Source organism: Nonomuraea sp. NPDC048916 (assembly GCF_040649575.1).
In the GTDB taxonomy this organism is placed as follows: domain Bacteria; phylum Actinomycetota; class Actinomycetes; order Streptosporangiales; family Streptosporangiaceae; genus Nonomuraea.
In genome coordinates this window covers 1-40,553 of sequence record NZ_JBEZFS010000064.1, presented here as the reverse complement: position 1 = coordinate 40,553, position 40,553 = coordinate 1, and the positions used below count along the sequence as shown (strand labels likewise).

37 protein-coding genes and 1 pseudogene are annotated in these 40,553 nt (G+C 72.5%); 21 read left to right on the top strand and 17 right to left on the bottom strand.

The genetic code is table 11. The features are described from left to right. Positions 1 to 294 precede the first annotated feature (294 nt). Genes AB0C16_RS38310 through AB0C16_RS38285 form a run of 6 tightly spaced genes read right to left on the bottom strand, consistent with a single transcriptional unit; the run spans position 295 to position 5,951 of the window. Entirely contained in the window at positions 295 to 756 is a 462-nt protein-coding gene (locus AB0C16_RS38310; RefSeq protein ID WP_357690745.1) for a MaoC family dehydratase, read from the bottom strand. After that, complete coding sequence (gene fabG / locus AB0C16_RS38305; RefSeq protein ID WP_357690743.1) at positions 753 to 1,499, bottom strand: 3-oxoacyl-ACP reductase FabG; 747 nt, start codon at positions 1,497 to 1,499, stop codon at positions 753 to 755. Before fabG (AB0C16_RS38305) ends, AB0C16_RS38310 begins: the two co-directional genes overlap by 4 nt. A gap of 46 nt (positions 1,500 to 1,545) precedes the next feature. Continuing rightward, a complete protein-coding gene (locus tag AB0C16_RS38300) occupies positions 1,546 to 2,340 on the bottom strand; it encodes an enoyl-CoA hydratase/isomerase family protein (protein WP_357690741.1) in 795 nt (264 codons plus the stop codon). A 20-nt stretch (positions 2,341 to 2,360) separates the two neighbouring features. Then, positions 2,361 to 3,470: an acyl-CoA dehydrogenase family protein gene (locus AB0C16_RS38295; RefSeq protein ID WP_357690739.1), complete on the bottom strand. Its 1,110-nt coding sequence runs from the start codon at positions 3,468 to 3,470 to the stop codon at positions 2,361 to 2,363. Between the two features lie 28 nt (positions 3,471 to 3,498). Beyond that, positions 3,499 to 4,680 (bottom strand): CaiB/BaiF CoA-transferase family protein, encoded by a 1,182-nt coding sequence (locus AB0C16_RS38290; protein WP_357690737.1) that lies wholly within the window; start codon positions 4,678 to 4,680, stop codon positions 3,499 to 3,501. Next, positions 4,677 to 5,951, bottom strand: coding sequence for a hypothetical protein (locus AB0C16_RS38285; protein ID WP_357690735.1), 1,275 nt, complete (start codon positions 5,949 to 5,951; stop codon positions 4,677 to 4,679). The genes AB0C16_RS38290 and AB0C16_RS38285 overlap by 4 nt, the downstream gene beginning before the upstream one ends. A gap of 79 nt (positions 5,952 to 6,030) precedes the next feature. Here AB0C16_RS38285 and AB0C16_RS38280 point away from each other — a divergent pair, with 79 nt between their 5' ends. Together AB0C16_RS38280 and AB0C16_RS38275 are read left to right on the top strand one after the other, a co-directional pair. Further along, positions 6,031 to 7,035 (top strand): enoyl-CoA hydratase/isomerase family protein, encoded by a 1,005-nt coding sequence (locus tag AB0C16_RS38280; protein ID WP_357690733.1) that lies wholly within the window; start codon positions 6,031 to 6,033, stop codon positions 7,033 to 7,035. Continuing rightward, positions 7,032 to 8,336, top strand: coding sequence for an acyl-CoA dehydrogenase family protein (locus AB0C16_RS38275; protein ID WP_357690731.1), 1,305 nt, complete (start codon positions 7,032 to 7,034; stop codon positions 8,334 to 8,336). Before AB0C16_RS38280 ends, AB0C16_RS38275 begins: the two co-directional genes overlap by 4 nt. A gap of 5 nt (positions 8,337 to 8,341) precedes the next feature. On the opposite strand, the gene AB0C16_RS38270 is transcribed toward AB0C16_RS38275, so the two are convergent. Both AB0C16_RS38270 and AB0C16_RS38265 read right to left on the bottom strand, forming a co-directional pair. Continuing rightward, positions 8,342 to 9,472, bottom strand: a complete 1,131-nt coding sequence (locus AB0C16_RS38270) for an acyl-CoA dehydrogenase family protein (protein ID WP_357690729.1) — start codon at positions 9,470 to 9,472, stop codon at positions 8,342 to 8,344. Position 9,473: 1 nt separating this feature from the next. Then, on the bottom strand, positions 9,474 to 10,505 hold the full coding sequence (locus AB0C16_RS38265) for an acyl-CoA dehydrogenase family protein (RefSeq protein WP_357690727.1): 1,032 nt from the start codon (positions 10,503 to 10,505) through the stop codon (positions 9,474 to 9,476). A 117-nt stretch (positions 10,506 to 10,622) separates the two neighbouring features. Here AB0C16_RS38265 and AB0C16_RS38260 point away from each other — a divergent pair, with 117 nt between their 5' ends. Next, positions 10,623 to 11,384, top strand: a complete 762-nt coding sequence (locus AB0C16_RS38260; protein ID WP_357690725.1) for an enoyl-CoA hydratase-related protein — start codon at positions 10,623 to 10,625, stop codon at positions 11,382 to 11,384. Between the two features lie 107 nt (positions 11,385 to 11,491). Here AB0C16_RS38260 and AB0C16_RS38255 read toward each other — a convergent pair whose 3' ends face one another. Then, positions 11,492 to 13,051: an AMP-binding protein gene (locus tag AB0C16_RS38255; RefSeq protein ID WP_357690723.1), complete on the bottom strand. Its 1,560-nt coding sequence runs from the start codon at positions 13,049 to 13,051 to the stop codon at positions 11,492 to 11,494. A gap of 37 nt (positions 13,052 to 13,088) precedes the next feature. After that, entirely contained in the window at positions 13,089 to 13,844 is a 756-nt protein-coding gene (locus AB0C16_RS38250; protein ID WP_357690721.1) for a VOC family protein, read from the bottom strand. Between the two features lie 128 nt (positions 13,845 to 13,972). Here AB0C16_RS38250 and AB0C16_RS38245 point away from each other — a divergent pair, with 128 nt between their 5' ends. After that, positions 13,973 to 14,737: an FCD domain-containing protein gene (locus AB0C16_RS38245; RefSeq protein WP_357690719.1), complete on the top strand. Its 765-nt coding sequence runs from the start codon at positions 13,973 to 13,975 to the stop codon at positions 14,735 to 14,737. Between the two features lie 20 nt (positions 14,738 to 14,757). Here the strand turns inward: AB0C16_RS38245 and AB0C16_RS38240 are convergent, their stop codons facing one another. After that, complete coding sequence (locus tag AB0C16_RS38240) at positions 14,758 to 15,165, bottom strand: nuclear transport factor 2 family protein (protein WP_357690717.1); 408 nt, start codon at positions 15,163 to 15,165, stop codon at positions 14,758 to 14,760. A 172-nt stretch (positions 15,166 to 15,337) separates the two neighbouring features. On the opposite strand from AB0C16_RS38240, the gene AB0C16_RS38235 reads away from it, so the two are divergent. From AB0C16_RS38235 to AB0C16_RS38210, 6 genes are all read left to right on the top strand, one after another. Continuing rightward, the gene (locus AB0C16_RS38235) at positions 15,338 to 15,589 is read left to right on the top strand and encodes a hypothetical protein (RefSeq protein WP_357690715.1); all 252 of its coding nucleotides are present in this window, start codon (positions 15,338 to 15,340) and stop codon (positions 15,587 to 15,589) included. Beyond that, positions 15,586 to 17,298 carry a hypothetical protein gene (locus tag AB0C16_RS38230; RefSeq protein ID WP_357690713.1) on the top strand — a complete coding sequence of 571 codons (1,713 nt, stop codon included), beginning with the start codon at positions 15,586 to 15,588 and terminating at the stop codon, positions 17,296 to 17,298. The genes AB0C16_RS38235 and AB0C16_RS38230 overlap by 4 nt, the downstream gene beginning before the upstream one ends. 16 nt (positions 17,299 to 17,314) lie before the next feature. Next, positions 17,315 to 18,055 (top strand): enoyl-CoA hydratase/isomerase family protein, encoded by a 741-nt coding sequence (locus AB0C16_RS38225; protein ID WP_357690711.1) that lies wholly within the window; start codon positions 17,315 to 17,317, stop codon positions 18,053 to 18,055. 366 nt (positions 18,056 to 18,421) lie between these two features. Then, on the top strand, positions 18,422 to 19,222 hold the full coding sequence (locus tag AB0C16_RS38220; protein ID WP_357690709.1) for an ABC transporter ATP-binding protein: 801 nt from the start codon (positions 18,422 to 18,424) through the stop codon (positions 19,220 to 19,222). Continuing rightward, complete coding sequence (locus AB0C16_RS38215; RefSeq protein WP_357690707.1) at positions 19,219 to 20,085, top strand: ABC transporter permease; 867 nt, start codon at positions 19,219 to 19,221, stop codon at positions 20,083 to 20,085. Before AB0C16_RS38220 ends, AB0C16_RS38215 begins: the two co-directional genes overlap by 4 nt. A gap of 73 nt (positions 20,086 to 20,158) precedes the next feature. Next, positions 20,159 to 21,205 carry an ABC transporter substrate-binding protein gene (locus AB0C16_RS38210; protein ID WP_357690705.1) on the top strand — a complete coding sequence of 349 codons (1,047 nt, stop codon included), beginning with the start codon at positions 20,159 to 20,161 and terminating at the stop codon, positions 21,203 to 21,205. A 131-nt stretch (positions 21,206 to 21,336) separates the two neighbouring features. Here AB0C16_RS38210 and AB0C16_RS38205 read toward each other — a convergent pair whose 3' ends face one another. Beyond that, positions 21,337 to 22,131 (bottom strand): FCD domain-containing protein, encoded by a 795-nt coding sequence (locus tag AB0C16_RS38205; RefSeq protein ID WP_357690703.1) that lies wholly within the window; start codon positions 22,129 to 22,131, stop codon positions 21,337 to 21,339. Between the two features lie 97 nt (positions 22,132 to 22,228). Next, complete coding sequence (locus AB0C16_RS38200; RefSeq protein WP_357690701.1) at positions 22,229 to 23,824, bottom strand: AMP-binding protein; 1,596 nt, start codon at positions 23,822 to 23,824, stop codon at positions 22,229 to 22,231. Positions 23,825 to 23,927: 103 nt separating this feature from the next. Between AB0C16_RS38200 and AB0C16_RS38195 the strand changes: the two genes are divergently transcribed. The 7 genes from AB0C16_RS38195 (at position 23,928) to AB0C16_RS38165 (ending at position 32,078) form a co-directional block, all read left to right on the top strand. Beyond that, entirely contained in the window at positions 23,928 to 24,740 is an 813-nt protein-coding gene (locus tag AB0C16_RS38195; RefSeq protein WP_357690699.1) for an enoyl-CoA hydratase-related protein, read from the top strand. Next, positions 24,737 to 26,587: an AMP-binding protein gene (locus AB0C16_RS38190; protein ID WP_357690697.1), complete on the top strand. Its 1,851-nt coding sequence runs from the start codon at positions 24,737 to 24,739 to the stop codon at positions 26,585 to 26,587. Before AB0C16_RS38195 ends, AB0C16_RS38190 begins: the two co-directional genes overlap by 4 nt. After that, positions 26,584 to 27,342, top strand: coding sequence for an acyl-CoA thioesterase domain-containing protein (locus AB0C16_RS38185; RefSeq protein ID WP_357690695.1), 759 nt, complete (start codon positions 26,584 to 26,586; stop codon positions 27,340 to 27,342). The genes AB0C16_RS38190 and AB0C16_RS38185 overlap by 4 nt, the downstream gene beginning before the upstream one ends. 108 nt (positions 27,343 to 27,450) lie before the next feature. Continuing rightward, positions 27,451 to 28,653: an ABC transporter substrate-binding protein gene (locus AB0C16_RS38180; RefSeq protein ID WP_357690693.1), complete on the top strand. Its 1,203-nt coding sequence runs from the start codon at positions 27,451 to 27,453 to the stop codon at positions 28,651 to 28,653. Positions 28,654 to 28,657: 4 nt separating this feature from the next. Continuing rightward, complete coding sequence (locus AB0C16_RS38175; protein WP_357690691.1) at positions 28,658 to 29,515, top strand: branched-chain amino acid ABC transporter permease; 858 nt, start codon at positions 28,658 to 28,660, stop codon at positions 29,513 to 29,515. A gap of 5 nt (positions 29,516 to 29,520) precedes the next feature. After that, positions 29,521 to 31,362, top strand: coding sequence for a branched-chain amino acid ABC transporter ATP-binding protein/permease (locus AB0C16_RS38170; protein ID WP_357690747.1), 1,842 nt, complete (start codon positions 29,521 to 29,523; stop codon positions 31,360 to 31,362). After that, positions 31,359 to 32,078 (top strand): ABC transporter ATP-binding protein, encoded by a 720-nt coding sequence (locus AB0C16_RS38165; protein ID WP_357690689.1) that lies wholly within the window; start codon positions 31,359 to 31,361, stop codon positions 32,076 to 32,078. Before AB0C16_RS38170 ends, AB0C16_RS38165 begins: the two co-directional genes overlap by 4 nt. A 90-nt stretch (positions 32,079 to 32,168) precedes the next feature. Here the strand turns inward: AB0C16_RS38165 and AB0C16_RS38160 are convergent, their stop codons facing one another. The 3 genes from AB0C16_RS38160 to AB0C16_RS38150 are packed head-to-tail and all read right to left on the bottom strand — an operon-like array spanning position 32,169 to position 35,174. After that, a complete protein-coding gene (locus tag AB0C16_RS38160; protein WP_357690687.1) occupies positions 32,169 to 32,726 on the bottom strand; it encodes a flavin reductase family protein in 558 nt (185 codons plus the stop codon). 2 nt (positions 32,727 to 32,728) lie between these two features. Continuing rightward, a complete protein-coding gene (locus AB0C16_RS38155) occupies positions 32,729 to 34,063 on the bottom strand; it encodes an acyl-CoA dehydrogenase family protein (RefSeq protein WP_357690685.1) in 1,335 nt (444 codons plus the stop codon). 58 nt (positions 34,064 to 34,121) lie between these two features. Further along, positions 34,122 to 35,174, bottom strand: a complete 1,053-nt coding sequence (locus tag AB0C16_RS38150; RefSeq protein ID WP_357690683.1) for an alpha/beta hydrolase — start codon at positions 35,172 to 35,174, stop codon at positions 34,122 to 34,124. A 94-nt stretch (positions 35,175 to 35,268) separates the two neighbouring features. Here AB0C16_RS38150 and AB0C16_RS38145 point away from each other — a divergent pair, with 94 nt between their 5' ends. The 4 genes from AB0C16_RS38145 to AB0C16_RS38130 are packed head-to-tail and all read left to right on the top strand — an operon-like array spanning position 35,269 to position 39,543. After that, entirely contained in the window at positions 35,269 to 36,417 is a 1,149-nt protein-coding gene (locus tag AB0C16_RS38145) for an acyl-CoA dehydrogenase family protein (RefSeq protein ID WP_357690682.1), read from the top strand. Continuing rightward, positions 36,414 to 37,262 carry a 3-oxoacyl-ACP reductase FabG gene (fabG, locus tag AB0C16_RS38140; protein WP_357690680.1) on the top strand — a complete coding sequence of 283 codons (849 nt, stop codon included), beginning with the start codon at positions 36,414 to 36,416 and terminating at the stop codon, positions 37,260 to 37,262. Before AB0C16_RS38145 ends, fabG (AB0C16_RS38140) begins: the two co-directional genes overlap by 4 nt. 31 nt (positions 37,263 to 37,293) lie before the next feature. After that, entirely contained in the window at positions 37,294 to 38,505 is a 1,212-nt protein-coding gene (locus tag AB0C16_RS38135; protein WP_357690678.1) for an acetyl-CoA C-acetyltransferase, read from the top strand. Positions 38,506 to 38,514: 9 nt separating this feature from the next. Then, positions 38,515 to 39,543 (top strand): LLM class F420-dependent oxidoreductase, encoded by a 1,029-nt coding sequence (locus AB0C16_RS38130; RefSeq protein WP_357690676.1) that lies wholly within the window; start codon positions 38,515 to 38,517, stop codon positions 39,541 to 39,543. 215 nt (positions 39,544 to 39,758) lie between these two features. Here the strand turns inward: AB0C16_RS38130 and AB0C16_RS38125 are convergent. Next, positions 39,759 to 40,433, bottom strand: a pseudogene (locus AB0C16_RS38125) (WYL domain-containing protein); the annotation flags it as partial. Positions 40,434 to 40,553 lie beyond the last annotated feature (120 nt).

Here is a 40,553-nt window from a genome sequence, read left to right as displayed (position 1 = left end):
AGTCGGCCGGAACGCCCACCCGCCTCCGCTTTTACGCCACCCGGCCGACTTAAGACCGTGCCAGTTACCCCCGCGCCCGCAACAAGGCCGAAGGCCAAAAGCACCAGACCCCGGGCAATCGCGGTCGGCCGGAACGCCCACCCGCCTCCGCGGCACCAACCAGAACCCTGCTTCCACGGCACTCACGGAAACCACGCCTCCGCGGACCAACCAGAACCCTGCTTCCACGGCACTTCACGGAACACCGGCGCGGCACCCGCAGAACACCCGGCGGCCCGCAGAAACCGCAGCCCGTCACGAAACCGGGTAGTACCGGCTGACGGTCTCGGCGACGCAGGCGGGCTTGGCGCCGCCGTCGATCTCCATCGTCGACAGCAGCACCGCCACGACGCCGTCGCCGACGTCCTCGGCCTGCTGCAGCCGCGTGGTGACCCGGACGCGCGAGCCCACGGGCACCGGGCTGGGAAACCGCACCCGGTTGAGCCCGTAGTTGATCGACATCCGCAGCCGTTCGATCCGGTAGATCTGACCGACCAGCGCGGGCAGCAGCGACAGCGACAGGTAACCGTGGGCGATGGGAGCCCCGAACGGCCCGCGCGCGGCCCGTTCGGGGTCGACGTGGATCCACTGGTGGTCGCCGGTGGCGTCGGCGAACCGGTCGATCCGGTCCTGCTCGATCGCCACCCAGTCGCTCGTGCCCAGCGTCTCGCCGGCGCGGGCCCTGAACGCGCCGAGATCGGCGAAGACGCGCGTCACATGTGCCTGCCGCCGGCGACCTCGGTGACGGTGCCGGTGATGAACGCCGACAGGTCCGAGGCGAGGAACAGGGCGGCCTTGGCGATGTCCTCAGGCTCGCCGATGCGCCCCAGCGGGATGTCGGCGACCATCCGGGCGAGCACCTCGGGCGGCATGGCAGCCGTCATGGCGGTGCGGATCAGGCCCGGCTGGATCGCGTTGACCCGGACGTCGTGCTTGGCCAGCTCGCGGGCGGCGGCCTTGGTGAGCCCGACGATGCCGGCCTTGGCGGCGCTGTAGTTGGTCTGGCCGAAGTTGCCGACCTTGCCGGAGATCGAGGAGATGTTCACGATGGAGCCGCCGTGGCCCTGGGCGCGCATGACCCGGGCGGCGGCGCGGGTGCCGAGCCAGGCTCCGGTCAGGTGCACGTCCACGACTGTCTTGAAGTTCTCCAGGGTCATCTTGGCCATGGTGGAGTCGCGGGTGATGCCCGCGTTGTTGACCAGGATGTCGAGCGTCCCGAACGTCTCCCGGCAGCTGTCGGCCAGGGCGTCGACGGCGGCCTCGTCGGTCACGTCGCACGGCACGGCGACGGCCCGGCGCCCCTGGGCCACGAGGCCGGCCGCCGCCTGCTCGGCTCCTTCGGCGTTGACGTCGCTGATCACGACCGCCGCGCCGTGCTCGGCCAGGACGGTGGCGATGGCCAGGCCGATCCCCTGGGCGGAGCCGGTGACGACGGCCGCGCGGCCATCAAGCAGGTTCATGTTCTCTCCGTTTTCTCAAGGGCCTGGGCGACCCATTCTCAAGGGCCTAGGCGACCCAGCGGGGTGCCCGCTTCTCGACGAAGGCGAGGGGGCCCTCGGTCTGGTCGGGGTGGCCCCAGAGGCCGACCAGGTGCTGCGCGCCCACGCGGCACGCGTCGGTGAGCCCGAGTTCGAGGGCCGCCCACAGGGCCTTCTTGGTCGCGGCCATCGCGGCGGGGGAGTTGCGCGCGATCTTCTCGGCGAGCTCCTGCGCGGCCTCGCGCAGCGTCTCGGGCGGGTCCACGATCTGGCTGACCATCCCCAGCTCGTACGCGCGCCGCGCCGTCATCCGCTCGTGGGCGCCGACGAGCGCCATGCGCATGACCGCCTCGAAGGGGATCTTCTTGGCCAGGGCGATCACCTCGATCGCGGTCACCTGGCCCACGCTGACGTGTGGGTCGAAGAACGTCGCGTCGGAGGCGGCGATGACGACGTCGGCGTCGGCGACGAAGTGCAGCCCGCCACCCGCGCACACGCCGTTGACGGCGGCGATGACGGGCTTGGTGACGTTCTGGTGCCAGGAGGTGAAGTGGAGGTCGAAGTCCAGCAGGCTGTCCTGGTAGCGCTCCATGCCCACGCCGTCGGAGGCCACCTCGGACAGGTCGGCCCCGGTCTGGAAGGCGCGACCCTCGCCGGTCTGCACGATGACCCGGACGGCGGGGTCGCGGTCCAGTTCGAGCCAGGCGGCGGCCAGCTCGTTCCGCATCGCGTTGTTCATGGCGTTGAGCTTCTCGGGCCGGTTGTTGATCAGCCAGCCGACCGCGCCGTGGCGCTCCACCTTGATGGTCTCGTATGTGGTCATGCGTGGAATGTCCTCTCGTGTTAAGCGACTTCGTGTTCGAGCAGCTCGCCCAGCGTGGCCACGTGCTCGTCGGCCTGCCCGAGCAGGCGGGCGCTGGCCCGCGCCCGCTTGAAGTAGAGATGCGCGTCGTGTTCCCAGGTGAAGCCGACGCCGCCGTGCAGCTGGATCGTCTGGGCGGTGACCCAGGTCGACGCCTTGCCGGCCATGAGCGCGGCGACCCGGGAGTCACGTGCCAGCTCGGCGCCGGTCGACCGCGTGGCGGTGTAGACGGCCGAGCGGGCCGACTCGACCTGAATCAGCGCGTCGGCCAGCCGCTGCTTGATGATCTGGAACGAGCCGATCGGCCGTGCGAACTGGATGCGGGTCTTGGCGTACTCGACGACCATGTCGAGGCAGCGCTGGGCGACGCCGGTCTGTTCGGCGGCGAGCAGCGCCCGCGAGACGTCGGTGGCGGCGGCCAGGGCGGCCTCGCAGCCGATCGCTCCGACGAGCTCGCCCGCCACGCCGGTCAGCTCCAGCCGCGCCATCTTGCGGGTGTGGTCCAGCGTGACGAGGGGTTCCACGGCGAGGCCGGCGGCGGCGCGCTCGACGGCGAAGACGCCGGGGCCGTCCGGCGTCCGGGCGACGACCAGCAGCAGGTCGGCGCTCGCGCCGTCGACCACGTGGTGCTTGGCGCCGTCGAGCCGCCAGCTCCCGCCCTCGCGGCGCGCGGTGGTGCGCATCTCGGACACGTCCCAGCGGGCGCCGGTCTCGGCGAGTGCCACGGTCGCGGTCAGCTCGCCGCGGGCGATCCGGCGGCCGTGGCGTTCGAGCGCGTCGGCGTCGTCGAGCGCGAGCAGCAGCGGGACGGCGAGCACCGAGGTGGCGAACAGCGGCGAGCAGGCGAGCCAGGCGCCGCACTCCTCGACGGCGACGGCGAGCTCCGCGGCTCCGAGCCCGCTGCCCCCGTGTCGCTCGGGCAGCATCAGGCCGGGCAGGTCCAGCTGCGCCATCAGCCGCCAGGTGGGCTCGTCCCAGCCGCGTTCGGTCATCATGGCCGCGCGGACGCGGGTCGGGGTACTGACGCCGGCCAGCGCGCCGCGCACGCTCTCGCGGAACTGTTCGAGGTCCTCTTCGGACGTGGTGGTCATGGCCGCTCCCGGATCTGTTCGGCGCCGGTCATACGACGCCGTCGTCGTGCAGTCGGTGGATGGAGGCGTCGTCGTAGCCGAGCTCGCGCAGGATCGTGTCGGTGTGCTCGCCCAGGGCGGGGACGGCGCCGGCGGGGGTGCGCCAGGCGGAGCTCACCGGAGGCGAGAGCGGCGTGGCGACCGGGCCGGCCGGCGCGGGCACGGTCAGCCAGCGCTCACGCGAGACGAGCTGAGGGTGGTCGACGACCTGCGCCAGGTCGTTGACCAGGGCGCAGCCGATGCCGGCCCGGTGCAGCACGGCGACGGCGTCGGCGCTGCCGAGGCGGCCGATGACCGCGCCGAGCAGCTCGTCGATGTCGGCCCGGTGGGCGACGCGCGCCTGGTTGGTGGCGTATCGGGGATCACCGGCCAGCTCGGGCCGGTCCAGCACCGACGTGGCGAGCCTGACCCACTCGCGGTCGTTCTGGACGCTCACCGTCACGAGCCGGCCGTCGGCTGCCGGGTAGGCGTCGTAGGGGGAGATGGCCGGATGACTCATGCCGGACGCCAGGTCCGGCTCCGAGCCGTGCTTGCGGACGACGAGCGGGTAGCCCATCCAGTCGGCCAGGGCGTCGAGCATCGACACCTCCAGGACGCAGCCCTCGCCGGTGCGCGCGCGGCCGAGCAGCGCCGACAGCACGGAGGAGAAGCCGAACATGCCGGCCGCGATGTCGGCCACGGAGATGCCCGGCTTGATCGGGTGTTCGAGGCTCCCGGTGATCGTCGTCAGGGCGGCTTCGGCCTGGATGAGCAGGTCGTATGCCTTGCGGTCGTCGTACGGGCCGCCGGTGCCGTAGCCGGAGATCTCGCAGACGACCAGCCGCGGGTGCGCGGCGAGCAGGCTCGTGCCGTCCAGCCCCAGGCGGGGGGCGGCGCCGGGCGCCAGGTTGTGCACGAACACGTCGGCCCGCGCCAGCAGCGCCCCGAGCACGCGCCGGCCGTCCGGCGCCTTGGCGTCGAGCGTCAGCGACTCCTTGTTGCGGTTGGCCCAGGCGAAGTGCGCCCCGGTGCCGTTGGCGTGGGTGTCGAAGTGGCGCGCGAAGTCGCCGCCGTCGGGCCGCTCCACCTTGATGACGCGGGCCCCCAGGTCGGCGAGCTGCCGGGTGGCGTACGGCGCCGAAACGGCCTGCTCCATCGAGACCACGAGCAGGCCGTCGAGTGGTCCGGTCATGTGCGGGCGAAGTGCGCGATGGACGCCTGCAGCGTGCCGTCGAGCGTGGTCGCGCCGCCGATGGGCTCGGGCAGGACGACGGGGCCGTGCTCGCGGCTGGGCAGCAGGACGGTCGCCGTGCCCGGCGCCGTGACCTGGCCGCGCTGGTTGGTGGCGGCCAGTTCGAGGTCGACGGCCGCGTGGACGCCGCGGCCGTCCTCGACGAGGTGCTTGCGTACGACGGTGCCGGTGATCCGCTGGGCGTCGCCGATGTAGTTGAACTGGCGGAACTCGACCCGGAGCCGCCACAGCCAGGCGTCGTCGCCCATCCAGTCGGTGCAGGCGTGGATCATCCAGGTCTCGCGCATGCGGCCGTAGTCGAAGGTCGTGGGGTTGCCCGAGCGGCGCGCGAACTCCGGGTCCCAGTGCACGCGCTGCATGGCGTCCCAGACGCCGAGCTCGTCGCGGTGGTAGAAGCGCGGGATGCGCCGGCGGTTGTGGTGCCCGAGGCGCAGCGGGGCGACGCCGTAGACGCCCATGCCCATGCCGGTGTGCCAGCAGACGATGTCGGTCACGGTCAGCGGGCCCTTGACCATGGGCGTGATCGCGTCGCCCTCCTGGACGTCCTCGAACCATCGTGGTTCGGCGCCGCGGGGCCCCTCGGCGGCGTACTGCGCGTCGATCTCGGCGATGCGCTCCTCGGTCCAGGGCTCGATCGCGACGTCGTCGTACTTCTTGCGCTTGCGGGCCTCGGTGCGCTCGGTGCGGATCATCAGCCGGTACTGCCCGGCGAGCGGGGTGCCGTCGGCGTCGGCGAAGACGTTGGCGTTCCACTCGTGCACGGCGCGGCCGCTGAACTCGCTGGGCTTGTCGAGCACGCCCACCAGGGCGTTGCGCCGCAGGACGGCCCGGTCGGCGTAGAGCGGCGACCACCACTCGCGCTCGCACGCCGAGTAGAAGGCGTGCACGCCGCGCAGCGGATCGCCCTTCAGCTCGTGCTGCCGGGCCAGGTCGGCCTCGGTCAGCACGTCCTCGCCGATGATGCTGTCGCCGCCGACGATCGGGGGCGGCGCGATCGGCCGGCCCCAGCGCGAGCGCTCGGCGTAGGCGGGGTCGCACCACAGCGGGTTGTCGTCACCGTAGGAGCGGGCGGCGATGCGGAACGCGTCGGTGCCGGGCCGCAGGTAGTGGGGCGGCACGGGGTTGGGCTGGGCGATGCCGATGCGGGCGCGCAGGGCCGCCACGCCCTCGTCGGTGATGCGGGGCCGGGTCTTCTCATCCGTCGGGGCCATGTCTGTCCGAAAGTCCTCTCGCCTTTTCTTTGCTATCTTATAGCTATAAGATGCGGATTGTCGAGAAAGGGGGGCGCGCATGGCGTATGAGACGCTGGTCGTCGAGCGCCGTGGGCCGGTGGGCTGGCTCGAGTTCGACCGGCCGCACGCCGGCAACGCCATGGACGCCGTGATGATGGCCGAGCTGCCGCGCGCCTGGCGCGAGCTCGACGCGGACGAGGACGTGCGCTGCGTCGTCGTCACCGGACGCGGCAAGGCGTTCCAGACCGGCCTGGACATGGCGGCCCTGGCCCGCGACCCGGCGAGCCTGAAGGAGTCCAGCAGGCGCACCCGCGACGCGGCGCTGGAGCTGACCGGCTGGCATCTCGGCGTCCGCACGCCCGTCGTGGCGGCCGTCAACGGAGTGTGCGCCGGAGGCGGCCTGCACTTCGTGGTCGACGCCGACGTCGTCCTCGCCGCGCGCCACGCCACCTTCGTCGACCCCCACGTGAGCGTCGGCCAGGTCAGCGCCTGGGAGGCCATCGGCCTCACGCACCGGATGGCTGCCACGGCCGCCGCCCGGCTCGCGCTCATCGGGGTGCACGAACGCCTCGACGCCGCCCGGGCGCACCGGCTGGGGCTGGTCGGCGAGGTGGTCGACGGCACGGAGCTGCGGGACGCGGCGCAGCGCGTCGCCGAGTCGATCGCCCGCGGCCATCCCGAGGCGGCGCGGCGGATCAAACAGGCGCTGTGGCGCTCGGAAGAGCTCGGCCTGACCGCCGCCCGCACGGCCGCCCGCACGGCCGCCCGCACGGCCGCCCGTGAGGCGGCCCGGCGCGAGGACCTGCGCGAGGACCTGCGCGACGACCTGCGCGACGACCTGCGCGAGGACCTGCGCGACGACCTGCGCGAGGACCAGCGCGAGGACCAGCGCGAGGACCAGCGCGAGGCGACCCAGCGCGAGGACCGGCGCCCGACCCCGCAGGCGACCCCGCAGGCGACCCCGCAGGCGACCCCGCAGGCGACCCGGCAGGCGACCCGGCAGGCGACCCGGCGGGCGGACCGGCGGCTCGACCAGGAGACTGACAGAGAGGCACACCCATGACAGAGCAGCAGCGAGCGTCGCTTGCCGGGCCGGCCGGCCCTGACGTGCGGCCCGAGCAGGCCGTGGAGGCGGTGCGGGCCTGGATCGAGGCCCACGTGCCCGCGCCCTGGCGCGAGGCGGCCGAGCGGGGCGGCCCGCGCGAGGTGCGCGCGGTCAGGACACCGGAGGAGTACCGCTCCTGGTATCCCGTCTTCGGCGCCTCCGGCCTGGTCGCGCCGACCTGGAACGTCGAGCACGGCGGGCTGGGCTGGAAGCGTCCCGTCGCCGCGGCCGTCGAGCGGCTGCTGCGTCCCTACCATCTGCCGCGGCTCAACCCGCTCGGGCTCAACCTCGTCGCCCCTGCGCTGTACGCGCACGGCAGGCCCGAGCAGCGCGACCGGTTCCTCGGCCCGATCGCCCGGGGCGAGGAGGTCTGGTGCCAGCTCTTCAGCGAGCCCGGCTCCGGCAGCGACCTGGCCTCCCTGTCGACCAGAGCCGAGCTCGACGGCGACACCTGGGTCGTGACCGGCCAGAAGGTGTGGACCACGTGGGCCGACCGCGCCGACTTCGGCGTCCTGCTCGCCCGCACCGATCCGGACCTGCCCAAGCACCAGGGCATCAGCTACCTCCTCATCGAGATGCGGCAGCCCGGCATCGAGGTCAGGCCGCTTCCCCACATCGGCGGGGAGACCGAGTTCTTCGAGGTGTTCTTCGACGGCGCCCGCGTCCCGGACAGCCACCGGATCGGAGAGGCCGGCAACGGCTGGCGGGTCGCGCAGGCGACGCTCAGCGGTGAGCGGCAGATGGTGTCGGGGTCGGGGTCGGGCGGCGTCGACCGGATCGGTGGCGTGAGCGCCTCCCACCTCGTCCGCCTGGCCCGCCGGCGGACCGAGGCCGGGCTGCCGGGAGGCTGGGACCACCCGGCGACCCGTGAGCGCATCGTCTGGCTGTGGTGCGAGGAGCGGACCCGTGCCTGGACCAACCAGCGCATCCGAGACCGGCTGGCCGGCAACCTCCCGCCCGGCCCGGAGAGCTCGATCGGCAAGGTGCACGGGTCCGAGCTCAACCAGCGGATCCAGGAGATGGCCGCCGACCTGCTGGGCGGGGACGCGGTGGCCTGGCCCGGGTCGGCCTCGACGCCCGGCGAATACTGGGACGGCATGCCGGCCGAGGTCCGGGGGCTGCTCCGCAGCCGCGCCAACACCATCGAGGGCGGCACCACCGAGGTCAACAAGAACGTGATCGCCGAGCGGGTCCTCGGGCTGCCCAAGGACTTCGACCCCTACCGGGGCAGGCCCTGGCGGGAGCTGCCCCGGAGCTGAGCGGATCAGGCTCGGGGCAACCCGAGCACCCGCTGCGCGACGATCTGGCGCTGGATCTGCTGGGTGCCGCCGTAGATCGACTGGGCGCGCGACCACAGGTAGTCCGCGAACGGACCCGGCGCGCCCAGCACGAACGACGGCCCGGCCAGGTCGCTGACCACGCGGTAGAGGTTCTGCTCCACGCGGGTGGCCAGCAGTTTGTCGACGGAGCCGCCGGATCCGGTCGCGTCGGCGTCACGGCCGGCCAGCGACCGGGCCACGTGCCACTGCATCACCTGGACGTCCACGGCGGCCTCCGCCAGCCGCAGGCGCAGCCCCGCGTCGGCGGCCACCCGGCCCGACCGCACCTCCTCGCGCGCCGCGGCCAGCACCCGGCCGAGCCGTCCCACCCAGCCCATGTCGGCCGGGCCGCGCTCGTACGCCAGCATGTGCATCGCGATCTGCCAGCCCTGGCCGCGCTCGCCGACGAGGTTGGCCGCGGGCACGCTCACGTCGTCGAAGAACACCTCGGCGAACTCCCGGCTGCCGCTGGCCAGCACGATCTCGCGGCAGTCCACCCCGGGGGAGCGCATGTCGACGACCAGCATCGACAGGCCGCGGTGACGGGGCCGGTCGGGCTCGGTCCGTGCGAGCAGCAGGCACCAGCCGGACCACATCGCGCCGCTGGTCCAGATCTTCTGGCCGTTGACCACGAACCGGTCGCCATCGGCCGTCGCCGTGGTGGAGAGCCCGGCCAGGTCCGAGCCCGCCCCGGGCTCGCTGAAGCCCTGGCACCACACCTCGGTGCAGCCGAGGAGGCCGGGCAGCACCCGGGCCTTGAGCTCCTCGCCCGCGAAGTCGGCGACGGCGTGGGCGATGTGGCCGATCGGCGGCGACGCGGGCGCCCCGGCGGCGGCGAGCTCCTCGTTGAGGATGCCCTCGTAGGCGTCCGGCAGGCCGCGCCCGCCGTAGGCGGCGGGCAGCGAGATGCCCACGTAACCGGCCTCGGCCAGGGCGCGGTGCCAGCGCAGGGTCCGCTCGACCGACTCGGCGGACTCGTATCCGGTGCCTTCGCGATGCTCGTCGAGATGGTCGCGCAGCCAGGCCCGCAGGCCCGCGCGGAAGGCGGCCTCGGCGGGGTCGTCGGCGAAGTCCATGTCAGCTCCTCTGAAGATCGTCGTCGGCGATGACGCCCTGATGGTGGTGCTCGTCTCCGAACACCGAACGGCCGGCGTGGGCGCGGCGCAGCCAGATGTGCGCGGGGGCCTCCCACGTCATGCCGATGCCGCCGAACACCTGGATGGCGCTCTCGCACACCTCCACGGCGGACCGGGAGGCGAAGGCCTTGGCGACGCGGGCGGCGCGCAGGGCCTGGGTGCCGGGAAGCGCGTCGACCGCCCACGCCGAGTGGTAGGAGGCGCTCCGGGTGGCCTCGACCAGGACGTGCCCGTCGGCGAGAAGCTGCTGGACCGCCTGGAAGGAGCCGATCGGAGCGCCGAACTGCTCGCGCGTGCGGGCGTGGTCGATCGCGGCGTCGAGCGCGGCCTGCATCGTGCCCAGCAGGTCGGCGGTCAGCAGGCTGAGGGCGAACGCGCCGAGCCGCGCGGCCGCGTCGTCGCCGGGGGCGGTGAGCGTGAGCGCCGAGAGGCCGGCCGACGGAGCGCCCAGCGGCCGGACCGCGCGGGTCGGATCGGCGAAGGGCAGGGCGTCGCCGAGGGTGTGCGCGACGCCGGTCGCCGGGATCACGGCCGCCTCGGCTCCGGCGGCGTCCCAGGCCAGGGCGCCCGCGGTGGTGCCAGTGAGCCCGCGCAGGTCGGCGCCGAGCGCCGGGGCCAGGCGCAGCCCGCCATCCGTGAGGTCCTGGAGCAGGCCGGAGGGAGCGTTCCAGGTCTGGAGCTGCTCGGCCGCGATGACGGCCCCGAGGACGGGCGCCGCCACCGCGTGGTAGCCGAGTCGCTCGGCGAGCACGGTCAGGTCGACGACGCTCGCGCCGGCGCCCCCGTTCTCCTCGCTGAGCCCGATCGCGAGCCAGCCGCTGTCGACGACGCGTGCCCACGAGGCGTCGTCGGGGACGGGCGGGTCGATGTCGTGGGGGCCGCGGCCGCGGTGCCACCGGGCCGCGAGGTTGGCGGCCAGCTTGCCGCATGACTCGCGGAACGCGCGCTGCTCCGCGGTGAGCTCGATCTCCATGCCACTCCGAGAGACTATCTTGTCTATTATTGAAATAATGGAGCCATTCTAGAGGCTTGTTCGCGACGTCGGCAACGGACCCGCTGTCCGTACGGCGTCCCACGTCAGGAGAGTGCGATGACCGAACGCCGGGCCGTCACCGTGACCATGGAGGACCACGTCGCGTGGATCACCCTCGACGACGTCGAGCGGCGCAACAGCCTGAACCCCGTGCTGGTCCGGCAGCTCGCCGGAGCCTGCGCCGGCCTCCGGGACGACCGCGACCTGCGCGCGGTGGTGCTCCGCGCCCGGGGCCCGGTCTTCTCGGCCGGTGGCGACATCGACGCGCTCGGCGTCCCGGCCGAGGACCCGACCGCCGTCTACGCGGGCTTCCGGGCACTGGCCGCCCTCCCCGTGCCCGTGCTCGCGGCGGTGCACGCCCCCGTGATCGGGGCCGGCGTGAACTTCGTGCTGGCCTGCGACGTGGTCGTGGCCGCGAAGAGCGCCACCTTCGACCCGCGCTTCCTCGACGTCGCCATCCATCCCGGCGGCGGCCATCTGTGGCGCATGGAGCAGCGGGTCGGCCGGCAGGGCACCGCCGCGATGGTGCTCTTCGGCGACACCGTGACGGCGCTGGAGGCGGAGCGGTGCGGCCTCATCTGGCGCTGCGTCGAGGACGACGACCTCCTCGACGTGACCCGCCGCATGACCGAGCGGGTCGCGGGGCGTTCCCCCGAGCTGGTGCGCCGGACCAAGGCCACGATGCGGCTCAGCCGCTCGCTCACCGACCCCCGCATGGCCGCCGAGATCGAGCAGACCGCCCAGGACTGGTCGATGCGGCAGCCGAGCTTCGCCGACGCGGTCCGCCACCTCCGCGACCGCGTCCGCCCGCGCCCCTGATGTCCAGCCGCGTCGGCCGCGTCGGCTGCGTCGGCTGCGTCGGCTGCGCTGACGTGCGGGGCGCGGCCTGCCGCGTGCCTGACGGCCCGGTCCGGGCAGGACGGGGTTCAGGCGGTCGGGCGGAGCAGGGTCTCGGCGAGTTCGTGGAGGGTGGACTTGGCCACCTTGCCGACCGCGCCGCGCGGGAGGTCCTCGACCACCCAGACGCGGCGCGGCACCTTGAAGTTGGCCAGCCGCTCCCGGCACCAGGCGACCAGCTCGTCCTCGGAGACGCCCCGGCCCGCGCCTTCGGCCACCACGAAGGCGACCGTCACCTCGCCGAGACGCTCGTCGGGCACGCCGATGACGGCGACCTCCGCCACGAGCGGATGCTCGGCGAGCGCGTGCTCGACCTCGGCCGGATAGACGTTGAACCCGCCCACGATGACGAGGTCACGGGCCCGCCCGGCGATGCGGACGTAGCCGTCGTCGCCGATCCAGCCCAGATCCCCGGTGCGCAGCCAGCCGTCGTGGATCACCTCGGCCGTGGCGGCCGGATCGTCCAGGTACCCCGCCATCACGTTGCCGCCGCTGACCTCGATCTCGCCCACGACCGGGTCGCCCGTCGCGTCGGGCGCCCAGACCCGGGCGCGGACGCCGTCGATGGGCCGCCCGATGGACCCGCAGACCAGGTCGAACGGGTCGCCGGGGCGGGTCATGGTGCAGACGCCGGTGGCCTCGGTGAGCCCGTAGCCGATGATCACGTCCTCGATGCCGAGGTCGTCGATGAGGCCCCGTACGAGAGCTGGCGGCACGATCGCCGAGCCGATGACCGCCTTGCGGATGCCGAGCTCGCCCGGCAGGTCGCCGGAACGCCGGGCCGCGAGCACGTACTGCTGCAACGCGGGCGGAGCGTTGAGGACGGCGACCGGGTGGGCGCGGATCACGTCGGCGATCGACGCGGCCGACACCATGGGCACCAGCACCAGCGTGGCCCGGGCGTGGAACGGGGAGATCAGGCCGGTCTTGAAGCCGCCGATGTGCGCCAGCGGGTAGGTCACCGGGTAGACGTCGCCGCGCCCGAGGCCGACCACCTCCGACCAGGTGCGCGCAGTCGAGACCATCGGCTCCTGCCGGAGCAGCGCGCCCTTGGGCCGGCCCGTGGTGCCGGAGGTGAACTGGATCGTCACGATGTCGCCCGCCGGGACCGGGGACGCCGGCCCGCCGCCGAACCGGCCGACCAGCTCGTTCCAGCCCGCGCTGCCCGCCGGCACGTCCTCGCCGAGGGTCACCACGCCGGCGTCGCCGGCGATCGGCAGCGCCTCCTCCGCCAGCCGGCGGGAGAGCAGCCGGTCGGGCGCGACCACGAAACGGCAGGCGGCTCGCGGCAGGATCTCGCCCACCTCCGAGGAGGTGTAGCGAGGGTTGAGCGGCACGAGGACGCCGCCCCCGACGATCGCCGCGAGCATGGCCACCGTGCAGTCGATCGTGTTGACGGCCCAGACCGCGACCCGGTCGCCGGGCCGCAGGCCGTGGCCCTGCCAGGCGGCCACCCCGGCCCGGACGCGCGCGTCGAGCTCGGCGTAGGAGAGGCTCTGCCCCTCGCAGATCACGGCGGTGACCTCGGCGGCGTCCTTCGCCGCGGCGGCGAGGAGCGCGTCGATCGAGTGGGGTGAGGTGCTGCTCATCGAAACTCCTGGAGCGTGGTCAGCCGTGGGGAGGAGGTCAGGCCCGGTCCTCGTGCGGTGGCCGGGGCTCGACGAGGTGGTCTCCGGGTACGGCGTGGTGGGGCCGGAGATGGACGAGGTGGTCTCCGGGAATGGGGCGGTGTGGCGGGGGATGGACGAGGTGGTCTCCGACGTGCGGTGGCTGGGGCTCGACGAGGGGGTCTCCGGGAACGGGGCGGTGTGGCGGGGGATAGACGAGGTGGTCTCCGAAGGCGGCGCGCACGATGTCCGTGCTGCGTGCGTCGAGGAGTTCCAGACACCAGGGGACCCGCGCGTCGCGGGACTCGGTGTAGGCCCAGAAGCCCGGGGCGGGCTCCGGAGCGAGAGGCAACGCCCCGTGTCCGCGCGCCACCGCGGACACCGGCGCCGCCAGGCCGGGGCGCCGCCCGGCGGGGGAGTAGGTCACCTCGGCCGTGTCGCCCAGGGCGGCGACGGCCCGATCGAGGTCGTCGACCCAGAAGGCCAGGTGGTGGATGCCGGGGCCGCGCTCCTCCAGCCACGCCGAGGTGCGGGTGCGGCCGTCGTGCGGCTCCACCAGCTCGATCGCGGTGTCGGCCAGGCGGGCGAAGGCCACCCGGGACGAGGCCGGCCCGACGATCTCGCCGTGCAGTTGGAGCAGCCCGTCGGGCTGGTTCACGTCGCGGACGAGCCAGTCGTCGAGACCCAGCAGGGCGCCCCAGGTGCGCTGGAACTCCTCGATGCTGTGGACGGCGAAGCCGATGTGGCAGAGCCCCACGATTCCCGGCAAGCTCATCGCGCCCGCCGTCCGCACCGTGCGAGCCGTCCGCACCGTGCGAGCCGTGCGAGCCGTACGGACTGGCCGCGCCGCCGGCGCTGCCCGTGCTGTCCGGGCCGGCGCCGCGCACTGCGTAGAATCGCCGGGTGCACGCCGAATCCGGCGCCGGGTCCGCGCGCCGTCCGAAACTCTCGCTCGAGGTGGCCCGGCAGATCGTCCAGACCATGAGCGACGCCGGCATGGGCCCGGGCGACCGCTACTTCCCCGAGGCCGAGGCGATGCGCCGCCACGGCGTGGGGCGCGGCACCTACCGTGAGGCGCTGCGCTTCCTCGAGCACCAGGGCCTGATCGTCATGCGCCCCGGGCCACACGGCGGGCCGGAGATCGTCCAGCCGGGCTGGCCCAATCTCGCCTCGACCATCGCCCTGCTGCTGCAGTTCGCGGGGGCGCCCCTCAGCTCGGTGCTGGACGCCAGGGTCATGATCGAGCCCGGCATGGCCGAGCTCGCCGCGCGCAACGCGACACAGGAGGAGCTGGACCGGATGGCCGGCGACCTCGACGCCCTCGAACGTGGGCTGGGCTCCATCCGCGTCTTCGCGCCGGCCTACGAGGCCTACTGGCAGCACCTCGCCGAAAGTAGCCATAACGAGCTGTTCGCCTTTCTCAGTCCGGCGCTGCGTGCCATCGTCAACAGCGCCGGGTTCGTGCCAGACGAACCGTATCGCGTCGAGATCCTGGCCCGGCTGCGCGCCGTGCACGACGCCGTGGCCGCGCGTGACGCGGTCCGCGCCCGCGAGGTGATGCGCGAGCTGGAGGAGGAGTTCGGGCGGCGGCTCAGGCACGGTTATCCCCGGCAGATCGCCCAAGCGATGACCTGGTCGGACGTGCGCCCCTCCGGCGACCCGGCGTAGCCGCGCGCGGCCCGCGGCGGTCATCCGGCGCGGCTCACACGCCGGTGGATGCGCCAGCCTTCGGGGGTGCGGGCCAGCTCGTCGGTGTAGACGCCGAAGACGCGGACCATGGGCGTCGAGGTGGTGTCGGCGAAGAAGAGGAAGTAGGACACCGAGGTGGCCGTGTCGCCGTCGACGGTCACGTGCAGGGGGACCACCAGGTGACGGGTCGCCGTGCCCGGCCCGCTGACCCCTTCGGCGCGCCGCCGGCGGGTGGCCTCGACGATCTCGTCGATGCCCTCCTGCGTGCTCGGGCCGAAGGTCCAGGTGGCGTCGCGGGTGTAGAGGGCGCGGTAGTCGTCGGGCGTGCCCTCGTCGGCGAGGTGTGCGGCGCGCCCGATGAGATCGCGGATGAGCACGTGGTCGTGCGCGGGGGTGGCGTCGGACATTGCGTCACTCTATCATAGTAATGATGTAAATCATAGCTGCCAGCCGGTCCCGCAAGATCACCCTGACCAGGTGCCTTGATTGGCGAACCGGCCCATCCATTGACCAAGATGCGGACAAAGACTAGGTTCCTAGATTATTCCGAGACGACCAACAGGAACGGAGGGTGCGATCATGGCGGTGACGTCGATCGGCGCGCAGCTCGTCGCCGAGTTCGAGCGGATGGTCCGCCGCGACGGCGGGGAGGTCACCCTGCTGGCGGAGGACGACGACCTGATCCGCGTCGGCTACCGGCCGGGCAGCGCCGGCCCCGACTGCAAGGACGATGTCTGCGTCCTGCCCCAGCATGAGCTGCGGCAGCTCATGGCCGAGACTCTGCGCCGGCGCGACCCGAAGATCGAACTCGTGGTGGAGGTACTCCCTTGAACGCCCGACTGACCATCGTCAACCCGGTCGCGACGCCGAGGTCGCACGCCGACGGCGACCGCTTCCCGCCCGCCGCGCGGCCCTCGACGCTGGACGGCGCGACCGTGGCGCTCTACTGGAACGGCAAGCAGAACGGCCTCGACGCGCTGGCCCGCGCCCGCGAGCTGATCGAGGCGAAGTTCCGCGACGTGACCTTCGTCGAGCTGACGGGCGCGCTCGGCGGCACCACCCGCTACCTCTCCGAGGAGCAGCTCACGCTGATCGAGCAGCGGGTCGACGTCATGGTCGCCACCACGGCCGACTGCGGCAGTTGCTGCTCCTGGCTGATGCGCGACCTCTGCGAGGTCGAGCGCCGCGGCGTCCCCGCCGTGGGCTACACCGCGGCGATCTTCGACGAGGACGCCCGCTTCAGCGCCAAGACCTTCGGCGTGCCGGAAGCCTGCCCGGTGATCGTCCCGGACTGCTTCTCCAACAAGAGCCCGGAGGAGATCCACCTCATGGTGGACGAGTCCTTCGAGGAGGTCGTCCACCTGCTGACCACCGAGCGGGCCGTCTACGACGTGCTGCCCGAGTTCGACTCGATGGTGCTCGAGAGCGCGCCCGAGCTGCACTTCGGCGGTGACGACCTGCTCGACGCCTTCGACGAGATGCAGCGCCGGTTCGTGGCCAACGGCTGGAGCGACGGAATGCCGCTGGTGCCGCCCACCCGGCGCAAGGTCGCCGCGATGGTGGAGGCGTCCGGGCTGGACGGCGACCATGTGGTGGGCGACTTCGCCCCCGGCTTCGGCATCGGCACGGTGGAGAAGATCGCGGCGAACGCGGTGATGGCGGGCTGCCGGCCGGAGACGATGCCGGTGATCCTGGCGACCATGGAGTGCGTCCTCGACCCGTCGATCGGGCTGCGCACCTGGGCGATGTCGACCGGCCCGCAGGCGCCGCTCGTGCTCGTCTCCGGCCCGATCGCCGACCAGATCGGGATGAACCGCGGCATCTGCGCGCTCGGCCCGGGCTCGATCTCGGAGGTCAACGTCGCCATCGGCCGGGCGCTGCGGCTCATCATGATGAACGTGGGCCTGTCCTACCCCGGCATCACCGACATGGACACCATCGGCACCCCGATGAAGTTCTCGGCCTGCGTCGCCGAGAACGAGGAGCGCACCCCCTGGGAGTCCTGGCGGGTCCAGCAGGGCTTCTCCCCGGAGCAGTCGACGGTGACCGTGAACGTCCCCTACGGCATGACGGAGTTCTTCGACTTCCAGAACTCCGACCCCGAGCTGCTCATCGAGAGCTGGTCGACGCTGACCTCCCACGCGGTCGGCACACCGGCGGCGGGAGCCTGGCTGATCAAGCAGAACGCGCCGCTGTCGGCCGGATACCCGTTCCACGGCACGTTCTCCAACATGCTGCTGATGGCCCCCGACCACGCCGCCGTCTTCGCCGCGGCCGGCTGGACCCCCGACGACATCCGCGAGGCCATCCACCGGCGGACGAAGATCCCGTTCCGCCAGCTGATGCTGAACCAGTCGATGCCCGCCTTCGAGACCTCCCACCCGGAGCTGCGGTGGCTGCTCGACGCCCCGGACACGATGGTCACCGTCAACCCGTCCGCCGACTGCTTCGAGTTCTTCGTCGTCGGGGCCAAGGCCGGGCGCAGCCAGTTCTGCTTCGGCGGCACGAACTCGGTGACCAAGCCCGTCGTCATCCCCTGAACCGGCCGGAGAACCGATGATCGACCTGACCGAACCCCGCCCGCACGTCGCCCAGATCACGCTGAACCGGCCGGCGCGCCGCAACGCGCTGGACCTGGCCGGGTTCCGCGAGCTCGCCGCCGCCTGGCGTGAGGTCGCGGCGGGCGGGGCGCGGGTCGCCGTGGTCACCGGGGGAGCGGACTTCTCCTCCGGCGCGGACCTGGCGACGTTCTCCGGCGACGTCGCGGCGGCGCTCCGGCACGGCGAGCCCGCCGACGGCCTGTGGGGCGACGTGCACCACGCGCTCCTGCGCGACGTCGTGCTGCCCATCCCGGTGGTGGCCGCCATCGAGGGCGTCTGCTTCGGCGCCGGCATGGAGCTCGCCGGCGCGACGGACATCCGGGTCGCCGCCGAGTCGGCGCGTTTCTCCCTGCCGGAGGTCCGGCACGGCTTCATCGCGAGCGGCGGGTCCGTCGCGCGGCTGCCGCGCCAGATCGGCTATCCGGCGGCGATGCAGGTGCTGCTCACCGGCGAGCGTTTCGACGCGACCCGGATGCGGGAGTGGGGATTCGTCGGCGAGGTGGTGCCGGACGGCTCGGCGCTCGCACGCGCCCTCGAGCTCGCCGAGCGGGTCGCCGCGAACTCTCCCGACGCGGTGCGGGGGGTCAAGCGCGCGGCCGGCGAGGGCCTGCGCGGCACCCTGGCGCAGGCGTTCGAGATCGAGTCGCGGGTGTCGGACGAGGTGCTGGCGGCCTCCCGCCGTTCCGCGCGAGGCTGACCGCCCGCCGCTCCCGCACGTCGGGGCGGATCGCCGCACTGGCCGCCGGATCCCGCACGTCCGGGGTGGGCCGTCGCACCGGCCGGCGGATCCCCGCACGTCGGGGCCGGTCGCCGTACCGGCCGGCGGGCCGCCGAGGGTGGGCGCCGGGCGGTCGCCGGCCCCTCACGTATCCTGTCCTGACCCTCCGTACGGGCAGGTGGCGGCGTTCTGCCGCCGGGTGGGCCGGCAGCCGCGGGAAACGGCGGCGCCACCGGGGCCGCCCACGTTCACAGACTCTTGTCTCACCTTCGTTAGGTATGTATCTTATACATCATTGATTCATAAGATCCGTCGTAGGCGACGGCCGCAGAGAGGCCTTTCGTGATGCCATCAGTTCCCTTCGAGGGCGCCGACGAGGCCGATGTGAAGATCGCGGTCCGGCAGGTGGGCAAGGTGTTCCCGTCCGGCGCCGGCTCGGTGCAGGCTCTCGCGGACATCTCGCTGAACGTGCGCGACGGCGAGTTCTTGTGCCTCCTCGGCCCCTCAGGATGCGGCAAGACCACGCTGCTGAGGGTCATGGCGCAGCTGGAGCGGCCGTCGAGCGGGGTGATCGAGATGCGTCACGACGATCCGTCGCGACCGCTGTCGGCCGTCGTGTTCCAGGACTACTCGGTGTTCCCGTGGAAGACGATCCGCGACAACGTGATCTTCCCGCTGCTCCAGACCGGGATGCGCAAGGCCGAGGCGCGTGAGGTCGCCGACCACTGGCTCGCCCAGCTCGACCTCGGCGGGTTCGAGCGCGCCTACCCCGACACGGTCTCCGGTGGCATGAAGCAGCGCGTCGCGATCGCCCGGGCGCTCGCCGTCCGGCCCGAGCTGCTGCTCATGGACGAGCCGCTCGCCGCGCTCGACGCCCAGCTCCGCCTGCTCCTGCAGGAGAAACTGCTGGAGCTCTGGCAGGCCCACCAGAACACCGTCGTGTTCGTCACCCACTCCATCGACGAGGCCCTGCTGCTCGGTGACCGCATCGCGGTGATGAGCGCGCGCCCTGGCCGCATCGCCACGGTGATCGACGTGCCGTTCGACCGGCCGCGTCACCCGGACGAGATCCGGGCCTCGCCCGACTTCGCCGCCCTGCGCGACGAGATCTGGCACCGACTGCGAAGGGAACTCCAGCCCGTATGACCCCCCTGACCCGCGACCCCGGCACCGCGACCACGCCGCGCGCCGACGGCACCACCTGGCGGTCGATCACCCCCGGACCGGCCGAGCTCGACCCGCGCGGGTACGCGAGGCGCCGCGGCCTCGTCGAACGGGGCCTCGCGATCCTGGCGCCCGTGGTCCTCATCGGCCTCTGGCAGCTCCTGGCGGGCCGCGGGGTGCTGGAGAGCAACTACTTTCCGGCCCCCACGACCATCGCGGCGAGCTGGGGCGGGCTCATCGAGAGCGGCGTCTACCAGGAGTCGGTCGTCGCCAGCGTGCAGCGCATCGCCCTCGGCTACGTGTTCGGCAGCCTCAGCGCGGTCGTCCTCGGGCTGCTCATCGGCTCGGTGAGGCTGCTGCGCGTGGCGCTGGAGCCGATGATCGCCGCCCTCTACACGGTCCCGAAGCTGGCGATCCTCCCGCTGCTCCTGCTCATCTTCGGCCTGGGCGAGACGAGCAAGATCCTGCTCGTGGCCCTCACCTGCTTCTTCGTGGTGCTCATCAACACGATCGACGCGGTCAGCAGCGTGTCGCCCCGCTACGGCGACGTCGGCCGGTCGTGCGGAGCCTCACGCTGGTCGACCCTGCGGCACATCACCCTTCCGGCCGCCCTGCCCCAGACCATCACCGGGATGCGGATCGCCTCCGGTCTCGCCGTCATCGTCATCGTCGGCGCGGAGTTCGTGGCCGCCGATGCGGGCCTCGGGTTCCTGGTGTGGAACTCGTGGAACCTCGGGGTCCCGGAGCACATGTACGTGGGCATCGTCTCGATCTCGGTGATCGGCGTCATCGCCAGCATGCTCCTCCGAGGCCTCGAATGGCTGCTCACCCCCTGGAACCGTTGACCAACCGAACACCGAGCCGTCCGCCCGGCCGTCGCCCGGCGGGCCCGGTGCGTACCCATCGAAAGGACCCCCCGTGACCGATCGGCTCTCGATGCGGAGTCGCGCCGTGGCCGCGTTCGCCCTCTCGACCCTTGCCCTCGGCGTGCTCGCCGGCTGTGGCAACGGCGAAGAGCAGCAGGACGTGTCCGCCGGCGGACCCACCACCCTCAAGGTCGGCTACATCTCTGGAGCCTCCCTCGCGCCGGCCTTCGTCGCCGACGCCCTCGGCTGCTTCCAGAAGGAGGGCCTGACGGTCGAGTACACACCGATCAAGAACCCGGCGGACGCGATCGCCTTCCTGTCCACCGGCAAGCTCGACGCCTATGTCGGATCGCCGTCGGCCGGCATGTTCAACCAGGTGGCCAAGGGCGCCGAGCTCAAGATGGTCGCCTCGCTGGGCTCGGTCAACACGCCCGAGGGCGAGGCGGCGCCGAGCGGCCTGTTCGGCGCCAAGAGCGTGAAGACGGCGCAGGACCTCAAGGGCAAGCGGGTGGGAGTCCTCGGCACCGTCGGCACCGCCACGTCCTACCTGCTCGGCAAGTCCCTCGAAGCCGGCGGCCTCACCTTCGACGACGTCGAGCTGGTCTCGCTCGCGCTGCCCGACATGGTCCCGGCGCTCAAGAACGGCGGCATCGAGGGGGCCCTCCTCATCGCCCCCGAGACGCAGAAGGCGCTCGAACAGGATGTCGCCCACGCGCTCGTCGACTCCAAGAAGGCCTACGGCACGAGCACGACCTCCGGCATCATGTACGGCCCCGGCCTCCTCAAGGACGACCGGGCCGCCGGTGTGAAGTTCATCAAGGCGACCGCCTGCGCCACGCAGCAGATGCTGGGCGACTGGCGCAAGGACGCCAAGGTCGTCTCGGCGCTGGCGACGTTCATGAAGGTGCCGGACGAGACGATCAGCAAGGGCGGCCTGTACGTCTTCGACCCCACCCTGAAGGTGAACACGAGCACCCTGACGGAGATGCAGGAGATGTTCATGAAGGTGAAGGGCACGCTCACCTACGACGAGGTCATCTCGGCCGACAAGCTCGTCGACGACGGCATCCGCGCCGAGGCCGTCGGCCAGCCGAGCTGACGGAACCCGCGAAGGCAGCGCGAACGGAGGGCCTTCCCCGCCGGCGGTCCAACCGTCCCGGGAGAACGCCCTCCGTTCGCGCTGCGTGTGCGGGGGGGGGCGGACCCCCCCCCGGCACCGGGCCTTTCGTCCTAGTGGGTGGAGTAGTCGAGGTTGTCGAGCAGGTCGGTGTTGACCACGTCGCCGTTGGCGGAGCCGAGGCTCGATCGCCTGGTCGCGGCCAGGTGGGCGCCGGCCAGCTTGACGGCCCGCGCCCCGTCGCCGGCCTCGATCGCGTCGACGATCTTCTCGTGGTCGCGAAGCGCCGCCCGGCGGGACTTGCGGGCCATCGGCGAGTCGGGATCGGTCTCCTCGTTGAGCGAGGCCTCGGACCACACGGTGGACTCGTGGGCGGTCCAGATGATCTCGAGGGAGCCGATGATGACGATCATCGTCTCGTTGCCGCAGGTCTCGACGAGCTTCTCGTGGAAGCGCCGGGCCCGGATGGGGAACTGCTCGGGATCGTCGAACGCCTCGTGCTGCTCCTCGATGACGCGGCGCAGCTCGGGCACCGTCGTCTCGGCGCGGTCGGGGCGCGCGGCGCAGAGCGCGACGCACGTGGGCTCGAGGTGGAGCAGGGCGCCGCTCACATCGGCCATGTTCGTGCGCCGCGTCTGCAGGACCATGCTGATCGTGCGGGCGATGCGCTGCGGCGTGGGCAGGTGCACGACGGCGCCTCCGACGTTGCCGCGCCGGACCGAGACGAGGCCTTCGGTCTCGAGGATCCGCATGGCCTCGCGCACGGCGGGCAGGCTGACCCGGAACTCGGTGAAGAGGTGCTCTTGACGGGGCAGGCTGTCGCCCTCCGTCAGCCGGCCCGCAAGGATGTCGTCGCGCAACTTCGCGGCGACGATCTCGGCGAGACGCGGCTGTCGTAGCTGTCGCACAGGACCCCTCCCGAATCAGATGGCGACACGGACGGGCGTCGGACTGGCGCTGTCAATGTCGTGTATAACCCCGGCGTCAATCATACAATCATTAGGACTACAGCGTAACTTCTGGCGGAGGAACGGTGACGTTCAGCTCTCGGCGGAGCAGCTTGCCCACGTCGGAGCGGGGCATCGTCTCGACCTCGGCGAAGACCACCGGCACCTTGTAGGGGGCCAGATGCTCGCGGCACCAGGCTGCGAGCGCCACGGCGTCGACCTCACCCGACTGGGGCACGATCCAGGCGTAGGGCACCTCGCCGAGGCGGCGGTCGGGCACCCCCGCGACCGCGGCGTCACGCACGGAGGGGTGGCGCCGCAGCACCTCCTCGACCTCGTCGGGGAAGACCTTGAGCCCGCCGCGGTTGATCATATCGCTGACCCTGCCCTCGATCCACAGGAAGCCGTCGGCGTCCAGCCGGCCGATGTCGCCGGTGCGCAGGAAGCCGTCCACGATCCGGTCGTCGTCCTGCGGCCCGGACGAGCCGTCGGCGCCGGCGTAGCCGCGCATCCGGAACGGTGACCGGACGTGGATGTGGCCGAGCTCGCCCGGCGCGACATCCTGGTCGTTCTCGTCCAGGATGCGCAGGTCGACGTCGTCGTACGGGCGGCCCACGGCGCCGAGCTTCTCCGTCCCGAAGCCGCGGATGTCCTCGATCGTCCACCCGACCACCTCGCCGCCGAGCTCGGTCTGGCCGTAGGAGTTGAGGACGAGGACGCCGAACCGCTCGTGGAAGCGCCGGGCGGTGGCCGGTGAGAGCGGCGCCGTGATGGATCGGACGATCTCCAGCGGCTCCAGCGTGTCGATCTCGAGGCTGTCGCACAGCATCGTGATCATGGCCGGTGCGAGGACCGTGGACTTGAGCCGGTGGGTGCGGATCGCGAGGGCGAAGGCCGGTGGGGTGAACCGGTCGAGCAGGACGACGCCGAACCCCGCGCGGAGCGAGAACAGGGTGTTGAAGATCCCGGCCCAGAGCGCGAGCGACAGCGGGATCAGATTGACCCGGATCGTCCGCCGGGTCTCGCGCGGGCCGGGACCGCGCCGGCGCAGCTTGCGCAGGCTCGAGTCGAGGGCGTCGATCGTGCTGCGGTGGCGCAGCAGGACGGCCTTGGGCTTGCCCGTGGTCCCCGAGGTGCGCAGGACCAGGGCGATGTCGTTGTCGTAGGTCCTTGCCGGAGCGGTCATCGGCCGCCGGACCGCCGCGCTCCACGCGGTCTCGTCGAGCTCGACCATGCCGAGGTCGCCGAGCTCGGCGCTCTGGCGGTCGAGGTCTTCGGCGGTGCCGAGGAGCAGGCAGACCGGGGTGTCGGCGACGAGGTCCGCCACCTCGCGGCCGGTGCCGCGGCGGTTGATCGGCATGAAGACGGCGCCCACCGTCCAGACCGCGAACATCGCGACGACCCCGGTCATCCCCGACCCGACCAGCGCGCCGACGGGATGGCCCGGGCCCACTCCGGCGCGGGTCAGCTCGGCGGCCACCCGTGACACGGCCGCGCGCAGCTCGGCGTAGCTCAGGGTGCCGGCGGTCGAATGCACCACGGTGGTGTCGTCGAGCGCGGGGAGGTCGTCCAGCAGCTCGACCAGCGACCGGTCGCGCCGCTCGGCCGAAGGCGGGGTGGGGGGCCCGCCTTCGGTGGGAACGCTCGTGCTCATCGCCATCCTCTCACTCAGCCGTCTTGCAACTCAATCATTGTAAAGATAGCAATAAGCATATGGGTAGGCTGGCGCGGCGAGAGTCCATCTTTATAATGCTTGCATGCTAAGTGAGTACCCGGCCGTCGGCGGAGTCGAGATCGACCTGACCGGCGGCGTCCTGGCCCTGCGCCTGAACGACCCGCGCAGGCGCAACGCGCTGGACGACCGATCGCTGCGCGCGCTCGTCGACGCCCTCGAGCTCGCCCAGAACGACGAGCGGGTCCGTGCCGTACTCCTGTCCGGAGCGGGCGACGACTTCTGCAGCGGCTTCGACATCGTCGGGCGCAACGCCGGCCAGGGCGCGCGGCCCCGGCCGGGAGCGATCCAGCGCCGCCTGCCCTCCCAGGCCCACCGCCTGATCCCCCAGCTGTGCGAGCTGCAGGTCCCGGTCGTGTGCGCCGTGACGGGCTACGCGGTCGGGATCGGGTTCCAGCTCGCGCTCGCCGCCGACTTCACGGTCGCCGACCCCACGGCCACCTTCTGGCAGCCGTTCGTCACCCGCGGGATGACCCCCGACAGCGGGGCGACCTGGCTGACCACGCGGGCGGTCGGCCCGCTGCGCGCCCGCCGGCTGCTCATGCTCGGCGAGCGTCTCAACGCCGCGACGGCGCACGAGTGGGGCATCGTCCACGAGGTCGCCGCACGGGGCGAGGCGGTCGAGGCGGCCCGCGCGCTCGCCGCCGGGCTGGCCGCCGGGCCGACGGTGGCGCTCGGCCTCACCAAGGCACTCATCAACCAGGCCGCCGACGCCGCCCTGCGCGAGCAGTTGCCCGCCGAGGCGTACTCGCTGGAGATCTCCTCGCGCAGCCAGGACTTCCGCGAAGGGCTCACCGCCTTCGTCGAGAAGCGCGAGCCGAAGTTCGCCGGGCGATGAGCGGCGCCGGGCGCCTCGCCGCCGCCGGGAGCACGCCGGGCGCGGAAAGCGCGGACCGGACGGGCGCGGACCGGACGGGCGCGGACCGGACGGGCGCGGAGCAGACGGGCGCGGACCGGACGGGCGCGGAGCAGACGGGCGCGGACCGGACGGGCGCGGAGCAGACGGGCGCGGAGCAGACGGGCATGCAGGGAAGGGGATCGATGAACGACGATCAGGCGGCGGAGCGGACCATCCCGCGGATGCTGATGGCCAGCGCGGAGCGCTTCGGCGACCGGCTCGCCGTCATCGACGGCGAGGCCGTCCTCACCTTCCGCGAGCTGCGCGACGCGGCCCTGGCGGTCGCCCGCGCCGCCCTCGCGCTCGGAATCGAACGCGGCGACCGGGTGGGCGTCTGGGCGCCCAACTCCCACCGCTGGATCACCGTGTCGCTCGGCCTGCACTGCGCCGGCGCGACCGTCGTGCCCGTCAACACGCGCTACCGCGGCCCCGAGGCGCGCGAGATCCTGGCCCGGGTCCGCGCGAAGGCGGTCTTCGTCGACGGCGGCTTCCTCGGCTACGACTACGCCGGCGTCGTCCGCGAGCCGGGCGAGGAGGAAGGGGCCTCCCTGGACGATCTCGCCGTCGTCGACATGCTGGGCGCGGGAACGCCGGGAGACCCCCGCCTGCTCGGCTGGGACGGCTTCCTCGCGCTCGGCGAGCGGGTGACGGGGGAGGCCGCGAGGGAGGCGGCGAGCGCGGTGCGGCCGGACGACCTGGCCGAGGTGATCTTCACCTCCGGCACCACCGGGCGGGCCAAGGGGGTCACGATCCCGCACGGCCCCTCGCTGGACCTGTACGCGACGTACGGCCGCGTCTGGGGGTTGCGCCCCGGCGACCGTTACCTGGTCACGCTGCCGTTCTTCCACACGGGCGGCAACAAGGCCGGGATGATCACGAGCCTCCTCCACGGTCTGACCGTCGTGCCGATGGCGGTCTTCGACCCGGTCGAGGCGATGCGGCTCATCGAGGCTCACGGGATCTCGGTCATGAACGGCTCGCCCACCATCTACTACTCGCTGCTGGAGAGCTCCGAACGCGGCTCGTACGAGCTCGGCTCGCTGCGCGTGGCCGCCACGGGAGCCGCGGTCGTGCCGGTGGCGCTGGTCGAGCGCGCGCGCTCGGAGCTGCCGTTCGAGCACTTCATCACCGCGTACGGGATGACCGAGTGCTTCGGCACGGCCACCATGTGCCGCGTGGGCGACTCCGCGGACGTGATCGCCCGCAGCAACGGCCGGGCCCTGCCGGGCGTCGAGCTCAAGGTCGTCGACGGCGAAGGCCGGGACCTTCCTCCCGGCGAGCCGGGTGAGGTGCTGATCCGCGGCGCCAACGTCACGCCCGGCTACTGGGAGGACCCGGCGGCCACCGGGGAGGCGATCGACGCGGCGGGCTGGCTGCACTCGGGCGACATCGGGACGCTGGACGCGGACGGCAACCTCAAGATCACCGATCGGCTCAAGGACCTGTTCTTCGTCGGCGGTTTCAACGTGTCGCCGGCCGAGGTGGAGCAGGTTCTCGCCCGCCACCCGGCGGTCGCGGAGGTCGCCGTCGTCGGGGTGCCGGACCCGAGGCTGGGGGAGGTGGCCAAGGCCTACGTCGTGCCGCGCAGGGGGGCCGAGGCCCGCGGCGAGGAGATCATCGCCTGGGCGCGCGAGAGGATGGCGAACTTCAAGGTGCCCCGGACGGTCGAGCTCGTCTCCACGCTGCCGCGCAATGCCAGCGGCAAGGTGCTGAAGGGCGAGCTGCGCGCGCTCATCGCGGATGGAGACGCCGGCGGAGCCCGCGACAGCGGTCGGGCGGCGACGTGAGCGCCTCCGCCTGGCCCAGGGGCGACCTCGATCCCGGCTCCGGAGTGACGGTGGGCGCCGAGATCTGCGCTCACGGCCGGCTCTTCGGCGGCTGGGGGCTGGGGCTGCTCGCCGAGGTCGCGCAGCGCTCGACGGGACGGCGGCTGGGCGACCTGTCCGTGAGCTACCTGCGTCCGGTCGCCGAGGGGAGCCGGTTGGAGGTGGCCTGCGAGCCGCTCGCGGTGGGACGGTCGCTGGGGCACTACCGGCTCGACGCCACGGACGGCGGGCTGACGGCCCTCGCGGGCACGGCGGTGGTCGGACCGGGGCCGGGGCCGGTGGAGCACACGGGTCGCCCGCCTCGCGTCCCGCCGCCCGGGGACTGCCCCGAGCGCCCGTACATGTCGGGGCCCGGCGCCGGGACGGCGGTGCTCCTCGACGTCCGCAGCGCCCGTGACGAGATGGGAGCGGGTGTCGCCGGCTCGGCGCTGCTGTGGGCCCGGGTGCGCTGCGACCTGGCCGACGAGGTGCGGCTGGCGGTGGTCAGCGACCACGTGCCCTACCTGCTGCGCCGCGCGTTCCCCGAGCTGGCCCGGGTCGCCACGGTCGGCGCCTCGCTGCGCGTGCTGGGCGGGCCGGTGGCCGAGTGGGTCCTGCTCGACGTGAGCCTGGTGGCCTGTGCCGGGCGGACCGCCGTCGGCAGGGTCGTCATGTGGTCGGGAGGGACCACCCTGGCCGGGGTCGCCGAGCAGACCGCGCGGCTGACTCCGGGTTGACCTGGCGATCGACCGCGAAATTCTCGCCGGACGCATTGCCACCGGGCCTCACACATGCCAGCCTATGCTTTATAGGATTCAATCATAGCTAAGATAGGTAGGAATCCGATGAAGGCTCGACAGGCTCGGTGGGCGGCGCTGGTGGCCGTCGCGCTGATGCTCCCAGCGTGCGGCACGTCAGATGAGGCGGGAGCGAAGGAGGCGAACGAACCCTTCGTGATCATGATGAGCGCGGGCGCCGACGCCGGACCGGTCACCGACCAGTTGCTGACGGGCGTGACCGCGGCCAGGGCGGGGGTGGCGACGGTCAACGAGGCCGGCGGCGTCAACGGACGCCAGGTGCAACTCCTCGAGTCGCCCGACAACGCCAACCCGACGAAGGCGTTGAGCGCCCTGCGCGCGCAGATCGCGAAGAAGAAGCCCGACGCCTACATCGTCAGTGCCGGCTCGAACGTCAGCGCCGCCGTCGCCCCGATCCTGAACCAGAACAAGATCCTCTTCATGAACGCCGCCAACATCCCGGCGACCGCGGACCCCAAGCAGCACCCGCTGGCGTTCAACCTGGCCGCCTCGCCCCAGGTCGTGGTCGACGGCTACCTGCCGGAGTTCGAGGCCAAGGGCTACAAGAAGATCGGGATCCTGCACGGCAACTCCGCCTACGCGAAGGCGTTCGGCGAGCTGGCCGAGACCACCTTCAAGAAGGCCGGCTACGACGTCGTCGGAGTCGAGTACGACTCGGCCGCGCTCGACATGACCGCGCAGATCTCCACCCTGCGGGACGCCGCCCCCGACGTGGTCGTCTTCAACGCCTACGGAGCCCCCGCCGGCTACGTCCTCAAGGGCATCACCAAGCTGGGATGGGACGTCCCGCTGCTGGGCGACACGTCGGTGTCCTCCACGCCGCTGATCACCCAGGAGCCGCCCGTGGGCCTGCTGGGCTCGCCGGACCTGAAGAACCTCACGCTCGAGGTGACCAAGAGCACCGTGTACGACCCCGCGGCCGAGGCCACCAACAAGGCCGTCAAGGCGATGACGTCGATCGGCCAGATCAAGGGGTCGATGAACAACTGCCTCGGCTACGACGCGATCCTGCTCATCGCGGCCGCGGCCAAGGGCGCGAACAGCACCGACCCGGCGGCCATGGCCAAGGCGCTGGAGGACCCGAAGGTCACCGAGAGCGCCGGAACGGCCATCTACGCGACCTACCCGTACTCGGCCGACTCGCACGAGCCGAAGCTCCCCGTCGACACGCACTCCTTCGCCAAGCCGGGCCCCATCGTGAACGGCCAGCTGGGCTCTCCGGGAAATTAGCGAAATGACGCTCATCTACGCAGGACTGTCGCTTGGCGCGGTGTACGCGCTGGTGGCGATCGGCTACAACATCGTCTTCGTCGCCTCGCGCTCGTTCAACTTCGCGCAGGCGCAGCTGATGATGATCGGCGCCTTCGTCGCGTACACCGGCTATGTGACTCTCGGACTGCCCGCGATCGTCGTCGTCGTGCTGGCGATGGTCGTGGTCATGCTCGTGGCCGCGATCCTGGAACGGGTCGCGGTCCGCCCGGTCGCCGACCACCAGACCCAGCTGATCACGACTCTCGGCTTCGGAACCGTGCTCACCGGCCTGGCCCAGCTCATCTGGGGCTCGCAGCCGCTGGACGTCCCGTTCTTCGGCGCCAAGGAGGCGATGACCCTCTTCGGCGGGCGCCTCTACTCCTTCGAACTCGGCCTGATCGTGCTGTCCGTCGTGCTCGTCGCCGTCATCCACGTCTACAACCGCAGGATGATGAGCGGCCTGGCCATCGTCGCCATGTCACAGGACGACGAGGCGGCCGTGCTGCGCGGGATCAACGTGCGCAAGCTCGCGTTCGCCGCGTTCGCGATCACCGGCCTGCTCGCCGGACTGATGGGGTTCTTCATCGGGCCCAAGACCTTCGCCGTGGCCACGCTCGGGTCGGCGCTCGCGCTCAAGGGCTTCGTCGCGCTCGCCATCGGCGGTTTCGGCAGCTTCTACGGCGGGCTGGCCGGCGGCTTCGTGGTCGGCCTGGTCGAGGAGCACGCCGCCCGCTATCTCGGCTCGGAGTTCAGCAACCTGAGTGTCTTCCTGATCCTCATCCTGGTGCTGATGCTCCGCCCGACGGGCTTGTTCGGTCAGATACAGGAACGGACGGTTTGACGACGGTGAACTGGTGGAAGACGCTCAGGGCGGTGCCGTCGTGGGTCTATCCCTCGATGCTGGGAGTGTTCCTCCTGGTGCTCCCCGTCCTGCAGCCGGGATATTCGGTGACCAGGCAGGTGGAGCTGACGCTCATCCTCGCGCTCATCGTCAGCGGTCTCAACCTCTCGCTCGGCTACGCCGGTCAGCTCGCGATCGGCCAGGTGGCCATGTACGCGGCCGGCGCCTACACCGCGGGCATCATCGCGATGGCCGGCGTGACGGACATCCTGGTCCAACTGCTCGCCGCGGGCCTGGCCGCGCTGGTCGTCGGGATCCTCACCGGCATCCCGGGCCTGCGCCTGGGCTCCTGGTCGCTGGCCATGACGTCGTTCTTCCTCGTCCTGCTGGTGCCGGACATCGTGTCGATCTTCGAGGAGCACACAGGCGGGCAGCTGGGCCTGTCGGGCATCCCCGGAGCCACCCTGCTCGGCTTCCAGCTCACGCCGACCCATTTCTACCTGACCGTCGTGACCGTGGCGATCTTGTGGTTCGCGGCGTTCCGCAACATCATCGCCTCCCGCCACGGGATCGCGTTCCAGGTGCTCAAGCAGAGCCCGGTGCTGGCCTCCTCGGTCGGCATGTCCGTCTTCCGGATCAAGCTCAGCGGCTACGCGACCGGCGCCGTCCCCGCCGGCCTGGCCGGTGCGCTCTTCGCCAACCTCGACCTGTTCGTGTCGCTGGAGGCGTTCGGCTTCCACGTCGCGACCGGGGCGCTGGCCGCCTCCATCCTGGGCGGCTCGGTCAGCGTCTACGGCGCCGTCCTCGGCGCGGCGGTCGTGGAGTACGCCAGCTCCCAGTCCGACAGCTTCCAGGAGTACTCGCTGGTCTTCTTCGGGCTGTTCCTCCTCCTCGGCGGCGTCCTGATGAGCGGCGGAGTCGCCGGGGTCGCCCGCACGTTCGTCGCCCGGCTCGACCGGGCCGCCGGCCTCGTCGGGCGCGGGCCGTCGAAGGCTGGCGACGGCGAGGCGATCCACCGCATCGACGGCGGCCTGCTCGAGGTCACCGGGATCTCCAAGGCCTTCGGCGGGAACCGGGTGCTCACCGACGTGTCGCTGCGCGCCGAACCCGGCCGCGTCACGGCGCTGATCGGCCCCAACGGCTCCGGCAAGACGACGCTGCTCAACCTCGTCTGCGGCTACTACCGGCGCGACGCCGGCGAGATCACCCTGGACGGCACCCCGATCAGGACGGCGGCGACCCACCGCATCGCCCGGCTGGGAGTGGCCAGGACGTTCCAGACGCCGCTGATCCCGCCGTCCATCACGGTCCGCGACGTCGTGGCCTCCGGCCGCTACACGGTCGAGGACATGTCGTTCGCCGGCGCGATCCTGCGCACCCCCCGGTTCCGGGCGATCCAGCGGCGCGACCGGCAGCGGGCGGACGAGATGCTCAGGCTGGTCGGCCTGGAGGACGTCGCCGACACCGAGGCGGCCACGCTGCCGCTCGGCATGCGACGGATGCTGGAGGTCGCGCGCGCCCTGGTGGCCGAGCCCAAGGTGCTGCTCCTCGACGAGGCGGCGTCCGGCCTGGACGAGGGCGAGGTCGAGACCCTGGCCGGGGTGATCCGCCGGATCCGCGACGCCGGCTGCACCATCATCCTGGTCGAGCACAACTTCGGCCTCGTGCTGTCGCTGGCCGACGAGATCGTGGTCCTGGCGCGCGGCTCGGTGCTGGCCTCCGGCACGCCGTCCGACATCGCGAACGACCCTCGCGTCCGCGACGAGTACCTGGGCGCCGGCGACCAGGACGTGCGGCTGGACGACTCGGTCATCGCGGCCGCGGCCCGACAGGAGACATCATCATGACCGACCCCCTGCTGACGGTGGAGCACCTGGCGACCGGCTACGGCGACCTCCGCGCCGTCTGGGACGTCTCGTTCCAGGTCTGGCCCGGCCGCATCACCGCCCTGCTCGGCCGCAACGGCTCCGGCAAGACCACCTCGCTGCGGGCCGTCGCCGGGCTCAACCCGGTGCACGGCGGCACCATGACCTACGACGGCCGGTCGCTGGAGAGCGTCCCCGCCCACAGCCGGGTGGCACTCGGCGTGAGCTACGTCCAGGAGGGCAAGCGGGTCTTCCGCACGCAGACCGTGCGGGAGAACCTGCTGCTGGGCGGCTACAGCCTGAAACTGCGCCGCAGGGCGCTGGAGAACGAGCTCGGCAGGATCTACGAGCTCTTCCCGATCCTGCACGACAAGCGCGACGACCCGGCCGGGTCGCTCTCCGGCGGCCAGCAGCAGATGGTGGCCATCGGCCAGGCCCTGATGGCCAAGCCGCGCCTGCTCATGCTGGACGAGCCGTCGGGCGGCCTCGCGCCGTCGGTGGTGGCCGAGGTCATGGCACGCGTCTCGGCACTCAAGGACTCCGGCCTGGCCATCCTGCTGGTCGAGCAGGCCGTCGAGGCGGCGGTGGACGTCGCCGACCACGTGACGGTGATCGACATCGGCAAGGTCGTGGTCAGCTCCCCGGTCGGTGAGATCGACGACCTGGAGCAGATCAAGGACGCCTGCATGGGCCGGTGACCCGCCGGCCCCCACCACCCACCCCCCGCGACCTGCCCGCCGGCCGGGCAGGTCACCGGTGATGGGGACAGCGGTCTCCGGCCGGGCAGGTCACTGCCATTCGGACAGCGGCCACCAGTCGGCCGGCGCGAGCGGCTCGCGGGACAGGCGGCGGAACCTCGAGCCGTGGAACACCACCGGCTCGGCTCCGCCGCCCGCCCGCGCCCGCTCGATCAGCAGGAACACGATCTCGTGGTCGCCGGCGGGGGCGGTCCCGGTGATGGAGCACGTCATGGTCACGGCCGCGCCCGCCACGAACAGCTCGCCCTCCGCCCCTTCGACCAGGTCGACTCCCGCGAACCTGTCCGGCGCCCGAGAGGCCAGCCGCCGGGCGAGGTGGCTCTGGCCGCGTTCGAGCACGCTGACTCCGAGCCGGCTGCAGCCGCGCAGCCGCGCCCAGGTGGCCGAACCGGTCCGCACGCACACGCTGACCAGCGGCGGGTCGAGCGAGACCGGAACGAACGAGCTGGCCACGAAGGACTCCGGCCCGCCGCCGACGGTCGCGCAGAGCGCGGCCACCGGCGCGGGCACGCCGGCGAAGATCCCCCGCAGCTCCGGCGCCGTTCCGGAGTGCCGTTCCCAGGACGTGTGGTCATCGTCGTGAGTCATGGTCAGTCCATCAGCGGGGGCGCGAAGGTGTAGGTCATGACCTCGCTGTGCAGCGAGGTCAGGCCCGGCGTGCCGAGATAGATCCGGCCCGCGTCGACGTAGGTGTGCTCGGCGGTGAAGAGGTGCTGGCTGGCGGCGTGGGCGTCGCGGAAGCAGCGCTGGATGACGTGGCCGTTGCGCAGCCCCTCGCTGCCGGAGGCGAGATACACCTCGCGGGTGACCTCGGCGGCCGTGTAGACGGCGTGGGTGGCGGCGACGCGGCAGTCCGCCTGCATCTCCGTCGTCCGCTCCCCGCCGTCCGCCGCGACCCGGTAGAGCCGGGTGAACGCGTCGCGGGTGAACGCGCGGGCCGCCTTGTACCGCGCGGTCCACTGCGCGACGTCGCGCTGCACGGCGAGGCTCTTGTTCAGCACGCCCGACGGCGGCCGCTTCTTCTGCGCCGCCAGCACGGCGAACTCCTCCAGGGCTCGCTGTGCCACGCCGAGCGCGAACGCGGCGTGGCCCACGCCCGGCAGCGACTTGAGGCCCATGGTGTAGAGGGGGCCGCCGCGCAGGGCGTCCATGCCGTCGACCCGGAGGAAGCCCTCCTCGACGAACTGCGGCACGACCTCGTAGTCGTAGCTGCCGGTGGCGACGAGCCCCATGACGTCCCAGCCGCCGAGTAGCTCCACTCTGGCGCGCGGCACGACGCCGATCGCGGTCGAGGGCCGGCCCGCGGCGTCGAGCGCCGGCTCGCCCGACTCGTCGAGGACGCGGTAGCCGCCGAGGAACCAGCCGGCGTGCGACGAGCCGCTCGCGAACGAGAACCGGCCCCGCACCTCGAATCCGCCGGGCACGCGCCGCGCGGTGCCCGCCGGGGGAGCCTGGCCGGCGCACATCGGGTTCGGGCTCTCGGCGATCGCGCGGGCACCGCCCTCGGGCAGCAGCGTGAGCATCGTGCCGGTGCCGCTCATGCTCGCCATGACCGCCCAGCCCGTCGAGCCGTCGGCCCGGGACAGCTCCTGCAGGACGTCGATGAGGACCGACGGCTCGGCCTCGGCGCCGCCGTACTCCCGCGGCGCCATGAGCATCATCGTGCCCGCGGCGACGAGCCGCTCCATGACCTCGTCGTCGACGCGGACGTCACGCTCGGCCTGGTCGGCCCGCTCGATCACGAGCGGCACGATCTTGCGCACCGCGTCCAGCGGATCGCCGTACGGCGACCCGCCGGGCCCGTCAGCGGGCCCGCTGACGGGCCCGCCCAAGAGTCCACCGACGAGCCCTCCCTCGGGCCCGCTGATGGGTTTACCGACGGGCCCGCTGACGGGGCCATTGATGGGCGGATGAGACGCGGTCATCGCTACTCCTTCGTACAACGGGCTGGTGCTTCGCGGGCGCGGCGGTCGTCGGAAGGGGTCATGCCTCGGCCGGCAGCAGCCGGCGTGCCGCCGCGAGAAGGTCCGCGCGGGCGCGCCGGGTGACGGACGTGTCCGGGAAAGTGCTGACCGCGCCGTGGAAGGTGCCCGGATAGAGCCGCAGCTCGGTGGGAACCCCCGCGTCGGTGAGCCGCTGCGCGTAGGCGACGCCCTCGTCGCGCAGCGGGTCCAGCGCGCACACCGAGACGTACGCTGGTGGCAGCCCGGACAGCTCCACGGCCCGGGCGGGCGCGGCGTACGGTGAGACCGCCTGGCCCGGTGGGAGGTCGCGAAGGTAGTGACGCCAGCTGTCGAGCAGGTTCGCGCGAGTCCACAACGGGCTGTCCTCCAGCCGCGACGACGGCGTGATGGCCCGGTCGTCGAGCGCGGGGATGTCGAGCAGCTGGGCGGCGATCCGCGGACCACCCAGGTCGCGAGCCTTCAGGGCGAGGGCGGCGGCGAGGCACGCGCCCGCGCTCGCTCCCGCGACGGCGACGCGCGCCGGGTCGACGCCGAGGTCCGCGGCGTGCTCGGTCACGTGGCGCAGCACGGCCCAGCCGTCGTCCACGGCCGCCGGGTAGGGATGTTCGGGGGCGAGCCGGTAGTCGACCGACAGTACGAGGGCGCCGGTGGCCTCGGCCAGCCCCGCGGGCAGAACCGGGTCGCCGTCGGCGTCCCCCATGACGAATCCACCGCCGTGCAGATAGACGATCGCCGCCCGCAGACCCTCCAACGTGTCGGCCCGCGCGTCGGCCCGCGGGTCGGGCCGTGCGTCAGGCTGCGCGTTGGGACGTGCGTCTGCCCGGGGCGGTGGGACGCAGGGCCGCGCGCCCGGCCGGCCCTGCGGCCGGAAGGTCAGGCAGCGGACCGCCGGGCGCAGTCCGTCCGCGGGCACGGTCAGGTCGCCCCGGACCAGACCGGGAGGAGTCACGAACTCGGGGCGGGCGGCGCGGGCCCGTGCCAGCCGCTCGCGCGCCGCCACCGGGTCGCCGATCTCGGTCGGGACCAGCGACCGGGCGAGCTCGGCGAGCTCGGGATCGAGGTAGCCGTTCATTTCTGCCCCACTCACTGGATCCGAAGCCCGAAACCTCATCTATGCTATGATTACTATTATTAACCCACAGGGTGGCCTCAGGGAAGGGGCGTGGATGGACAGCGGAGAGTTCGCCTCCGTGCTCGACACAGTCCGGAGTTTCGTGCGTGAGGTGGTCGTCCCCGCCGAGGACCTCATCGAGGAGACCGACGAGATCCCCGAGGCGATCCGGCGCGACGCGGCCGCGATGGGGCTGTTCGGCTACGCGCTGCCCGAGGAGTACGGCGGGCTGGGCTGCGGCGCGCTGCAGGACGCGCGGCTGGCGATGGAGCTCGGCTACACGACCCCCGCCTTCCGCTCGATGTTCGGCACCAACAACGGCATCGCCGGGCAGGTCCTGGTCAACTTCGGCACCGAGCGCCAGAAGCGGGAGTTCCTGCCGAGGATGGCCGCCGGCGAGTGCGTGGCGGCCTTCGCGCTCACCGAGTCCGAGGCCGGCTCCGACCCCAGCGGCCTGCGCACGAGCGCCGTCGCCGACGGCGGCGACTACGTCATCAACGGCCACAAGCGCTTCATCACCAACGCCAACTGGTCCGACATCCTCATGGTCTTCGCCCGCACCGGCGGTCCCGGACCCGAGGGAATCTCCGTCTTCGTGGTCGACACCGACGCGCCCGGCGTGACCGTGGGACCGCGGGACAAGAAGATGGGCCAGCGCGGCTCGACCACGGCCGAGATCTTCTTCGACGACGTCCGGGTGCCCGCCTCCCGCCTCGTCGGCGAGGTCGAGAGCGAGGGCTTCGCCGCCGCGATGCGCTCCCTGGCCAAGGGCCGTCTGCACATCGCCGCCTGCTGCGTCGGCATGGCCGGCCGGCTCGTCGAAGAGAGCGTCTCCTACGCCGCCACGGCGAAGCAGGGCGGCACCGTCATCGGCGAGTTCCAGCAGGTCCAGGCCATGCTCGCGGAGTCGCAGACCGACCTGCTGGCCGGCCGCGCCCTCGTCCTGTCGGCCGCCGAGGCCTACGACGACGGCAGCGACCGCCGCATCGCGCCGTCGAGCGCCAAGCTCTTCTGCAGCGAGATGGTCGGCCGCGTCGCCGACCGGGCGGTGCAGATCCACGGCGGCAGCGGCTACATCCACGGGGTGCCGGTCGAGCGCTTCTACCGCGACGCCCGCCTCTACCGCATCTACGAGGGCACCAGCGAGGTCCAGAAGGTGATCATCGCCAGGCAGCTCCTCCGGGCCGCGGCGGCGGAGCGATGACCGCCCCGGGCGCGGGTGCCCCGGGCGCGGGCGGCCCGGGCGCGGGCGGCGGCCTGAGGCCGGGTGCCTCGAGCGCGGGCGGCGCGGGCGCCGGCCCCAACGCGGGTGGCCTGCTCGACGGCCGCACCGCCGTCGTCACGGGCGGCGCCCAGGGCATCGGGCTGGCCGTCGCGCGCACGTTCGTGGCGCAGGGAGCACGGGTCGTCATCGGCGACCTCGACCAGGCCAGGCTCGACGCCGCCGTAGACGAGCTGGGCGGGCCGGAGGTCGCGACCGCCGCGCTCTGCGACGTCCGCGACGGCGAGCACGTCGACCGCCTCATGGCGACCGCCCTCGACTCCTTCGGCAGCCTGGACGTGCTGGTCAACAACGCCGGCATCACCCGCGACGCCACCCTGCGGACGATGACCGAGCAGCAGTTCGACGACGTCGTCGGCGTGCACCTCAAGGGCTGCTGGCACGGGCTGCGCGCGGCGGCCCCGATCATGCGGGAACAGGGGCGCGGGGCCATCGTCAACATGTCGTCCCTGTCCGCCAAGGTCGGCAACATCGGCCAGACCAACTACTCGGCCGCCAAGGCGGGCATCGTCGGCATGACCAAGGCGGCAGCCAAGGAGCTCGCGCCGCGCGGCGTGCGCGTCAACGCCGTCCAGCCGGGACTCATCCGCACCCCGATGACCGAGGCCATGCCGCAGCGGGTCTGGGACTCCAAGATGAGCGAGCTCCCGCTGGGCCGCGCCGGCGAGCCGGAGGAGGTGGCCGCCGTCGTGCTCTTCCTCGCCTCCGACCTGGCGAGCTATCTCACCGGCACCGTCATCGAGGTGACCGGCGGGCGATCGATGTGATCGCCGTACCCCCATCGAGCAGGAGTGCACTGTGCGTGATGCTGTGATCTGTGAGCCCGTGCGTACACCGATCGGACGCTACGGCGGTTCGCTCAGGGCGGTGCCCGTGGCGGAGCTCGGCGCGCAGGCGATGCGCGGCCTGCTCGCCCGCACCGGGATCGAGCCCGACGCGATCGACGACGTCATTCTCGGGCACTGCTACCCGACGAGCGAGGCCCCGGCCCTCGGGCGCGTGGTGGCGCTGGACGCCGGCCTGCCGATCACCGTGCCCGGCCTCACCATCGACCGCCGCTGCGGCTCCGGCCTGCAGTCCATCCTGTACGCCGCCAGGCAGGTCACGTCCGGGGACGCCGAGCTGGTGGTCGCCGGCGGCGCCGAGAGCATGAGCAACGCCGCCCACTTCTCCCGCGACGTGCGGTGGGGCGCCGGTCAGGGCGGGGTCGTGTTCCACGACAGCCTCGAACGCGGCCGGGTCACCGCGGGCGGGCGTCGCCACCCCGTCCCCGGCGGCATGCTCGAGACCGCCGAGAACCTCCGCCGCGAGTACGCGATCCCGCGCGCCGAGCAGGACGCCCTCGCCGTCCTGTCCCATGCGCGGGCCGTCGAGGCGCAGCGCGACGGCAGGTCGGCCGAGGAGATCGTCCCGGTGACCGTGCTTGCCAAGGGCGGCGAGGTAGTCGTCGACCGCGACGAGCACCCGCGCGCCGACACCACGCTGGAGGCGCTGGCCCGCCTGCGCCCCATCCGGGCGGCGGCTGACCCCGAGGCGACGGTGACCGCCGGCAACGCGAGCGGCCAGAACGACGCCGCCGCCCTGTGCGTCGTCACGACCACCGAGCGGGCCGAGGCCCTGGGGCTGCGCCCGCTGGTGCGGCTGGTCTCGTCGGGCGTCGCGGCCGTCGAGCCGCACCGCATGGGCATCGGCCCGGTCCCGGCCACCGCGATCGCCCTGGCCCGCGCCGGCCTCGAACTGCCGGACATCGACGTCATCGAGCTGAACGAGGCCTTCGCGGCGCAGGCCCTCGCGGTGACGCGCGAGTGGGGCTTCGGCGACAAGGACCTCGACCGCGTCAACCCGCGCGGATCCGGGATCTCCCTCGGCCACCCGGTCGGCGCCACCGGCACCCGCATGGTCGGCGCCCTGGCGAGGGAGCTGCACCGCCGCGAGCAGCGCTACGGCCTGGCCACGCTCTGTGTCGGCGGCGGCCAGGGCATCGCGGCGGTCTTCGAGCGGGTCGGCTGAGCGCGCGTCATGAACGATCTCAAGCTGGGCCTCGCGCTGGGCTACTGGGGAGCCGGGCCACCACCCGGCCTGGCCGGCCTGGTCACGGCCGCCGAGCGGCTCGGCTACGACTCGATGTGGGCCGCCGAGGCGTACGGCTCCGACGCCCTCACGCCGCTCGCGTGGCTGGGCGCCCGCACCGGCAGGATGCGGCTCGGCACGTCCATCGTGCAGATGTCGGCGCGCACCCCGGTGGCCACGGCGATGGCCGCGATGACCCTCGACCACCTGTCGGGCGGCAGGTTCACGCTCGGGCTCGGCGCCTCCGGCCCGCAGGTCGTCGAGGGCTGGTACGGCCAGCCGTATCCGAAGCCCCTCGCGCGGACCCGGGAGTACGTCGCGATCCTGCGCCAGGTGCTCGCGCGCGAGAAGGTGAGCTTCGACGGCGAGCACTTCCGCCTGCCGTACCCGGGCGGCAGCGGGCTCGGCAAGCCGCTGCGTTCGACGATCCATCCGCTGCGTCCGCACCTGCCGATCCTGCTCGCCGCCGAGGGCCCGAAGAACGTGGCGCTCGCGGCGGAGATCGCCGACGGCTGGCTGGCGATGTTCTACTCCCCGTACGACGACGCCTACTACCGTGACGCCCTCCGGGAGGGGTTCGCCCGGCGGGGGGCCACCCCGGACGCGTTCGAGGTGACCTGCCGGGTGAACGTCGAGATCGACGACGACGTGGAGGCCGCGGCCGACCGCGTCCGGCCGATGCTCGCGCTCTACGTCGGCGGGATGGGCGCCAAGGGAGCCAACTTCCACTACCAGGCCTTCGCCCGCATGGGCTTCGAAGCGGAGTGCGCCCGCGTCCAGGAGCTCTACCTCGGCGGGCGCAAGGAGGAGGCCGCGGCGGCGATCCCGCTGGCCATGGTGGAGAAGGTCGCGCTGGTGGGACCCCGCGAGAAGATCGCCGAGGAGCTCGGCGCCTGGCGGTCGTCGCTCGTCACCACCATGCTCGTCTCCGGCGACGAGGCCCGCCTGGCCGCGATCGCCGAACTGGCCCACGGCTGACCCGGCCCACCTCGGCCGTGCGGCCCGGGATGGGGTCGCCGCTTTTCCACACCCGGCCGCGCCCCCGGTCGCCGGAACTCTCAAGGGTCAAGACAAGCCTGGTCCCGGCGTCGCCACAGGGGTGAGTGAGGATCCGGCGTGACGTGGGACATGCCGCTGGCCCCCGTGTTGTGAACCGTCGTAGGAGCGAACCGGCTTCCGGCGTGGGGAGGAGGTCAAGACTCGTCCATGTCCGGCACCGCTGAGATCGCCGCACCGGCCGACAGCAGTCTCTCCGCCAGTGCGCGACAGCGCCTCCCGAGCTCCGGAGGGTCGAGCACCTCGAAGTCGTGCCCCAGCAGAAGCATGTGCATGAGCACGAAGTCGAGGCTGCCGGCGCCGCTGAGCACCTCGCAGAGCTCGCTCCCTCGCCGTCGTACGACGGCCGCCGACGCCGGAATCTGCGCGCGCACCGTGTCGGCCGACGCGTGCACGAGGAAGCGCGCCTGGTGCGGGTAGACCCGACTCGCCACACCCTCCTGCACGTACGTCGCCGCGTCGGGCGCCGCGCGCGGGCGGAACCGCCAGGTCCGTGCGGACACATCGGTCATCCGGTCGACGCGGAAACTGCGCCAGTCGTCGCGATCGAGGTCGTAGGCGAGGAGGTACCAGTGCCGGTCGGAGGCGACCAGGCGGTAGGGCTCGGCCCGCCGCCGTCGCACCTCACGCCCGGACGGGTAGTCGAAGCCGGCCTCGACCTCGTCGCGGCAGGCTCTGGCCAGCGTCATGAGCACCTCGGGGTCGACCGGCGTGCGGCCTGCGCCGAAGGACTCCACCGAGCCGGAGAGCGCGCGCACCTCGTGCCGCAACCGGGTGGGCAGCACCCGGTCGAGTTTGGTCAGCGCCCGGACTCACATGGGAGGAGAACCGCTGGGGGGTCTCCCGGGGCGCGGCCGCGTTGAGCGCGTCGATGCGACGGGCGAAGGCCTGGTCGCACTCGCGCAGGCCCAGCTCGATCTCGGCCAGGATCC

Coding starts and splice junctions, on each gene's coding strand:
- AB0C16_RS38235 (WP_357690715.1), top strand. CDS start 15,338: ATGGCGGTGACGTCGATCGGCGCGCAGCTCGTCGCCGAGTTCGAGCGG.
- AB0C16_RS38150 (WP_357690683.1), bottom strand. CDS start 35,174: ATGAACGGCTACCTCGATCCCGAGCTCGCCGAGCTCGCCCGGTCGCTG.
- AB0C16_RS38165 (WP_357690689.1), top strand. CDS start 31,359: ATGACCGACCCCCTGCTGACGGTGGAGCACCTGGCGACCGGCTACGGC.
- fabG (WP_357690680.1), top strand. CDS start 36,414: ATGACCGCCCCGGGCGCGGGTGCCCCGGGCGCGGGCGGCCCGGGCGCG.
- AB0C16_RS38190 (WP_357690697.1), top strand. CDS start 24,737: ATGAGCGGCGCCGGGCGCCTCGCCGCCGCCGGGAGCACGCCGGGCGCG.
- AB0C16_RS38270 (WP_357690729.1), bottom strand. CDS start 9,472: ATGGACTTCGCCGACGACCCCGCCGAGGCCGCCTTCCGCGCGGGCCTG.
- AB0C16_RS38295 (WP_357690739.1), bottom strand. CDS start 3,470: ATGACCACCACGTCCGAAGAGGACCTCGAACAGTTCCGCGAGAGCGTG.
- AB0C16_RS38255 (WP_357690723.1), bottom strand. CDS start 13,051: ATGAGCAGCACCTCACCCCACTCGATCGACGCGCTCCTCGCCGCCGCG.
- AB0C16_RS38275 (WP_357690731.1), top strand. CDS start 7,032: ATGACAGAGCAGCAGCGAGCGTCGCTTGCCGGGCCGGCCGGCCCTGAC.
- AB0C16_RS38265 (WP_357690727.1), bottom strand. CDS start 10,505: ATGGAGATCGAGCTCACCGCGGAGCAGCGCGCGTTCCGCGAGTCATGC.
- AB0C16_RS38260 (WP_357690725.1), top strand. CDS start 10,623: ATGACCGAACGCCGGGCCGTCACCGTGACCATGGAGGACCACGTCGCG.
- AB0C16_RS38130 (WP_357690676.1), top strand. CDS start 38,515: ATGAACGATCTCAAGCTGGGCCTCGCGCTGGGCTACTGGGGAGCCGGG.
- AB0C16_RS38215 (WP_357690707.1), top strand. CDS start 19,219: ATGACCCCCCTGACCCGCGACCCCGGCACCGCGACCACGCCGCGCGCC.
- AB0C16_RS38195 (WP_357690699.1), top strand. CDS start 23,928: ATGCTAAGTGAGTACCCGGCCGTCGGCGGAGTCGAGATCGACCTGACC.
- fabG (WP_357690743.1), bottom strand. CDS start 1,499: ATGAACCTGCTTGATGGCCGCGCGGCCGTCGTCACCGGCTCCGCCCAG.
- AB0C16_RS38200 (WP_357690701.1), bottom strand. CDS start 23,824: ATGAGCACGAGCGTTCCCACCGAAGGCGGGCCCCCCACCCCGCCTTCG.
- AB0C16_RS38240 (WP_357690717.1), bottom strand. CDS start 15,165: ATGTCCGACGCCACCCCCGCGCACGACCACGTGCTCATCCGCGATCTC.
- AB0C16_RS38250 (WP_357690721.1), bottom strand. CDS start 13,844: ATGAGCTTGCCGGGAATCGTGGGGCTCTGCCACATCGGCTTCGCCGTC.
- AB0C16_RS38285 (WP_357690735.1), bottom strand. CDS start 5,951: ATGGCCCCGACGGATGAGAAGACCCGGCCCCGCATCACCGACGAGGGC.
- AB0C16_RS38290 (WP_357690737.1), bottom strand. CDS start 4,680: ATGACCGGACCACTCGACGGCCTGCTCGTGGTCTCGATGGAGCAGGCC.
- AB0C16_RS38280 (WP_357690733.1), top strand. CDS start 6,031: ATGGCGTATGAGACGCTGGTCGTCGAGCGCCGTGGGCCGGTGGGCTGG.
- AB0C16_RS38155 (WP_357690685.1), bottom strand. CDS start 34,063: ATGACCGCGTCTCATCCGCCCATCAATGGCCCCGTCAGCGGGCCCGTC.
- AB0C16_RS38160 (WP_357690687.1), bottom strand. CDS start 32,726: ATGACTCACGACGATGACCACACGTCCTGGGAACGGCACTCCGGAACG.
- AB0C16_RS38220 (WP_357690709.1), top strand. CDS start 18,422: ATGCCATCAGTTCCCTTCGAGGGCGCCGACGAGGCCGATGTGAAGATC.
- AB0C16_RS38225 (WP_357690711.1), top strand. CDS start 17,315: ATGATCGACCTGACCGAACCCCGCCCGCACGTCGCCCAGATCACGCTG.
- AB0C16_RS38175 (WP_357690691.1), top strand. CDS start 28,658: ATGACGCTCATCTACGCAGGACTGTCGCTTGGCGCGGTGTACGCGCTG.
- AB0C16_RS38145 (WP_357690682.1), top strand. CDS start 35,269: ATGGACAGCGGAGAGTTCGCCTCCGTGCTCGACACAGTCCGGAGTTTC.
- AB0C16_RS38300 (WP_357690741.1), bottom strand. CDS start 2,340: ATGACCACATACGAGACCATCAAGGTGGAGCGCCACGGCGCGGTCGGC.
- AB0C16_RS38180 (WP_357690693.1), top strand. CDS start 27,451: ATGAAGGCTCGACAGGCTCGGTGGGCGGCGCTGGTGGCCGTCGCGCTG.